The 48,546-nt window shown below is 65.3% G+C and carries 48 protein-coding genes and 2 tRNA genes (1 of these 50 running past the window's edge); 32 read left to right on the forward strand and 18 right to left on the reverse strand.

Features of this window, described 5'->3' with window-relative positions; genetic code table 11:
• Nucleotides 1–28, reverse strand: partial view of a tRNA (adenosine(37)-N6)-threonylcarbamoyltransferase complex transferase subunit TsaD gene (gene tsaD / locus I6F28_RS28665; protein WP_225142360.1) — the beginning only. The gene continues 1,040 nt to the left of window position 1, outside the view; the window shows 28 of its 1,068 coding nt (coding positions 1–28); the start codon lies at nt 26–28; its stop codon lies off the left edge, out of view.
• Nucleotides 29–185: 157 nt separating this feature from the next.
• Between tsaD and I6F28_RS28670 the strand changes: the two genes are divergently transcribed.
• The 5 genes from I6F28_RS28670 (at nt 186) to I6F28_RS28690 (ending at nt 4,763) form a co-directional block, all read left to right on the forward strand.
• Nucleotides 186–932 carry a uroporphyrinogen-III synthase gene (locus I6F28_RS28670; protein ID WP_225142327.1) on the forward strand — a complete coding sequence of 249 codons (747 nt, stop codon included), beginning with the start codon at nt 186–188 and terminating at the stop codon, nt 930–932.
• A 64-nt stretch (nt 933–996) separates the two neighbouring features.
• Entirely contained in the window at nt 997–2,217 is a 1,221-nt protein-coding gene (locus I6F28_RS28675) for a COG4223 family protein (protein ID WP_225142328.1), read from the forward strand.
• Between the two features lie 35 nt (nt 2,218–2,252).
• A complete protein-coding gene (locus I6F28_RS28680) occupies nt 2,253–4,052 on the forward strand; it encodes a heme biosynthesis protein HemY (RefSeq protein WP_225142330.1) in 1,800 nt (599 codons plus the stop codon).
• A 99-nt stretch (nt 4,053–4,151) separates the two neighbouring features.
• A tRNA-Thr gene (locus I6F28_RS28685) sits at nt 4,152–4,227 on the forward strand.
• A gap of 143 nt (nt 4,228–4,370) precedes the next feature.
• A complete protein-coding gene (locus I6F28_RS28690) occupies nt 4,371–4,763 on the forward strand; it encodes a hypothetical protein (protein WP_225142332.1) in 393 nt (130 codons plus the stop codon).
• A gap of 132 nt (nt 4,764–4,895) precedes the next feature.
• Here the strand turns inward: I6F28_RS28690 and I6F28_RS28695 are convergent, their stop codons facing one another.
• A complete protein-coding gene (locus I6F28_RS28695; RefSeq protein ID WP_225142333.1) occupies nt 4,896–5,951 on the reverse strand; it encodes a polysaccharide deacetylase family protein in 1,056 nt (351 codons plus the stop codon).
• 252 nt (nt 5,952–6,203) lie between these two features.
• On the opposite strand from I6F28_RS28695, the gene I6F28_RS28700 reads away from it, so the two are divergent.
• Nucleotides 6,204–6,497 carry a hypothetical protein gene (locus I6F28_RS28700; RefSeq protein ID WP_036002906.1) on the forward strand — a complete coding sequence of 98 codons (294 nt, stop codon included), beginning with the start codon at nt 6,204–6,206 and terminating at the stop codon, nt 6,495–6,497.
• Nucleotides 6,498–6,649: 152 nt separating this feature from the next.
• On the forward strand, nt 6,650–6,865 hold the full coding sequence (locus tag I6F28_RS28705) for a hypothetical protein (protein ID WP_036002903.1): 216 nt from the start codon (nt 6,650–6,652) through the stop codon (nt 6,863–6,865).
• Between the two features lie 134 nt (nt 6,866–6,999).
• Here I6F28_RS28705 and I6F28_RS28710 read toward each other — a convergent pair whose 3' ends face one another.
• Nucleotides 7,000–8,688, reverse strand: coding sequence for an MFS transporter (locus tag I6F28_RS28710; RefSeq protein ID WP_036002980.1), 1,689 nt, complete (start codon nt 8,686–8,688; stop codon nt 7,000–7,002).
• A gap of 136 nt (nt 8,689–8,824) precedes the next feature.
• Here I6F28_RS28710 and I6F28_RS28715 point away from each other — a divergent pair, with 136 nt between their 5' ends.
• The 7 genes from I6F28_RS28715 to I6F28_RS28745 all read left to right on the forward strand — a co-directional run bounded on the left by I6F28_RS28715 (nt 8,825) and on the right by I6F28_RS28745 (nt 16,671).
• Nucleotides 8,825–10,186, forward strand: a complete 1,362-nt coding sequence (locus I6F28_RS28715; protein WP_225142335.1) for a hydrolase — start codon at nt 8,825–8,827, stop codon at nt 10,184–10,186.
• Nucleotides 10,187–10,221: 35 nt separating this feature from the next.
• Complete coding sequence (locus I6F28_RS28720; protein ID WP_036002897.1) at nt 10,222–11,592, forward strand: cytochrome P450; 1,371 nt, start codon at nt 10,222–10,224, stop codon at nt 11,590–11,592.
• A 50-nt stretch (nt 11,593–11,642) separates the two neighbouring features.
• Nucleotides 11,643–13,052, forward strand: coding sequence for an adenylate/guanylate cyclase domain-containing protein (locus I6F28_RS28725; RefSeq protein ID WP_036038810.1), 1,410 nt, complete (start codon nt 11,643–11,645; stop codon nt 13,050–13,052).
• A 268-nt stretch (nt 13,053–13,320) separates the two neighbouring features.
• A complete protein-coding gene (locus tag I6F28_RS28730; protein ID WP_225142336.1) occupies nt 13,321–13,842 on the forward strand; it encodes a tellurite resistance TerB family protein in 522 nt (173 codons plus the stop codon).
• Nucleotides 13,843–14,030: 188 nt separating this feature from the next.
• Nucleotides 14,031–14,810: an SDR family NAD(P)-dependent oxidoreductase gene (locus I6F28_RS28735; protein ID WP_109142002.1), complete on the forward strand. Its 780-nt coding sequence runs from the start codon at nt 14,031–14,033 to the stop codon at nt 14,808–14,810.
• A 129-nt stretch (nt 14,811–14,939) separates the two neighbouring features.
• Nucleotides 14,940–15,734, forward strand: coding sequence for a glutamine amidotransferase (locus tag I6F28_RS28740; RefSeq protein WP_109142003.1), 795 nt, complete (start codon nt 14,940–14,942; stop codon nt 15,732–15,734).
• Nucleotides 15,735–15,858: 124 nt separating this feature from the next.
• A complete protein-coding gene (locus I6F28_RS28745) occupies nt 15,859–16,671 on the forward strand; it encodes an enoyl-CoA hydratase (RefSeq protein ID WP_225142338.1) in 813 nt (270 codons plus the stop codon).
• Nucleotides 16,672–16,793: 122 nt separating this feature from the next.
• Here the strand turns inward: I6F28_RS28745 and I6F28_RS28750 are convergent.
• A tRNA-Ala gene (locus tag I6F28_RS28750) sits at nt 16,794–16,869 on the reverse strand.
• Between the two features lie 204 nt (nt 16,870–17,073).
• On the opposite strand from I6F28_RS28750, the gene I6F28_RS28755 reads away from it, so the two are divergent.
• The 3 genes from I6F28_RS28755 to folD are packed head-to-tail and all read left to right on the forward strand — an operon-like array spanning nt 17,074 to nt 18,640.
• Complete coding sequence (locus I6F28_RS28755) at nt 17,074–17,364, forward strand: YggT family protein (protein ID WP_036002872.1); 291 nt, start codon at nt 17,074–17,076, stop codon at nt 17,362–17,364.
• A 15-nt stretch (nt 17,365–17,379) separates the two neighbouring features.
• A complete protein-coding gene (locus I6F28_RS28760; RefSeq protein ID WP_051056859.1) occupies nt 17,380–17,745 on the forward strand; it encodes a DUF167 domain-containing protein in 366 nt (121 codons plus the stop codon).
• Nucleotides 17,746–17,755: 10 nt separating this feature from the next.
• Entirely contained in the window at nt 17,756–18,640 is an 885-nt protein-coding gene (folD, locus tag I6F28_RS28765; protein ID WP_036002869.1) for a bifunctional methylenetetrahydrofolate dehydrogenase/methenyltetrahydrofolate cyclohydrolase FolD, read from the forward strand.
• Nucleotides 18,641–18,746: 106 nt separating this feature from the next.
• On the opposite strand, the gene ppa is transcribed toward folD, so the two are convergent.
• Both ppa and I6F28_RS28775 read right to left on the reverse strand, forming a co-directional pair.
• Nucleotides 18,747–19,283: an inorganic diphosphatase gene (gene ppa, locus I6F28_RS28770; RefSeq protein WP_036002867.1), complete on the reverse strand. Its 537-nt coding sequence runs from the start codon at nt 19,281–19,283 to the stop codon at nt 18,747–18,749.
• Between the two features lie 179 nt (nt 19,284–19,462).
• A complete protein-coding gene (locus I6F28_RS28775) occupies nt 19,463–19,972 on the reverse strand; it encodes a GNAT family N-acetyltransferase (RefSeq protein WP_024338772.1) in 510 nt (169 codons plus the stop codon).
• Between the two features lie 273 nt (nt 19,973–20,245).
• Between I6F28_RS28775 and I6F28_RS28780 the strand changes: the two genes are divergently transcribed.
• Genes I6F28_RS28780 through I6F28_RS28795 form a run of 4 tightly spaced genes read left to right on the forward strand, consistent with a single transcriptional unit; the run spans nt 20,246 to nt 23,405 of the window.
• Nucleotides 20,246–21,145 (forward strand): alpha/beta hydrolase family protein, encoded by a 900-nt coding sequence (locus tag I6F28_RS28780; protein WP_225142340.1) that lies wholly within the window; start codon nt 20,246–20,248, stop codon nt 21,143–21,145.
• Complete coding sequence (locus I6F28_RS28785) at nt 21,142–21,609, forward strand: DUF2269 family protein (protein WP_057025834.1); 468 nt, start codon at nt 21,142–21,144, stop codon at nt 21,607–21,609. Before I6F28_RS28780 ends, I6F28_RS28785 begins: the two co-directional genes overlap by 4 nt.
• An 8-nt stretch (nt 21,610–21,617) precedes the next feature.
• On the forward strand, nt 21,618–22,937 hold the full coding sequence (locus I6F28_RS28790; RefSeq protein WP_036002855.1) for an SDR family oxidoreductase: 1,320 nt from the start codon (nt 21,618–21,620) through the stop codon (nt 22,935–22,937).
• Between the two features lie 60 nt (nt 22,938–22,997).
• Nucleotides 22,998–23,405 carry a thiol-disulfide oxidoreductase DCC family protein gene (locus I6F28_RS28795; protein WP_036024199.1) on the forward strand — a complete coding sequence of 136 codons (408 nt, stop codon included), beginning with the start codon at nt 22,998–23,000 and terminating at the stop codon, nt 23,403–23,405.
• 22 nt (nt 23,406–23,427) lie between these two features.
• On the opposite strand, the gene I6F28_RS28800 is transcribed toward I6F28_RS28795, so the two are convergent.
• From I6F28_RS28800 to I6F28_RS28825, 6 genes are all read right to left on the reverse strand, one after another.
• On the reverse strand, nt 23,428–24,672 hold the full coding sequence (locus tag I6F28_RS28800; protein WP_225142342.1) for a flavin monoamine oxidase family protein: 1,245 nt from the start codon (nt 24,670–24,672) through the stop codon (nt 23,428–23,430).
• A gap of 101 nt (nt 24,673–24,773) precedes the next feature.
• Nucleotides 24,774–26,600 carry a translational GTPase TypA gene (typA, locus tag I6F28_RS28805; RefSeq protein ID WP_036002847.1) on the reverse strand — a complete coding sequence of 609 codons (1,827 nt, stop codon included), beginning with the start codon at nt 26,598–26,600 and terminating at the stop codon, nt 24,774–24,776.
• 239 nt (nt 26,601–26,839) lie between these two features.
• Nucleotides 26,840–27,127: a hypothetical protein gene (locus I6F28_RS28810; protein ID WP_074447589.1), complete on the reverse strand. Its 288-nt coding sequence runs from the start codon at nt 27,125–27,127 to the stop codon at nt 26,840–26,842.
• Nucleotides 27,124–28,569 (reverse strand): radical SAM protein, encoded by a 1,446-nt coding sequence (locus I6F28_RS28815; RefSeq protein WP_225127911.1) that lies wholly within the window; start codon nt 28,567–28,569, stop codon nt 27,124–27,126. Before I6F28_RS28815 ends, I6F28_RS28810 begins: the two co-directional genes overlap by 4 nt.
• Nucleotides 28,566–29,282 (reverse strand): prolipoprotein diacylglyceryl transferase family protein, encoded by a 717-nt coding sequence (locus tag I6F28_RS28820; protein WP_225127910.1) that lies wholly within the window; start codon nt 29,280–29,282, stop codon nt 28,566–28,568. Before I6F28_RS28820 ends, I6F28_RS28815 begins: the two co-directional genes overlap by 4 nt.
• 221 nt (nt 29,283–29,503) lie before the next feature.
• Nucleotides 29,504–30,268 (reverse strand): Crp/Fnr family transcriptional regulator, encoded by a 765-nt coding sequence (locus tag I6F28_RS28825; protein ID WP_225127909.1) that lies wholly within the window; start codon nt 30,266–30,268, stop codon nt 29,504–29,506.
• A 178-nt stretch (nt 30,269–30,446) separates the two neighbouring features.
• Here I6F28_RS28825 and I6F28_RS28830 point away from each other — a divergent pair, with 178 nt between their 5' ends.
• A complete protein-coding gene (locus tag I6F28_RS28830; RefSeq protein WP_225127908.1) occupies nt 30,447–30,827 on the forward strand; it encodes a response regulator in 381 nt (126 codons plus the stop codon).
• A 4-nt stretch (nt 30,828–30,831) separates the two neighbouring features.
• On the opposite strand, the gene I6F28_RS28835 is transcribed toward I6F28_RS28830, so the two are convergent.
• From I6F28_RS28835 to I6F28_RS28845, 3 genes are all read right to left on the reverse strand, one after another.
• Nucleotides 30,832–31,557, reverse strand: coding sequence for a hypothetical protein (locus I6F28_RS28835; protein WP_225127907.1), 726 nt, complete (start codon nt 31,555–31,557; stop codon nt 30,832–30,834).
• A gap of 109 nt (nt 31,558–31,666) precedes the next feature.
• Complete coding sequence (locus I6F28_RS28840) at nt 31,667–33,208, reverse strand: alkaline phosphatase D family protein (protein WP_225127906.1); 1,542 nt, start codon at nt 33,206–33,208, stop codon at nt 31,667–31,669.
• Nucleotides 33,209–33,395: 187 nt separating this feature from the next.
• Complete coding sequence (locus tag I6F28_RS28845) at nt 33,396–34,841, reverse strand: TAXI family TRAP transporter solute-binding subunit (RefSeq protein WP_225142344.1); 1,446 nt, start codon at nt 34,839–34,841, stop codon at nt 33,396–33,398.
• Nucleotides 34,842–34,993: 152 nt separating this feature from the next.
• On the opposite strand from I6F28_RS28845, the gene I6F28_RS28850 reads away from it, so the two are divergent.
• Both I6F28_RS28850 and I6F28_RS28855 read left to right on the forward strand, forming a co-directional pair.
• Complete coding sequence (locus I6F28_RS28850) at nt 34,994–35,284, forward strand: 4a-hydroxytetrahydrobiopterin dehydratase (RefSeq protein WP_036002826.1); 291 nt, start codon at nt 34,994–34,996, stop codon at nt 35,282–35,284.
• A 114-nt stretch (nt 35,285–35,398) separates the two neighbouring features.
• The gene (locus I6F28_RS28855; protein ID WP_036024189.1) at nt 35,399–35,785 is read left to right on the forward strand and encodes a YkvA family protein; all 387 of its coding nucleotides are present in this window, start codon (nt 35,399–35,401) and stop codon (nt 35,783–35,785) included.
• A 173-nt stretch (nt 35,786–35,958) separates the two neighbouring features.
• Here the strand turns inward: I6F28_RS28855 and I6F28_RS28860 are convergent, their stop codons facing one another.
• A complete protein-coding gene (locus I6F28_RS28860) occupies nt 35,959–36,933 on the reverse strand; it encodes an NADPH:quinone oxidoreductase family protein (protein ID WP_036002812.1) in 975 nt (324 codons plus the stop codon).
• Between the two features lie 254 nt (nt 36,934–37,187).
• On the opposite strand from I6F28_RS28860, the gene I6F28_RS28865 reads away from it, so the two are divergent.
• From I6F28_RS28865 to I6F28_RS28895, 7 genes are all read left to right on the forward strand, one after another.
• On the forward strand, nt 37,188–38,027 hold the full coding sequence (locus I6F28_RS28865) for an SDR family oxidoreductase (RefSeq protein ID WP_225127902.1): 840 nt from the start codon (nt 37,188–37,190) through the stop codon (nt 38,025–38,027).
• Nucleotides 38,028–38,143: 116 nt separating this feature from the next.
• Nucleotides 38,144–38,812: an invasion associated locus B family protein gene (locus I6F28_RS28870; RefSeq protein ID WP_036002810.1), complete on the forward strand. Its 669-nt coding sequence runs from the start codon at nt 38,144–38,146 to the stop codon at nt 38,810–38,812.
• 187 nt (nt 38,813–38,999) lie between these two features.
• Entirely contained in the window at nt 39,000–40,202 is a 1,203-nt protein-coding gene (gene rlmN / locus I6F28_RS28875) for a dual-specificity RNA methyltransferase RlmN (protein WP_225142346.1), read from the forward strand.
• A 134-nt stretch (nt 40,203–40,336) separates the two neighbouring features.
• Nucleotides 40,337–40,831: a hypothetical protein gene (locus tag I6F28_RS28880; RefSeq protein WP_225142348.1), complete on the forward strand. Its 495-nt coding sequence runs from the start codon at nt 40,337–40,339 to the stop codon at nt 40,829–40,831.
• 57 nt (nt 40,832–40,888) lie between these two features.
• Nucleotides 40,889–41,665: a phosphatase PAP2 family protein gene (locus I6F28_RS28885; protein WP_109142015.1), complete on the forward strand. Its 777-nt coding sequence runs from the start codon at nt 40,889–40,891 to the stop codon at nt 41,663–41,665.
• A 91-nt stretch (nt 41,666–41,756) separates the two neighbouring features.
• On the forward strand, nt 41,757–43,094 hold the full coding sequence (argG, locus tag I6F28_RS28890) for an argininosuccinate synthase (protein WP_036024185.1): 1,338 nt from the start codon (nt 41,757–41,759) through the stop codon (nt 43,092–43,094).
• Between the two features lie 114 nt (nt 43,095–43,208).
• A complete protein-coding gene (locus tag I6F28_RS28895) occupies nt 43,209–44,966 on the forward strand; it encodes an alkaline phosphatase (RefSeq protein ID WP_036024183.1) in 1,758 nt (585 codons plus the stop codon).
• A 93-nt stretch (nt 44,967–45,059) separates the two neighbouring features.
• On the opposite strand, the gene I6F28_RS28900 is transcribed toward I6F28_RS28895, so the two are convergent.
• Nucleotides 45,060–45,680, reverse strand: coding sequence for a TetR/AcrR family transcriptional regulator (locus tag I6F28_RS28900; RefSeq protein ID WP_074447591.1), 621 nt, complete (start codon nt 45,678–45,680; stop codon nt 45,060–45,062).
• 231 nt (nt 45,681–45,911) lie between these two features.
• Between I6F28_RS28900 and I6F28_RS28905 the strand changes: the two genes are divergently transcribed.
• The gene (locus tag I6F28_RS28905; RefSeq protein ID WP_225142349.1) at nt 45,912–46,868 is read left to right on the forward strand and encodes a homocysteine S-methyltransferase family protein; all 957 of its coding nucleotides are present in this window, start codon (nt 45,912–45,914) and stop codon (nt 46,866–46,868) included.
• A 50-nt stretch (nt 46,869–46,918) separates the two neighbouring features.
• Here the strand turns inward: I6F28_RS28905 and I6F28_RS28910 are convergent.
• A partial coding sequence (locus tag I6F28_RS28910) for an OmpA family protein (RefSeq protein WP_225142351.1) occupies nt 46,919–48,546 on the reverse strand: 1,628 nt, incomplete at its 5' end.

Genomic DNA, 48,546 nt, shown 5'->3' on the forward strand with positions numbered 1-48,546 from the left:
CGTCGCAGGTGGTTTCGATGCCCAGCACCAGCATTGGCGAATTGTTATCCAATTTGCGCCCTTGCGCTCATCCATAAAGCAGAGTTCTGGTACGTCCGGTAGCATCCCGGGGTCGGCTTGCGCAATCGTCACGCGCAGCGGTTCTGGTCAATGCGTCACCGCCACATGGTCCGGGAACAGCAGCGATGTCCATTCTTGTCACACGGCCGCATCCCGACAATGCGGCGACGGCGGACAATCTGCGTACGCGCGGGCATACGGTACTGCTTGCGCCGGCGCTCAAGCTCGAGCCGGTCGCCTTCCAAGGCGAGAGCGAAGTTTCTTATGATGCCGTTCTCGTCACCTCGGCCAACGCGATTCGCGCCATAGCGCCGCAATTGCCGGACCTCGGTCTGCTGGTGCTGCCATTGTTCGCGGTCGGCGAACATACGGCTGCAGCGGCGCGAGAGGCTGGTTTTGCCGAGGTGATCGTCGCCGGGGGCGACGCCGCGTCCTTGCGCGACAAGGTGATGCAGAGCGCGTGCGACAAGGTGTTGAAGAAAAACAGCACGCTGCTGTATCTGGCGGGCGCGGATCTGTCGCGCGATCTTGGCGGCGAGCTCGGCGCGGGAGGTTTCCGCGTGGTGACGCAGACGACCTACCGCATGGCGCCGGTGAAGCATCTGCCGCGCGAGGTGTGCGAGGGCTTTGCCGCCCACGGGATCGAGGCGGTGCTGCACTACTCCCGGCGCAGCGCACGTGCGTTCCTCGATGCGGCGCGGGACGAAGGTGTCGAAATTTCGGCGCTGGCGATCCCGCATTGCTGCCTGTCCGAGACCGTTGCGGGCGTGCTGCGCGATGCCGGCGCGTCACAGGTTCTGGTGGCCGCAACGCCGGACGAAACTGCCTTATTCGACACCTTGGAGCGTGCGTTGCGGACCCGTTTGGCGTAAAGGTCGGGCCGAATCCGACGCAATCTAATCCATCCCTGGTATGGAAGTGTGAGGAACCGTCACGATGGCCGACGACAAGCCTGAAGACGCTGGATTGGCGCCCGATCCGGGTCGTGCCAAGCGCACCCCGCCCACCATCGACCTCGAGGCGACGGAAGTCTCGACCCAGCCGCAGCAGGTCGCGGGCGAGCCCGAGGCATCCGAGCATGTCGCGCAGGAGCAGGTCAGGGTGGAAGAGCCCGGCTCGGAACAGGTCAAGGCCGAGCCTCAGTCCGAATCGGCAGAGCAGCAGACGTCCGCGGCGGCGCCTGTATCGGCGCCGATTTCGCCCTGGGTCGTCGCGCCGTTCTCCGGCGTTGCCGCGGCTGCGGTCGTGATCGCAGTCGGCTGGATGCTGGGCTGGCCCGCGGTGCAGGCCCCGCCGGCCGCGCCGCAGGTCACCAGTGCGACCGTCGATGCGCTGAGCGGACGCGTTGCCGCGGTCGAAGCCAGGGCCGCGAGGCCGGCGGCCGATCCGGCCCAAGTCGCGCGGATCGACGCGTTGGAGAAAGCGGCGAGCGCACTGCGCGGCGACATCGCCAATTTGCGCGCACAGTTCGATAAGACGGCGAGCGCGCTGAACGACGCGAAATCCGCGTCGCCGAGTGCCGCGCCCGATCTTGCCGCGCTCATCGACCGCATCGCTCAGCTCGAGCGCGCCAGCAAGACCGAGCGGGCCGAGCTTGCGCAGCAGGGCGAGAAGATCGCCGAGGCCAAGACGATGGACGACAAGCCGCTCCGCTATGTGGTGGCGGCGTCCCTGCTCGACGTTGCCGTTCGCCACGGCGATCCCTATCAATCGCAATTGGCGGCGGCGCGGTCGCTGGCGACCAAGCCCGATATGCTCAAGCCGCTCGAGGCGTTTGCATCGTCCGGCATCCCGACATCGGCGGCGCTGAGCCGCGAGCTCCTCAATATCGTGCCGAAGCTGTCGCCGCCGGCTGAAGCTCCGTCGAGCGAGGCCGGCATTGTCGAGCGGCTCCAGGCCGGCGCGTCAAAGCTCGTGCGGATCGAGCGCACCGATGGCGTCGGCAACGATCGCGGCGCCATCGTGACGCGCGTCACGGCGGCGGCGCTCCGTAGCGATTTCGCCGAAGCGCGGCGCGAGCTGAAGACGCTGCCCGAGGCTGATCGTGCTCCGGCGCAGGCCTGGCTCGACAAAGCCGACGCCCGCGACGCCGCGCTCGCCGCGTCCCGCAAATTCGCCGACGATGCCATGGCGGATCTCGCCAAATCTACTCAATAAGATTCGCGCAACAATCGGCGCGTATAGGGATCGCCATGCTTCGCATCGTCCTCTTTCTCGTCTTGATCGCACTGGCGGCGGCCGGCGCGGCCTGGGTCGCCGACCAGTCCGGCGACCTCGTCCTGACCGCGGGCAGCTTCCGCATCTCGACGACGCTGCCGAGGTTCGTGTTCTTGCTCGGCCTTTTCGCCGCTTCCGTCGTGCTGGTCTGGAGTATCCTGACGACGATCTGGCGCATGCCGGGGCGCTTGCGCCGACGCCGTCATGACAAGCGCCATGCCCGCGGCCGTCATGCCATCACCCATGGCCTGCTCGCGATCGGCCACGGCGATTCCGCGCTCGCGCGCCGGCACGCCGAGACGGCGCGGCGGCATGCACCGAACGATCCGCTCGCACTGCTTTTGCACGCGCAGTCGGCGCAGCTCGAAGGCAATCGCGACGAGGCGCAACGCGTCTTCCGCGCCATGGCCGAACGCGAGGACACGCGGCTGCTCGGCCTGCGCGGTCTCTTCATCGAGGCGCAGCGCGCCGATGATGCGGTCGGCGCCGTGATGATTGCGGAGGAAGCGATCAAGCTGTCGCCGTCCGCGACCTGGGCCTCGCACGCGGTGCTCGGCTTCCGCTGCGCGCGCGGCGACTGGAGCGGCGCGCTCGCGATCCTCGATTCGAATCTGTCCGCGGGCCTGATCGACAAGCAGACCTATCGCCGGCAGCGCGGTGTGCTGCTCGCCGCGCGTGCGCTGGAGCTGGAAACGATGGACCGCGACGTCGCGCGCGAGAGCGTGCTGGAGGCGGTCAAGCTCGCGCCGACCCTGGTGCCGGCGGCCGTGCTCGCGGCAAAATTCGAGAGCGAGGCGCATCAGGTGCGCCGCGCCATGAAGCTGGTGGAAGCCGCCTGGCTCTCCAATCCGCATCCCGATCTCGCGGACGCCTATGCGCATGTGAAGCTCGGCGATTCCGCATGGCACCGCTTGCAGCGGGTAGAAACTCTCGCCGCGAAGACCCCCGCCGACAAGCCCGGTTATGTCGAAGGGCAGCTCGCGATCGCGCGTGCTGCGATCGAGGCCTCCGAGTTCGCCCGCGCGCGCGAGGTGCTCGCGCCTTATCTCAAGGATCCGACCCAGCGCGTCGCGCTGCTGATGGCCGAGATCGAGCGCACAGAGCATGGTGACGGCGGCCGCGCCCGCGCCTGGACCTTGCGCGCGGTGCGCGCCCGGCTCGATCCCGCCTGGACCGCGGACGGCTATGTCAGCGACCGCTGGCGTCCGGTCTCCCCGGTCACCGGTCGCCTCGATGCGTTCCAGTGGCAGGCGCCGGTCGCGAGCCTGCCCTCGGACAAGGGCCCCACGCTCGAATCCTCGGCCTTCGAGGAAGCCATGCTGGCCGCTCCGCCGCCGAAGCGGGTGACCGCCGCTCCCAGCGAAGCCGCGGTGGAACCGCCGGAGGTGGCCCCGCTGCCGGCACCGGCCGCGCAGGACAATTCACCCCCTCAGGCCAAGGACGCCGCGAAGGAGGCTACCAAGGAAGTGGCCAAGGAGACTGGGGAGCAAACTGCGAAGGTCGACGAGCCGGTCGTCACGCCCGCCGAGCCGGCGAATCCGGCTCCGGCGCCCGCCGAATCATCGCCGCCGGCGCCGACGCCGGTCTTCCGGACCCGGGCCGACCTCAGCAAGCCCGCATCGGCGCCGACCCAGACCGTCATCCCGATCGTCCGCGCACCGGACGATCCCGGGATCGACGACGACGGCCCAAGCGACGAATTTACGGAACAAATCGGCACGCCCAAAGCCCAGGCGGGCGGCTGGCGCGGATTCTGGTCCCGCTGGGGCGCGTGAGCGGTATTTCGCCTCCCGCTTGTCCTTGCCAATTCGGGCCATGCCCGATATCAGGGGCGCGCGTATCGGGGCCGGCATTGCTTTGGTCCCGGCAGGTTCGCCGCAATAGCTCAGTCGGTAGAGCACGTCATTCGTAATGACGGGGTCGGGGGTTCGAATCCCTCTTGCGGCACCAGCGCCCCGGTTCATCCGACCCCAAGCGCTCCGATGACCAGGCATCAGCCTGCATCAGGGCTCGCTCGGCTGCGTGATCGCGATCACATAATCGCAGACATGGCTCCCCTAACGTCCTGTCACGCCAACACGGGGAGACTTCACATGCGCAAGATCATTCTGATTGCCGCCATGCTGCTGGCTTCGGCCTCCGCCCAGGCAGGCGGCTCCCGCGGTCTGTCGCTGGCGGCGGCAGGCGAACAGACCTCCACTCCGCAAACCACGACATCGGCGAGCACCGTGACGGCGCAGGTGAGCGAAGCCGCGCCGGCCACCGAGGTTCAGAAATATCATGATCGTCCGCCGGCGGTGTCGCTCTCCGCGCCGACAGCGGCGACCACTCCGACGGTCACCACACCGGCGACGGCCTCCGCGCCGGTCACGACGCCCAAGCCCGCCGCCAAGACCACGGCAAAGGCGGACAAGCCGAAGCCCAAGCGCAGCTGGACCGAGCGCCGCATCATCAGCGAGCTGCATCGCCACGGCATCTATTGGTGAGGCGCCGACCTGTACCCTGATCTCGCCGTCATGCCCGGGCTTGACCCGGGTATCCACGTCGTCGCGCCTGATCCTAAAACGTGGATGGCCGGGACAAGCCCGGCCATGACGCAAGAGTTTTGGATTTGGCGCTTATTGCGAGATCGTTTGCACGACGCTCGCGATCGGACGGGAGTTCGTGCCTGCGGTCGGCACCTTCATGTCCTTCATCAGCGCCTCGTCATATTCCGGCAGCGTCTGGAGGCTCGTCTTGGCCTTCATCTGCACGACCTTGTAACCGCCGGCCTTCAGCCGCGCGAGCAGCGTCGGCAGGGCGAGGCCCGTGTTCTTCTGGAAGTCGTGCATCAGGATGATGCCCTTGCCGAGCTTGTCCAGCCTCGTCATCATGGTCTCGACGATCTTCTCCGGCGTCGCGCCCTTCCTGAAGTCGAAGGAGTCGATTTCGGTCGAGAACATCGCGACGTTGCGGGTGCCGAAATAGCTCACCATCGCGGGATTGTGCTGAAGCTGCGGAAAGCGGAAGAACGGCGCCGGGTTGGTGCCGAGCGCGAATTTCACTGCGCTGAAGCCCTTCTCAACCTCGTCCTTGACCTGCTGCTCGGTCAACTTCTTGCTGTTCAGATTGACATGCGACCAGGTGTGCGTGCCCACCGTGTGGCCCTGGGCCAGCACCTGCTTCAGGATCTCCGGATGGTAGGTCGCGTGCTTGCCGACCGAGAAGAACAGGCCCTTGGTGCATTCGTCCGCGAGCGCCTTCAGCACCGTGGGCGTGTTGACCGGCCACGGACCGTCGTCGAAGGTCAGCACGACCTCCTTCTCGGTCAGGAAGTCGAACTGCTTGAAATGCTCGAAGCCGAAGCCGGGGCCGCCCGTCGTGTCGATCTCGACGACGCGGGACACGCCCAGCGCGTTCGGATTGGCGCAGGCCTGCTTCGGCTGCATCGGCATGACCGGCACGGGGGCAGGTGCTGGAGCTGCTGCGGCCGGCTTGGCCGCGACGGCCGCGGTGGTCTCGACGTCGTCCTTGGCGGCGAGCTTCGCCTGTGCCGGCAATGGGTCGGCGGCACGGGCGGCAACTGTCTTGGGAGCGCCCTGGTCGGCGCGCGCGGAATAATAAAACCAACCGCCGGCGGCGATCACGACCGCCGCAACTACACTGGCCAGCATCAGGCCCAACGCATTACGCATCGTTACTCTTTCCAATTACGCAACCAAACCGGCGGAATTTCCCGCGCGACGAGCCATTAATGCGAAGTAAGAGTTAACGTGACACCAACACGACAGCGGTTGCGAAGGAATTTCAGTGGGCTGCGTCTGAGTGACTGAGATCACAGAGGACGGGTCTCCCGTGAGCGTCATCACAGTGGAAACGGTTTTGCCGGAGCATCGTAGCTCCCATCGACAACGGGCCCGCTGTGGCGGCGCCAATGGGAGCTTCAAATGACCAAGTCGTTTACCGGCAAGATCCGCGACGCCAGCCTGGCCCTGGGCTTTGCCGCGATCGTCTCCATCGCTTCGACGGGCGCGAGCTTCGCCTTCTCGGCCGAGGCGCAGCAGATGTGCACGGGCGATGCCTTCCGTCTTTGCTCGGCGGAGATCCCCAATATCCCGAAGATCACCGCGTGCATGATCAAGCATCGCTCGGACCTCAGCGCCGGCTGCCGCGCGGTGATGGACAAGACCCTCGCCAAGGGCGCCTCGCGCAAGGTCGCTGATGCTCAGGACACACAGTAACCAAGACGCTGCAGCTCCCCTCGTCATGCCCCCCGGCATGAAGCCGGGGTGATGCGGCGGCGCCCTGCAGCTAGTCAACAAAGCCGTTGCAGGTGCGGGATCGTCGCACTAGCTTCGCCCGCACGTCTTTCCGGGTAAGAGGCAATTGCGCGATGACCAGACTGCTTTTCGTTATTTCCTTGCTCCTGTGCGCATCGAGCGCCTCCGCGCAACAGCAGCCCGGCCATGATGCCTGCGCGCGCGACGTCACGCGCTTCTGCCGTCCCGTAATGGACAATGGCGACGGTGCCGTGCTGGCCTGCCTGAAGCAGAACCGCACCAAGCTGAGCAAGGCCTGCGACAAGGTGCTGACCCAGCACGGGCAGTGATCGTCATTCCGCGGCGCGCGAAGCGCGAACTATGGTGCGCAACTGCGCACCTGAGAATCCATCGCGCGACCAACTCCTGCGATAAATGGATTCCGGGTTCGCACCTTACGGCGCGCCTCGGAATGACGAGAGGCCTACGTACTGCTTCCCGCCGCGGTCGCGACCACCGGCAGCACCTCGCTGTTGGCGCGGTCCGGCGTGTCGTCCTTCCAGCGCACCGAACCGAAGGGGCGCTCCAGCATTCGGCGGATCCGCACCGGCTCGGGACCGATGTGGAAATCGATCGCCTGCTGATGCAGCGCGCGTTCGGACTGGGTCGCACGGTTGCGCTGACGCAAATAGTCGAGCCAGGTCGGGCAGTGATAGCGCTCGGTCCACAGCTCGGGGTCGGCGATGTCGCGCGCGATCGACCAGCCATAGGCACCGTTGCGCTGGCGCGAGAGCTGCACGTCCTGCATCACGTTGTGGAACGCGCGCGCATTCTCTTGCGCAACCCGATATTCGATCTCGACCACGAGCGGGCCGCTGCGCCCTGTCAGCGACAGCCTCACCTCGGGATCGGCCAGCATGTCCGCATCCTCGTTGCGGGCGCCGACACGCGGCATCGTGAGCCAGATGCCGAGCAGCGGCGAGATCAGCATCAGGCCGGCCGAGGTCAGCAATGCGATCTCGACGCCGGCATAGTCGGTGAGATGGCCCCAGCCCCATGCGCCGATCGCGATGCCCCCGGCGATCGCGGCCTGGAAGGCTGCGAGCGAGCGACCGGCGACCCAGCGCGGGGCCGAGAGCTGCACGCCGATATTGAACAGCGCGATCGCCGCCATCCAGACTGCGCCGCCTAGCACCAGCGCGGCCGCCGTCAGCACCGGCTCCGTGCTCAAAGCGAGGGCGGCCATGGTGAAGGCCATCGTGATGGTGCAGGCGCGGATCGCGGCCTCGCCGCTCATGCGCTTGCGCAATTCGTGGATGTTGAGCGCGCCGATCACCGCGCCCATGCCGAAGGCGCCGAGCATGATGCCATACATCTGCGCGCCGCCATGCAGGAGGTCGCGCGCGACCAGCGGCATCAGCGCCATCACCGCGCCGCCGATCAGGCCCATCACCAGCGTGCGCAACAGCACGATCTTGATCGGCGGCGAATTGGTGATGTAGCGCACGCCCGAGACCATGGCGCGGTTGAGCTTTTCCCGCGGCAGGCGCGACACCTCGGTGTTGCGGCGCCAGAGCAGCAGCACCACCAGCAGCGGCAGATAGAGGATCGCGTTGCAGGCAAACGCGGCCACCGCCCCAAGCGCAGCGACGATGACGCCGCCGACCGCGGGGCCGAAGCTGCGTGCGATGTTGTAGCTGATGCCGTTCAGCGCCACCGCGGATGCCAATGCCTCGGGCGGCACTTGTTCGCTGACCGAGGACTGCCAGGCCGGTCCGAACAGCGCATTGCCGCTGCCGACGATGAAGCAGAAAGCGAGCAGCAATTCGGGCGTGATCAGGTTGAAGCCGGCCAACACGGTGAGCACGCTCGCGCCGATCAGCGCGATCGACAGCGAAATCACGCTGACGATGCGACGGTCATACATGTCGGCGATGGCGCCGGCCGGCATCGAGATCAGCATGATCGGCAGCATGAGCGCGGTCTGCACCAGGGCCACCTTGTCTGCCGAGGCCGCCATCTGCGTCATCGCCCAGGCCGCACCCACGCCCTGGATTAGGAGGCCGAGATTGGAGAGCAGGCTGGCGAGCCAGATCCGCCGGAACACGGTGTACCGCAGGGGCGCAGTGATGCCGTCGGCGGCCATTTTCGGGCGGTTCGGCTGCTCGGTCATATCCCCTTCCATGTCGGATGGCAGAAGTGGTCGTGGTGATTCCGGCCAATTCAGTGATGCCCGCGAAAGTCCTTCGCTGTCCAGTGCTTAGGCCGGTATAAGCAGTGCAAAGAGCTAGGCTTGCCGGGAGGAACTGATGAAGCTGTCGCGACGGACGATTTTGCGAGGGGCTGCGAGCGTGCCTTTCGCACTTGCGAGCTTGCGGACGGGCGCGCTGGCGCAGACCGCGCCCGCCACGGAGCTGCCGCCGATTCTGTTCGTCCACGGCAATGGCGATTACGGCGCGCTCTGGACGACGACGCTTTGGCGGATGGAGTCCAACGGTATCGCGCGCGATCGCATGATGGCGATCAATTTCACCGACCCGCCGGCACGCAACGACGACAAGGTCGAGCAGGCGGGTCGCTCCTCGACCGAGGACCAGCGCCTCGAGCTCGCTGCCGCCATCACCGAGCTGAAGCGCCGCACCGGCGCAGCCCGCGTGGCGCTGGTCGGCAGCTCGCGCGGCGGCTACGCGATCCGTAACGTCATCAAGAACGGCGGCGCCGGTGATGTCAGCCATGCGGTGCTGTGCGGTACGCCCAATCACGGCGTGTTCGCAACAGACGACCAGCCGAACAACGAATTCAATGGCCGCGGCACGTTCCTGCGCGGACTGAACGAGGGCGAGAGTGAGGTGACGCCGGGAGTCGCTTTCCTCACGCTGCGCAGCGACGGTCTGGACAAATTCGCGCAACCCGATGGCCGCTTTATCGGCAAGCCCGGCATGCCGACCAATGTCACCGCCGAAGGGCCGGAGCTGAAGGGCGCCACCAATCTCGTGCTCGGCGCGCTCGACCATCGCGAGGTGGCGTTTCACCCGCGCGCGTTCCGCGAGATTTACAAGTTCATCGCGGGGCGCGAACCTGCGCGCATCGCGATCGTGCCGGAGACCAGCGTGAGATTGAGCGGCCTCGTCACGGGTACGCCCGGCGGCGTGCCGACCAATCGTCTGGTCGCGGGTGCAATCGTCGATGTCTTCCGTGTCGATCCTGATACCGGGGAGCGCAAAGACGGTGCGCTGTACAGCTCGACAACAGGCTCAGATGGCCGTTGGGGGCCGGCGCAGGTCGATCCCGCCTGGTCGCTCGAATTCGTGCTGACCTCGCCGGATGCGCCGACGACGCACATCTACCGCTCGCCCTTCCCGCGCTCGTCCGAGCTTGTGCATCTGCGGCCCGCGCGGCCGCTCGGGCCGGCCGACAAGGCCGCCGGCGCCGTCGTGATCATGTCGCGCCCGCGCGGCTATTTCGGCCTGCCGCGCGACGTGGTGCTGCTCGACGGCAAGGAGCCGGCCGACGTCAAGCCGGGCGTGCCCACGGATGCGGCAGCCACCCTGCGGCTTCCCGCCACCGAGGTTGGCCGTAACATCGTGGCCCAATTCGGCGAAGAACGGATTGTGGCACGCGCCTGGGCTGCGTCCGAGAACCGGATTGCCATCGCCGAGCTGACTTACTAGCTATTTACCTGCGTCCCACCTTGCGGGAGAGAGCCATGAATATCGCCAGCGTGCGTCGGCCCATCACCCCTCCGGCTCCTCCGCGAGCGCCCGACGATATGTCGTTCTTCGGCCGGCTCGCGGTCATCAGGCAGAATATGATCGCGACCTGGGGTCAACGCGCCTACGAGGAAGAGGTCATTTCTGGCCGCTTCTTCTTCCGCAATAGCTTCATCCTGAACCAGCCGGACGCGATCCGGCACGTGCTGCTCAGCAATTACGAGAACTACACGCGCACGCCGGCCGGCATCCGCATGCTGCGCCCCGTTCTCGGCGACGGCCTTCTGATCGCGGAAGGTCATTCCTGGACGTTTCAGCGCCGCACGCTGGCGCCGGCCTTCACGCCGCGCGCGACCGCAAACCTCGTTCCGCACATGACGGCCGTGCTCGACGAAACCATCGCCAAGCTGGACGCGCAAACCGGTGAGCCGGTCGACCTGCGCGCGATCATGCAGCGCATGACGCTCGAGATCGCCGGTCGCACGATGTTCTCGTTCGGCATGGACCAGCACGGCGCAACCCTGCGCAACTTCATCATGGAATATGCCGCGCGGTTGGGGCGTCCGTACTTCCTCGACATGGTGCTGCCGGTGTCCTGGCCGAGCCCGATGGATTTTGCCCGCGCCCGTTTCCGCAAGCGCTGGACCGAGTTCGTGGCCATGCTGATCGCCGAGCGGCGTAAGGCGGGCAAGAAGGACGGTGCGCCGCCGCGCGATTTGTTCGATCTCATGGACGAGGCACGCGATCCCGAGACGGGCCAGGGCTTCTCCGACGAGCAGCTGGTCGACGAGGTCGCGACCATGATCCTCGCCGGTCATGAGACCACGGCGACGGCGCTGTTCTGGGCGCTCTACCTGCTCGCGCTCGATCCCGATACGCAGGAGGAGGTGGCGTCCGAGACCCGCGGCGAGCATCTCGACAGCATGGCCGACATCGATCGCCAGAAATTCACCCGCGCGGTGATCGACGAAACCATGCGGCTCTATCCGCCGGCCTTCCTGGTCGCGCGTGCCGCGCGCGATAGGGACAATGCGGCGGGCGTCGAGATCGGCAAGGGCGACATCATCATGATCGCGCCCTGGCTCTTGCACCGGCACGAGAAGCTGTGGGATCAGCCGAACGCATTCATTCCAAAGCGCTTCATGTCGCAGGAGGCGCCGGACCGTTTTGCTTACCTGCCATTCGGTGCAGGTCCGCGCGTCTGCATCGGCGCACCGTTTGCCCAAGCCGAATCCGTGCTGGCGCTGGCGCGGCTGATCGGAGCGTACCGAATCGAGCTTGCCGACCCCGCGACCCCCGTAATTCCGCTCGGCGTCGTCACCACCCAGCCGGACCATTCACCCCTGTTCCGCATCACGCGTCGGTGACAGGCTCGCGTCTGGCCGCTGGCGTGATCCAGCCTACATAGAGTTTCGCCATGAGCGACATCCAGGCCCAATTCTCCGTTCTGAAGCAGACCGCCGATCCCGTTGTGGTGGAGGCCATCGCGCAGCTGATCGCCAACGGTCATGATCGCGATCTCAACCGGATCAATGCGCTGGATTTTGCCGACCGGACCGGGCTCGACCAGGAGAAGGTCATTTCCGGCTTCCTGCACGCCTCGCGGCTCGGCCTGTTCGACATGAGCTGGAACGTGCTGTGTCCCGGCTGCGGAGGTGTGCTGGGCGCGCACGCCACACTGAAGTCGTTGAAGCACGACGACTACAATTGCGCGCTCTGCGCCGCCGGATACGAGGCCTCCGTCGACGAGATGGTCGAGGTGGCCTTCACCGTCAGCCCGCGGGTCCGCCGCATCGGTGCTCATGATCCCGACACGTTGCCGATCTGGGAGTATGTGCGGCAGATGTTCTGGAGCTCAGGCGTCGACATCAACGACGAATCCTTTTCCCGCCTGATCAACCAGGTAACGCTCGAAGCCCTCGAATTGCCCGCCGGCGAGAAGGCGATCCTCTCACTCAATCTGCCGAGCCAGTTCATCATCGTGTTCGAGCCGGTCACCCATTCCGCCCATTTCCTGGACGTTCAGGGTGAGCCGACCAGCGAGCGTCAGCAGCTGTCGATCATGTTCAACAAGCTGGAGGCGCCGACGGGGACCACCGTGATGCGCCCCGGACCGTTGCGTCTCATGCTCGAGAACCAATCGGACAGTCGCGTATTGCCCTCGGTCTGGATTGCCGACCACGCGTTGCACGAGATGATCGGCAAGCGCAAGCCGATCCTGACCGCCAAGCGCATGCTGTCCAACCAGACGTTCCGCGACGTCTTCAAGGCCGACAACCTCAATGTCGACCAGCGACTGAAGATCACGTCCCTGACGTTCCTGTTCACCGACCTGAAGGGTTCGACGGCGCTGTATGAGCGGGTCGGCGACCTCAATGCCTTCGATCTCGTGCGGGCGCATTTTCGCGCGCTGCTGGAGATCATCGCCGCCGAGAAGGGTGCGGTCGTGAAGACGATCGGCGATGCCGTGATGGCGACCTTCGTCAGGCCCGAGCACGCCATCACCGCGGGACTGCGCATGCGCGCGGCGATGGACGAATTGAACAAGCAGCGCGGCGCCAACGACCTCATTCTCAAGATCGGGATCCACGAAGGCCCCTGCCTCGCGGTCATGCTCAACGAGCGGCAGGATTATTTCGGCCAGACCGTCAACATCGCCGCCCGCGTGCAGAGCCTGTCGACCGCGCAGGAGATCCACATCACCGGCCCGGTGCTGGACGCTCCCGCAGTCGCCGAGGTGCTCGAGCAGCGCGCGATCAAGCCGATCCAGAAGCAGGCCGCGCTGCGCGGCATCGCCGACAAGATGGTGGTGTACGAGATACCGTGAGCTTGTGGGCTGCGCCGCAGTCTCTAGCTCCGTGGGAAACAAAAGCGCTTTACATCCTTCACCGTCATGCCCGGGCATGAATGTCCTTCCTCGCGGTGACGCTTTGATTGCCGGGTCGAGCCCGGCCATCACGGCAGAAAGCGCGCCCAGATTGCCGAAACGTAATACGCGCGCGGAACTGACGCACGTTGCGCCGGTTGGGTTTCTTGCTCATATAATGCTGGTAACGGCCGCGCTCCTTGCGGCGTCATCAATCTCGGTAGGACCTATGCTCGACGGCTTGCGCCAATTCATCGCCGACATTGTCGGTCCCCAAGCCCAGGACCGCGCATTTGGCGACAGCGATTACCGGCTGGCCGCGACCGCGCTGCTGGTCCATGTGGTCTCGCTGGACGGCCAGCCGAGCGCGGCCGAGCAGCGCAAGCTGCACAGCCTGATCGAAAGCCATTTCGGGCTCGACCGCGGCACCGCTGACCGTCTCATCGCCGACGCTACCCAGGTCGAAGGCGAGGCCGTCGACCTCTATCACTTCACCAGCGTCATCATGCGCTCGCTCGACGAAGCGGGTCGCAAGCGGATCGTGCAGATGATGTGGGAGCTGGTCTATGCCGACGGAGAGGTCAGCGAGTTCGAGGACAATGTGGTCTGGCGCGCGTCCGACCTGCTCGGCATCTCCCAGCGTGACCGGATCGAGCTGAAGCACGCCATTGCGGAGCGTGCCGGTGGCCAGGTCAGGGATCGCGCCGTCGGACCGGTCCCCGGCGGATTGCCTGGCCTGCGAGCCACATGACGAAACTTTAATATAAGCCCGGCGGTCCCCCGCTTCTGCGGATTCGACTGCAAATACCGGTCTTTCCTGCTTCCACTGTCGCTCTCACAAGCAGCCATGCTGCCAGCGCCGCTTGCCTGGCGCGCACGGCTTATGCTCTCGTTCTGGTATTGCCGGGACCACAGACTTCAATTCAAGAGACTTCGATCGTGAATGAGCGGGTAACGTTGATCACCGGTGCCTCGGCGGGCATCGGGATGGAGCTGGCGCGTGTGTTTGCCGCCAATGGACATCGCCTCGCATTGACGGCGAGACGGGTGGATCGGCTCGAAGCGCTCGCGAACGAGATCGCCGCCAAGGGTGGCAAGAAGCCGATCGTGATCGCCTGCGATCTCGAGGACCCGCATGCCGGTGAGAGGATCGCCGCGACACTTGCCGCCGAAGGCGTCGAGCTCGATCATCTCGTCAACAATGCCGGCTTCGGCGTATTCGGCGATGCCATCGAGCGCGATCGCGTCGCGCAGCTCGGTATCGTCGATGTCAACGTCCGCGCCCTGACGGATCTGTCGCTGCGCTTCGCCGATCAGCTCATCCGGAACAAGGGCGGTCTTCTCAATGTCGGCTCGGTTGCAGGCTTCCTGCCCGGCCCCGGCATGGCCGTGTACTACGCGTCCAAGGCCTATGTGATCTCCTTCACCGAAGCATTGCGGGCGGAGCTCGCGCCCCGCGGCGTCCGCGTCACCGTGCTTTGCCCGGGCCCGGTGCCCACGGAATTCCAGGCCCGCGCCGGCGTTGGATCGCAACATGATACGGCCTTTCTCAACGTCTCAGCTGCCGAGGTTGCGCGGGAGGCGTATCGCGCTCTGATGGCCAACAAACGGGCAGTGCTGCCCGGCCTCGGCAACAAGATTGTGCCGTTCGCGCTGCGCTTCTTCCCACGCGGCTTCATCCTGGCGGCCACTAGCCGGTTCCAGCGGCAGCGGCGCTGAACGCCGCCGCCCGCGTCCGTAGTGGCCCGGAGCTTGCTTCCAGACGTGCGCGTGTGTGCGCAAACTCACACGATGTTAACCATCGCTTAGCTATGCTGGCGGTCTGAACCGATAGCACTCGCAGAGGCCATGTCGTTCCGGACGGACAGGTTTGGTGGCGCAGAGGTGGTCGCCTTCCCACAGAGGGCGGCGAGCGTCGCCGCCGCTGAAACCCGGCTGCCGGTTCTGATCGTCCTGCATCAGGAATGCTCGACACCCGGCCGCGTCGGCAATGCGTTGCGCGCGCTCGGCCACCGCCTCGACATCCGCCGTCCTCGCTTCGGCGATCCCCTGCCCGAGACGCTCGATCAGCATGCCGGGGCCGTGATCTTCGGCGGGCCGATGAGCGCCAATGATTCCGACGACTACATTCGCCGTGAGATCGACTGGATCGAAATTCCGCTCCGCGAGCAGCGCCCGTTGCTCGGCATCTGCTTAGGGGCGCAGATGCTGGCGATGCAGCTCGGGGCCCGTGTCGCGCCGCATGCGCAGGCGCTGACGCAGATCGGGTACTACCCGATCAGGCCGACCGCCGCGGGCCGCGCGCTCTGCCCGCACTGGCCGGCGCAGGTCTATCACTGGCATCGCGAGGGCTTTGAGCTGCCTGGAGGCGCCGACTTGCTCGCCGAAGGCGATGATTTCCCGGTGCAGGCGTTCCGCACGGGCAATGCTTTCGGCGTGCAGTTCCACCCCGATGTGACCTATGCGATGATGTGCCGCTGGACCACGCGCGGCTATGACGGATTCAGCGCGCCCGGTGCACGGCAGCGGCATCATCATTTCGCGGATCGCGCCGTCTACGATGTCGCCGAACGCGCCTGGCTCGATCATTTCCTCGACGGCTGGTTGGAGCGCCGGCCGATGCTGGCGCAAGCCGCCGAGTGATCGCGGCTTCGCGCAAGTCCTTGGCGCAGGTCCTTGGCGCAAGTCCTTCTCCCATCCCGGGGTATGCTAGGCTCGCTTCTAACGAGCGCGTGCGAACGCGTGCCGGCAAACAAGGGAGAGCGTCATGGCCTACGAACACATTCTCTATGAGGTGAGCGACAAGATCGCGACCATCACGCTCAGCCGCCCCGGTCGCATGAATGCATGGACGCCGGTCATGGAGCGCGACGTGCGCAACGCGATGGAGGCATCGAGCGCCGACGACAATGTCCGCGTCATCGTCCTCACCGGCGCGGGCCGCGCCTTCTGCGCCGGCGCCGACATGGATGCGCTGAAGGGCCTCGATCCCAACGACGTCAGGCGCGCCTCGAACCTGCCGCCGTTCGACATGAATCGCCGGCCGGACTGGCAGACGCGGTACGGCTATTATCCTTCCATCAAGAAGCCTGTGATCGCCATGCTGAACGGCGCGACGGCAGGCATTGGACTGGTGCATGCACTCTATTGCGACCTTCGCTTTGCCGCCGACAACACCGTGTTCACCACCGCCTTCGCGCGGCGCGGCCTGATCGCCGAGCACGGCATCAGCTGGATGCTGCCGCGCATCGTCGGCCACGCCAATGCGCTGGATCTGCTGCTCTCGGCGCGGCGCGTGTCGAGCGAGGAGGCACTGCGGATCGGGCTGGTCAACCGGCTCTGTCCGCCGGAGAAGCTGCGTGAAGAGACGTATACTTACGCGCGCGATCTCGCCGATTTCGTCTCGCCGAGCGCGATGGCCGTGATCAAGCGCCAGCTCTACGAGGTGCCGTTCCAGACGCTGGCCGAGGCGACGATCGAGGCCAACAGGGAGATGATGGTGGCGCTGAACGGGAGTGATTTCAGGGAGGGCGTGGCGAGCTTCATGGAGAAGCGGCCGCCAAGGTTTACGGGGAGGTAGGGGGAGTTCACGGAGAGGGTCCGCCGTCGCCCTTCGGGCTATGGCGGGACAGCCTTCGCTCACTTCGCTACGAGAGAGCACGGCTGGCTTGCCTAGCCGTAGCTCGCGAAGCGAGCGAAGGCTGGTGGAGCCAGGCGGGATCGAACCGCCGACCTCGTCATTGCGAACGACGCGCTCTCCCAGCTGAGCTATGGCCCCTTTGCTGGCCGCTCTGGTGAACGCGGCCGACAACCGGGCGCCATTTAAGTCCCCGCCAAGGTCAAGTCAAGGACGGGCGTAACCCGGTTTTAGCTCTCAGGGTGCCGACTTCCCTTGTTTGGGCCTGACGGAACCGATATCTAGCAAACGGGGCGTCAATCCCGACCGAGCCAGAGTTTCCAAAAGCCAGAGGCCTCATAAGCCATGCGTGCCGTTCTCGACATCGTCATCATCGTGCTCGACCTCTACGTCTGGCTGCTGATCGCCTCCGCGATCCTGTCCTGGCTGATCGCCTTCAACGTGGTGAACACGCGTAACCAGTTCGTGTCGGCGGTGGCGGAGTTCCTCTACCGGATCACCGAGCCTCTGCTGGCGCCGATTCGCAATTTCCTGCCCAGCCTCGGCGGTCTCGACATCTCGCCGATCATCCTGATCCTGATCATCATGTTCATCGAGCGGGTGATCCTGTACTACATCTACCCGAACGTGGTCTAAGCGGGCGGGAGCGCCTTGGTTGCCAACAAGGAGCCTTGTTGTCAGGAGCCTTGCCCTAAGGACCCTTGGCGCTACTCGGCCGCAGGAATCAGCATCGCGCTGCGGGTGACGCCGCGCGGCGGCCGCGACGACATCGACGGGATCGAGCAGCTTTCGGATGGCCGCAGCGTGCTCAAGGTGCGGGTGCGCGCCATTGCCGATGGCGGCGAGGCCAACAAGGCCGTGCTGGCGCTGCTGGCGAAATCGCTCGGCGTGCCCAAGAGCAATGTAAAATTGCTATCCGGAGCCACGTCGCGGCTGAAGCAGATCGCGGTCGACGGCGATCCGGCGCGTCTCGGCGAAACCCTGCGCCAGCTCACATCGGCCAAACCGACAGATTGAGAGAACGGACATGACCGCTGATATCATCGATGGAAAAGTCATTGCGGCGGAGCTCCGTGGCCGCGTCGCCGAGGAGGTCGCCCGCGTCAAGCGCGAGCACAATCTGGTGCCGGGCCTTGCAGTGGTCCTGGTCGGCAACGACCCCGCCAGCGAAGTCTATGTCCGTTCAAAACACACCCAGACCCAGGCCGCGGGCATGGCCTCGTTCGAGCACAAGCTGCCGGCCGACGTCTCCCAGGCAGACCTGCTTGCGCTGGTGGCAAAGCTCAACCGCGATCCCGCCGTGCACGGCATTCTCGTGCAATTGCCGTTGCCGAAGGGGCTGAACACCGAAGCGGTCATCAACGCCATCGACCCCGCCAAGGATGTCGACGGGCTGCATCCGAACAATGCCGGCCGGCTCGCCGGCGGCTTCGAGGCGCTGTCGCCCTGCACCCCGCTCGGCTGCATCATCCTGACCAAAAGCGTGCACGCCTCGCTCGAAGGCATGAACGCCATCGTCATCGGCCGCTCCAACCTGGTCGGCCGCCCGCTCGTGCAATTGCTGCTGAACGAGAACGCCACGGTGACGATCGCGCATTCGCGCTCGCGCGACCTGCCTGGCCTCGTGAAGAAAGCGGATCTTGTCTATGCGGCGGTGGGCCGGCCAGAGATGGTGCGCGGCGACTGGCTGAAGCCGGGTGCGACCGTGATCGATGTGGGCATCAATCGCATCCCGAAGGAGGACGGCAAGACGCGCCTCGTCGGCGATGTCGCCTATCAGGAAGCGCTTGCCGTTGCCGGCGCGATCACGCCGGTGCCGGGCGGTGTCGGCCAGATGACGGTGGCGTGCCTGTTGGTGAACACGCTCCGCGCGGCCTGCGCGATCGCCGGCCTGCCGAAGCCGGCGGTGTAGTTGAGCGTCATTCCGAGGCGGCTCGCAGAGCCAAACCCGGAATCTCGCGCCCCGACCTCTGGATTCCGGGTTCGCGCTGACGCGTGCCCCGGAATGACCGTGCGGATCAGCCCTTCTTCTTCTTCTCGCGCTCGATGCCTTCTTGGATCAGCTGGTGCGCTTCCTCCGGGCCGCCCCAGCGCAGGATCTTCACCCACTTGCCTTTTTCGAGATCCTTGTAGTGCTCGAAGAAGTGCTGGATCTGCTGCAGCGTGATGTCAGGCAAATCGGAATACGACTTCACCTTGTCGTAGCGCTGCGTCAGCTTGGACGACGGCACCGCCAGGATCTTCTCGTCGCCGCCGGCTTCGTCCTCCATGAACAGCACCCCGACCGGACGCACGCTCATGACGGCGCCGGGGATGATGGCGCGGGTGTTGATGATCAGCACGTCGCAGGGGTCACCGTCATCCGACAGCGTATGCGGGATGAAGCCGTAATTGCCGGGGTAACGCATCGGCGTGTAGAGGAAGCGGTCGACCACCAGCGTGCCGGCCTCCTTGTCCATCTCGTACTTGATCGGTTCGCCGCCCACGGGGACCTCGATGATGACATTGACGTCGTGGGGGACGTTCTTTCCGATCGAGACCGCATCGATACGCATTCAAGGCTCCGTTGTTGCCGAGGATAAATCGCGCCCGGCAGCGATTTTGGCGCTGTCATACGCGGGCTTGGCCCGCTGATCCATCGCGTTTTTGTGAAATAATGAATCCGGCGATCACCGGCGCAAGCGGCCTGCGGTATCGACGGATGGGAACGCTGCCCGGCTAGGGTTTCAGCAGCTCAATTGGTCCAAGCGAAGGCAACCTTGTCGAGCGCCTTCGGTCCGAAACGCTCCGACGAGCGCGCCACCATGCGACCACCCAGGGCGCGGTAGAACTCGGTAGCGGGATCGTTGTCCGAGAGCGCCCACACCACCATGCTCTTCAGCCCGCTCTGCATCAGGTCGCGGCGGGCGGCGGCAAACAGGCGGCGGCCGAAGCCGAGGCCCTGAAACTCGGGCCGCAGATAAAGCTCGTAGATCTCGCCGTCGAAATGCAGGCTGCGGGCCCGGTTGCGGCCGTAATTGGCATAGCCGGCGATCTTGTCACCGAACACCAGCACGCTGACACGGCTGCCCTTGCGGATCGCGCTGTCCCACCACTGCGGACCGCGGCGGTTGATCAGCTTCTCCAGCTCGGCGCCGGGAATGATGCCCTGATAGGCCGAACGCCAGGCTTCGTCATGGGTCGACGCCACCGCAGTTGCATCTGCGGCTTTGGCCGGCCGGACCTCGATCAGGGTTGTGCTCATGGACGCGATCAAACCAAGTCGCCGCGCCGGCGGCAAGACCTATCGTTAATTATCGGTTAACCTGTGGACTTTCTGCATCAGTATTTCAACCGAGTTGTGCCGAAAAAAGACAGGACGGCAACTCCGAGGGCACCTGCGTGCGTGCCGTCGGTGCAAAACTCCTGTTGCTTGCGGCAACGAAGGAACGGCAATGGGCACCGCAGAAAGTCCGCTCATTGTGATTCGTTCCTACTAGTGTGCCTGTCGCTGTTCTTGTTCGCCCTCGGCAAATTCATGCGGCTCCTCAATACCATCGCGCTCCTGCCTCTGCTGGCCTTGCTGACCGCGCCGCCTCTGTCCGCAGAGGTCAGGTTCGGTCCATCGGGAGAGGAGGGCGAACCGTTTCGTCGGCAGGAATGGCGCGTGCCAACGCCGGATACCGATCTTGCTGCGCATGCCCTGCTGTTTCGCCCCTCGGGCCCAGGTCCGTTCCGGCTCGCGGTGATCGCACACGCCTCGACGCAGAACACGCTACGTCGGGTGCAAATGCCGCAGCCGGAATACCGCCCGCTCGCCGGCTATCTCGTCGCGCGCGGCTTTGCCGTGCTGGTGCCGGAGCGGCCAGGCCATGGTGCCACCGGCGGCCGCTACCTCGAGGATCAGGGCGGCTGCGGCGAGCCCGACTACACGCGCTCGGGCCGCGCAACGGCCGACGCAATCAAACTGGCGCTGGTCCAGCTGCAAAAGCAGGATTTCATCCGCAAGGATGGCGCGATCGTGATCGGCCATTCCGCCGGCGGGTGGGGTGCGCTGGCGCTCGCCGGTGCCGATCCGAAGGTGATCTCCGCCATCACCGTGTTTGCACCGGGACGCGGCGGCCATGCCAATGATGAGCCGAACCGAATCTGCGCGCCGCACACCCTGCTCGCCGCCGCAGCTGAATTCGGCAAGACCGCGCGCATTCCCGTCACCTGGCTCGTTGCGCCCAATGACAGCTATTTCGCGCCGGCATTCTCGCAGAAACTCGTCGATGCGTTTCGCGGCACGGGCGGCAAGGCTGAGTTTCGCCCGCTGCCGGCCGTCGACAGCGAAGGCCATTGGATGATCGAAACCGAAGCCGGCGTCAAAGCCGCCAGCGGCGAGCTCGCGCGGGCGCTGAACCCGCCCAAGCCTATGGCGACCAAGAAACCATGACGCTGTATTTCCTGTTCAAATTTGTACACGTCCTCGGCGCCATCGTCATTCTCGGCACCGGGACCGGCATCGCCTTCTTCATGCTGATGGCGCATCGCACGCAGGACCCGGAGTTCATCGCCCGCACCGCTTCAGTCGTGGTCATCGCGGATGCGATCTTCACGCTGTCGGCCGTGATCCTCCAGCCGGTCAGCGGCGGCGTGCTGATGATGCTGTCGGCGACCTCGATCACGGAGCGCTGGCTGCTGGCCTCACTCGCGCTCTACGCGATTGCCGGCTTGTTCTGGGTGCCGGTCGTGTTCATGCAGATCGAAATGCGCGACCTCGCGCGCAAGGCTGCTGCGCAGCGCAGTGCGCTCCCACAGCGCTATTTCGTGCTATTCCGCCGCTGGTTCGCGTTCGGCTTCCCCGGCTTCGGCGCGACGATGGCCATCCTGTGGCTGATGATCGCGAAACCGTTTTGAGAGAAGCGATGAGTGAGCGAACCGTTTTGGTGCTCGGCGCCTCCGGCCTGATCGGCCGCTTCGTCACCGACGATCTGCGCACGCGGGGCTTTCGCGTCGTCGGCGTGGCGCGGAGCCTGTCGCCGGCGCAGAGGATGAGCGCGCTGGACATCGAGCTGCCGATCCTCATCCTCGACACGGCCGCGCTGACGCGTCTCCTCAGCGAGCACGCGGTAGACGTCGTCGTGAACTGTCTCGGCGTGCTCCAGGATGGCCCCGGCAGCAACACGAGCGCGGTGCATCGCGATTTCGTCGCGCGACTGCTTCGGGCGATCGGCGGCAGCGGCCGCGCAATCCGGCTGGTGCACATCTCGATCCCCGGCTCCGCGGAGGCGGACCGCACCGCCTTCGCTACGACCAAACGCGAGGCCGAGCGCCTGATCGGGGCTAGCGGCATTCCTCATGCCATCCTGCGGCCCGGCTTCGTGGTCGCACCGTCAGCCTATGGCGGTAGCGCCATGCTCCGCGCGCTTGCAGCCTTTCCGATCGATTTGCCGGCCAAGGACATGGCAACGCCATTTCAGCCCGTGGCGATCGAGGATATTACGGCGACCATCGCCTGGCTCGCCGCGCGCGACATCGACGATGCCTCGTTGAGGGCGGTGAGCTGGGACCTGATGCAGGCCGAACCGATCACCATGGCCGGCGTCATCAAGCCGTTTCGCCATGCGTTCGGCACGGACGGCTGGCCGCGCATCGCGATGCCCCGCTTCCTGCTCGATCTCGGCGTGAAACTCGGCGATGTCGCCTGCTATCTCGGCTGGACGCCGCCGATGCGCTCGACCGCCATTGCCGAGCTGCGTCGCGGCGTGACTGGCGATCCGTCAGCGTGGAGCGCCGCGACGGGTATCGCGCCGAAGCATCTGGCTGAGGCGATCGGACGCCATCCTGCCAGCATCCAGGACAAATGGTTCGCGCGCCTGTTCCTGGTCAAGGCGCTGATTTTCGCAAGCCTGGTCGCGTTCTGGGTCGTCTCCGGTTTCATCGCCTTGTTCGTGTCCTACGGTGCCGCCGCCGGCATTTTGACCGCGCACAACTTTCCGCCCGCGCTGGTTGATCCCATCACCATCGGCACCAGCCTGATGGACATGAGCATCGGTGTCTTGATCGCCTTCCGCCGAACGGCTGCGATCGGCTTGGTCGCGGGTATTTTCGCTTCGCTCGGCTATATGCTGGGCGCGGCGATCCTGACGCCCGACCTCTGGATCGAGCCGCTTGGCGCGCTGGTGAAGACCGGGCCGGCGATCGTCTTGATGGTCGTCGCGCTCCTGATGCTGGATAACCGATAGCGTTTTCGAGCGAAGTGGATTCCGGTTCGCGTGAAGAAAACGCGTCAAAAAGAGAGTCTGATGCCCAAATGGCCTGAGGACGACGTCATTCTGTTCGACGGCGTCTGCATCTTCTGCTCACGCTGGGTCCGCTTCGTCGCCAAGCGCGACACGGCGAGGCAGTTTCGGTTCACGCCGATCCAGTCGGATTATGGCGCCCGGCTCGCGCGCACGTTCGGCATCGACCCCGATGATCCCGACACCAACGCGGTTGTCCACGGCGGCGAGGTGTTCATGAAGTCGGATGCTGTGCTGACGGTGCTGTCGCAACTCCCAGGCTGGCGCTGGGTGCGCGCATTATTCGTGTTGCCGAAGCCGCTGCGGGATGCGGTCTACAGCCTCGTCGCGCGCAACCGCTATCGCATCTTCGGAAAGTATGACGCCTGCTTCGTGCCAGATGCGGATTTGCGAGCGCGAGTGATCGAGTAGCCCGCAATGACGGAGCTTGCAGCTAAGGCTTGCCCAGAGCCGCCAGCACTTCCTTCGCCGCCCGCTCGCCGCTGTCCCGTGCACCATGCGCGGTCGTGAAGAAGGTCGGCGACGTCGCCTCGCCCGCGAAGAACAGACGTGCATCCACCGGCGCAGCCAGCACGGCACGGTCGCCGGCATGGCCGGGCAGCGCATGCGAATACGACCCCCGCGCAAAGGGATCGCGGGCCCAACGCGATTCATACAGCGGCTTCAGCTTGCGGCGGATATCGTTGCCGAGAAAACCCGCGATCTCGCTGATGGCTTGGGCGGCGATGGCACCGTCGCCGGCATCTTCCAGCGCGCGGGCAAAGCTGCCGCCGAAAAAGCCCTCGATGCAGGGCTGGCCGAACGGGCGGATGTGATAGGTGCCCATCTCCGTGCGCATGGTGGCGCCGCGTAGATTGCCTTCTGTCGGAAAGGTCTCGGCGTCATCGAGGGCCAGCGTCACCTTATCGTCGACGCCGAGCGGCAGGCCCGCCGCTGCGTTCACCTTTGCGGGGAGCGGCGGCGAGAAGCGGATGGCTTCTTCCGCGATGAGATTGGTCGGCACGGTGACGATCGCCTTGTCCGCGGTCAGCGCGCCCCGCGACGTCTCGATGTGGACGCGTTTGTCCGAATGATCGATCAGCGCGACATTGCAATTCAGCGCCACCGGGCAGGGCGCACCATAGGCCGCAATCAGCGCGCCATAGCCGCGGCGGACGCGCCAATTGAAGTTGGTGTCCTCATAGGCTTCCCAGTCCAGCGTCGACATATCCTTCAGCTCGCAGCCGTTGATATAGGTCGAGATCGCGTCGATCATCGGATTCCAGCGATTACCGGGCTCCAAATGCGAGCTCGCGGCCTCGTCCTTACCTGTTTGCGCCGCTTCCCACAGACGCTCATAGAACGCGTCCATTGCGCGCATGAAATCGTCGCGCTCGCTTTCCGGAAAGGCATTGCCGTAGGCCCGCTCGCGCCAGGGCGGCAGGTCCTTGTTGAGCTCGAAACCGAGCTGTCGCGCGATCGGCACGAAAGAGTTCTTGTCGGCCGAATGCAGCCAGCCGCAGCCGACGTCGAACGTCACCTCGGGTGAGGCCTGCACCGTCCAGGCCCGGCCGCCGAGCCGGTCACGTGCCTCCAGCACGATGACGGAGAGGCCACGGCCCGCCAGCGCGTGCGCCGCGCCGAGGCCGGCGGCACCAGCGCCGATGATCGCGACGTCGACGGAGGAGGGGAGGGACATGAAAAAGCGAATAGTGAGTGGCGAATGGCGAATAGAGTATCGGAACTAGGGCCTGTGGCCAAACGGCCCTATTCGCTACTCGCCAATCCCCATTCGCCCGCTTACGCCACCGCTTCCTTGGCCTTTTCCGCGCGCTTGCGCTCGTTCGGGTCGAGGTGCTTCTTGCGCAGGCGGATCGACTTCGGGGTGACCTCGACCAGCTCGTCGTCCTCGATATAGGCGAGCGCCTTTTCCAGCGTCATGCGGATCGGCGGGGTCAGGCGCACCGCTTCGTCCTTCGAGGTCGTGCGGATGTTGGTGAGCTGCTTGCCCTTGAGCACGTTGATCTCGAGATCGTTGTCGCGGGTGTGCTCGCCGACGATCATGCCGCGATAGACCTTCCAGCCCGGCTCGATCATCATCGGGCCGCGGTCTTCCAGCTTGAACATGGCGTAAGCCACCGCTTCGCCCTGGTCGTTGGAGATCAAGACGCCGTTGCGGCGGCCCTGGATCTCGCCCTTGTACGGGGCATAGCCGTGAAACAGGCGGTTCATGATCGCGGTGCCGCGGGTGTCCGTGAGCAATTCGCCCTGGTAGCCGATCAGGCCGCGGGTCGGCGCGTAGAACACCAGGCGCTGGCGGTTGCCGCCGGATGGCTTCATCTCGATCAGCTCGGACTTGCGCTCGCTCATCTTCTGCACGACGACGCCGGAATGCTCCTCGTCGACGTCGATCACGACCTCCTCGATCGGCTCCATGGTTGCGCCGGTCGCTTCGTCCTTCTGGTAGACGACGCGCGGACGCGACACCGAGAGCTCGAAGCCCTCGCGGCGCATGGTCTCGATCAGGATCGCGAGCTGGAGTTCGCCGCGGCCCGACACTTCCATCGCGTCCTTGTCGGCGGATTCGACGACGCGCAGCGCGACGTTGCCCTCGGCTTCGCGCAGGAGACGGTCGCGGATCATGCGGCTCGTCACCTTGTCGCCTTCGGTGCCGGCGAGCGGGGAGTTGTTGACGATGAACGACATCGACACGGTCGGCGGATCGATCGGCTGCGCCGGCAGCGGCACCTCGACGGTCGGGTCGCAGAAGGTGTCGGCGACGGTGCCCTTGGTGAGGCCCGCGATCGCGACGATGTCGCCGGCTTCGGCTTCATCGAGCGGGGTGCGCTCGAGGCCGCGGAACGCCAGGATCTTGGTGATGCGCCCGGACTCGACCAGCTTGCCGTCGGCGTTCAGCACCTTGACCTGCTGGTTCGGCTTCAGCGTGCCGGAAGAGATGCGGCCGGTGATGATGCGGCCGAGATAGGGGTTGGCTTCGAGGATGGTGCCGATCATGCGGAACGGACCTTCCTCGACCTTCGGCGGGGCGACGTGGCGCAGGATCAGGTCGAACAGCGGCTCCATGCCCTTGTCCTGCGGACCTTCGGGGCTATCCGCCATCCAGCCCTGCTTGGCCGACCCGTAGAGGATCGGGAAATCGAGCTGCTCCTCGCTGGCATCGAGCGCCGCGAACAGGTCGAACACCTCGTTGATGACTTCGGTCGGGCGCGCGTCAGGGCGGTCGACCTTGTTGATGACGACGATCGGCTTGAGGCCGACCTTAAGCGCCTTGGAGACCACGAATTTGGTCTGCGGCAGCGGGCCTTCGGCGGCGTCGACCAGCACCAGGGCGCCGTCCACCATGTTGAGGATGCGCTCGACCTCGCCGCCGAAATCGGCGTGGCCGGGGGTGTCGACAATGTTGACGCGGGTGTCCTTCCACTGCACCGAGGCCGCCTTGGCCAGGATGGTGATGCCCCGTTCGCGCTCCAGATCGTTGGAATCCATGGCGCGATCGGTCACCTTCTGGTTCTCGCGGAACGTGCCGGACTGCTGCAGGAGTTTGTCGACCAGGGTCGTCTTGCCGTGGTCGACGTGGGCGATGATGGCGACGTTACGAAGATTCATGAGTGAGCTTCTTTGCGGTCGAACAATGGGTTAAGCGCGATCTCGCCGGTCGGACCGGGACCTCTTCTCGAAACAACGCTGGAAGACTGGAAACGGGGCGCTTTCCGCCCAAAAAGGAAGCCCGGCCATATCAGACCGGGCGCCCTGCGCGTTGCGGCGCAATATATGCAAAAACGGCCAAAAAACAATGTGTTCTTTGACCGGTGGTTGACTGAATTTTGTCCGGGAATCCCCGGGGCTTAGGGCTGGGTCGGGGGGTGAGCGGGGACCCTGCGCCCCTTGATGGCCGCCCAGATCATGGCGACCCCGCCGATGCCCACGACCAGTCCCAGAAGGACGAACGGCGCGATGTCGCCAGTGATCTTGCCGTCCTCGAACATCGACACTCCGCCGAACAGGAGTGCGCAGAGACCTGGCAGCAGCATGAAGATCCCGGCGATCGCCATCAGCGCGGTGAGGCAACCGCTGCGAGCTGGGCCGGGCGTTGGTGCGGGTGGCGGTAGAACCGGCGGTGGCGTGTCGCTCATCGTGGTGCCTCCTCGGTTTGCCTCGCCTCGTGATAGGTTTGCCCCTCGAGCCCGGCGCGAATCCGGGAGATGGCGCCATTCCGATAGAACAGATTGTAGGTGTCGAACGGGATGATCGCCCCCTGCTCGGTCACGAAATGGATGCAGCTGCGCTTGACGTTGCCGACGCAGAAATTGAAGCGGTCGAGAAACTGCACGATGGTGACGCGGAAGACGTTTTCGTAGGTGAGCCCGTCCGGCACCTGAAAGCTCGGCAGACAGCACAACAATTCGCAGACGCGCTCGGACGTGTTGAGGGGCCCTGAGGAGAGCGAGAACAGGTCGATGAACTTTTCCCGCAGCATCGGATACTTTTCCGGGCTGATCGTGTTTGGCATCACCGCAACCAGCTGCTCTTGCGGAATCAACGAGGTCAGCGGCAGCACCTTCTCGCCGTTGCGCAGGCCATAGCCGATCGAGATGCTCTCGGGGTTGCAGGGCAGCGGGATCATGTCCTTGTCGCCGAACACGCCGGTTTCGATCACGCGCTTGCGGATCTCCGACAGCATGATGCGGTCGGTATTCTTGTCGAAGCTCTCGTTGCGGCCGGCATCCTGGACCGGCTGCAATGTCACCCCGCGCACGCACGTCCAGGTCAGCGCGTGGCGCACGATGTCGCCGATCTCGGAATCGTTGACGCCGCGCTTGATGGTCGCGACCAGCGTGGTCGAGATGCCGTAATGCTCGAGATTTTCCAGCGCCTGCTGGCGGATTTTCCGTAAGTCCGCGCCGCGCAGGTTGATCAGCGCATCGCGATGCAGCGAATCGAACTGGAGATAGATCTCCAGCCCGCGCCTATTTTTGGCGAGCCGCGCCACGAAATCCTTTTCGCGGGCGATGCGCAGGCCGTTGGTGTTGATCATGACGTGGCGGATCGGCCGGGCGCGCACCGCGTCCAGGATCGCGAAGAAGTCGGGATGCAGCGTTGGCTCGCCACCGGAAATCTGCACGAGATCGGGCTCGCCCTCGCTCGCGACCAGCGCGTCGAGCATCTTCTCCACCGTCGCGAGCGGCGTGAATTTGGTTCGTGCCGGCGAGGACTCCGCAAAGCAGACCGGGCAGGTGAGGTTGCAATGCTCGGTGATCTCGATCAGCGCCAGGCAGGAATGCTGCTCGTGGTCGGGACAGAGACCGCAATCATAGGGGCAGCCGAATTGGGTTCGTTCCTGGAATTGCAGCGGCCGGTCGCCCGGCTTGATGAAATCCTTGCACAGCCGCCAATAGGCGGCATCGGTCGACACCAACGTCGATTGCACGCCGTGCTCCCTGCAACGCTTTTCGTACCAGACCTCGTTGCCGAGAATCTGGATCTTGGTCGGAACCAGCTTCAGGCAGGTCTCGCAAAGAGATTGGGTCTGGCCCCAGAAGATGTAGGGGCGCGACTTACGCAACGGCGCGTTCATGCAAGTGACTCGTTTTGTAAGCGTCTCGCTTGGGGTGCCGTCGCGAGCATGAATGCGGCGTAGAGCAGGACGGACAGCGACAGTAGGTGAAACAGGGTCAGGGGCCCGACCAGCGTGCCATAGGGCTTGAGGAATTCCCATAGGAAGCGCTGCATTCCGTAATAGGCGAGCACCAGGTAGAAACCATTGGTGATCGTGAACGCGTTCCGGTTCAAGACCGCCACCACATAGGCGAGCGCGAACAGGGCCATGGCCGCGCTCTCGTAGAGCTGCACGGGATGGCGGCGAACGCCGTCGCCGAAATCATGGCCGAAGGGCAGCGCCGTCGGCGTGCCATAGGTGAAATCGTCGAGCCCTGCGAAGTAACAGCCGATCCGGCCGATCGCGATGCCGAGCGCCAGCGGCAGCGCGAAGCGCGCGCCGGTTCGCACCGTGACGCCTGCGGACCATTTGTAGAGCTCGATCGCCACGATGCCGCCCGCCAGCCCGCCCTCGACCGAGCGCGCAATGCCGCTTTGCCCGGACAGCCACAGATTGGCGGAGCCGAACAGATAGGCGCCAAGGCCTGCGCCAAACACCAGCGTGGCGATATAGGGCAGCGCGAAGGATTGCGAGGGAAACTGCAAGCCCCGTCGCGACAGCCAAAAGACGGCGGTAGCCGCCGCCAGCCAGGCCAGGATGTCGAAGAGAGTGTGAAGGAAAGCCCCGCTCATGCCGGGCCAGTATAGCACGGCTACGTTCAAACAGCGCGATGCGCATGATTGCGCCCTCTCCCCTTGTGGGAGAGGGCATCACCGCTCGCAGACACAGGCTCACTGGGGTGAGGGGTGTCTCTCCGCATCTCATTTGCAAGTGTGAGCGCGGAGAGAAACCCTCATCCGGCGCTTCGCGCCACCTTCTCCCACAGGGGGAGAAGGAAGAAAGCAAGAACCGCTTACCCGGCCTCCCGCTCCTCGGTCGGATAGACCCCGCGCAGCACCTCCTCGAAATGCATCTTCACCGCATCGTTGCACAGGCAGGCGCGCAGCCTCAGGCCGTCGCGGTTGCGGACGAGGATCGAGCCGCGCCGCGTGTCGAGCACGCCTTCGGCCTTGAACGACTGAAGCACGCGGCTGGCATAGGAGCGGCCAACGCCGAGCAAAGTCGCGAGCTGTTCGTGGGTCAGCGGCACACTGGTCTCGTCGCCGGTCCGCTCCATCGCCGCCAGGATCCATTTGGCGGTGCGCTGCTCGATCGAATGGATCGCGTTGCAGGCGGTCGACTGGAAGATCTGGGCCAGCATGCAATCGGCATAGCGGGCAAAGACGTTGCGCAGCGACGCCGAGCGCAGCTTGGCCGCTTCCAGCTTGGCAACGTGAATGCGCGCAAACGGTCCGCCGAATTTGACGCAGATCCGGGTATAGGCCGGCAGAAACCCCTCGCTGACGATGCCGCCCACCGCGCCTTCGCGGCCGACCAGAATGGTTTCGACGTCGCGGCCATCCTCGTTGGGGACGAGGAAAGTCGCGAGCGACGGGCCGCAGGGGAAGTGGACCACCTGCACGTCATCGCCGGGATTGTAGAGCAAGTGCCCGGCTGCAGAGTCCTCGACGGTCACGTGCGGCGCCACGAGGCCGTAGTCGAGCTGACTCAAACGCCGCAGCAGATTGTTGGCCGGCCGGCTCTCGACCTCGGTGATCTTGCCGATACGCGCATCCATTCTGAACTCCCACCCTTCCTCCCACCTTAGCGAGTTCCATCCGTTTCCTGTGTGCACAAGTGGACAGACCAGATAACGATGATGTGGTGAGTTTCGTTCCGGGAACCCCCGATGCGCTGCGCGCAGGCATCGTGTCGCGGCAGTCCTGATCCAAAAACCCCCAAACCAAGATGCGATCATGGTACCTGCACACTGCAATGGCACAGGCTGGCCGGCCGATGTTCTGATCGTCGAGGACGATCCGATCATCGCGATCGATTTCGAGGATCGCCTGCTCGGATTTGGTGTCGCCGCCGTGCGGACCGTGGGTTCGGTGACGCAGGCGTTGAACGCCATCGCCAAACGGACACCCGATTTCGCGCTGCTCGATGTCGAGCTGATCCGCGAGACGAGCTTTGCGATCGCCGAGCGGCTGATCGCGCTGAAGGTTCCGTTCGTGTTCGTCACCGGCTACGGCGCCGAGGTGCGCATCCCGCCCGAATTGGCGGGCCGGCCCCGGCTGCAGAAGCCGTGCTCGAGCGAGGCGCTGGAGGCGGCGCTGCAGAGACGGGACACCTGATCGCCTATTTGCCGGAGCGAATGCAGAGCTCGGCGAGGTCAGTCTCGACGCCCTTGAAGAAGGTGTGCGGAGACGGCGCCGGCGATGAGGCCTTCCTGATCGCCGCACTCTGCGCAATCGCCTCTTGATCGGACAATTGCAGGAAACGTTTCAGCGCCTTCGAGCGACTCTTCCTGGCGAATGTCTCCAACCGCTCTTCCGTTGCATCGGTCGGATTGAGACGGAGCAGACCTTCGTTGCCTGTCTGCAATGGATAGACCCCTCCAAGTTTCACGCGGGCGATCACGTTGTAGCGGTCGAAATGCTCGAAGATCAAATCCAGGATCTTCGCCTGACGTATCGGCTCTTCCATCGCGAGATAGCGCTTTACGTCTGGATTGCTCTTCAGGCTTTCCAATTCGGCTGCGCCGGCAAATGGATTGTCGGAGGTCTGCCGGTCGATGAACGCCGATGCGCCTTCCAGCATATGCGTGCCCCATCTGATGACGATATCGCGGCCGCGCGGTTCGAGCTGGTCGGCAGCCAACCCCTTGTCCGTCAGACATGCCGGGTCGGCGCTTGCGCGCAGTGACTTGCCGAGCTCGGCGGTCAGCGCCTTACCGTAAGGCGAAGCGAGGGCCTCGCGCACCAGCGTCGCTTTGTCCTGAGCCTTCTCTTGGGTCTGCGCGCATGTGGGGGATGCTGCGCTCAGCAGCAGCGCAATAACGATCGTTGGGCGGCTGAACGGCACGGCATCAACTCGAAAACGGCTCGGACGGCATCACGCCCTCGAAAATGCGCGGGCGCTCGCAATTGTCGTCCGGGCCGGCCGGATGGTTCATCCGGCTTCGAATTGGCCGTCACGCAAGCTTCGGATCGAGCGTGGTCGACCACAGCGCGACGTCGGCGCGATCGCGCAGGGTCACCGTCATCCGGCCGGACGCGCCGTCGATCTTGACGTGACCAAAGAACTGCATGCCGGCGGACGGCGGCAGGTTCTGGCTATCCTTGCCCGGCGCCTTGACGAAGCGCACCTGGGGGCCAAAGGTATTGTCGAGCGCGTTCGGGCCGAACGTGCCCGCGTGCACCGGGCCCGAGACGAACTCCCAGAACGGCTCGAACTCCTGGAATTGCGCCTTGTTCGGATCGTAATAATGCGCGGCGGCGTAGTGCACGTCCGCGGTCAGCCACACCGTGTTGCTAATCGGCGCCACCTTGATGAAGCGCAGGATGTCGGCGATCTCGAACTCACGGCCACGCACCGGGCCGTCGCCCTGTGCAACGGCTTCCGAGCCGCCCTTCGGCGTGTCGGAGACGATCAGGCCGATCGGCATGTCCGATGCGATCACCTTCCATGTCGCGCGTGAATTCAGCAGGCCGCGCTTGAGCCAGGTGATCTGGTCCGGGCCGAGGAAATAGCTGGCGGGGCCATAGGCGGTTTCGAGATTGGCACCGTTCGGTGCGCGATAGCTGCGCTCGTCGAGCACGAATACGTCGAGATGCGGGCCGTAGGAGATCTGGCGATAGACGCGGCCGGGTTCAGTGATGCTCTCCCGCATCGGGTACATCTCGTGGAAGGCCCGGCCCGCGCGGGCTGCGAGCAGTGAGATGTCGCGCACCTTGTAGGCGGCCGGCAAGTCTTTCGACAGCGACCAGTTGTTGGTGACCTCGTGGTCGTCCCACTGCACGAAGACCGGCACCTCGGCATTGAAGGCGCGGAGATTGTCGTCGGTGAGATTGTATTTGTACGCGGCGCGAAACTCGTCCAGCGTCTCGGCGACCTTGGCCTTCTCCGGGATGGTCAGATTCTTCCAGATCTTGCCGTCGGCGAGCTTCACCTCGGGTTGGATCGGACCGTCGGCATAGATCGTGTCGCCCGAGTGCAGGAAGAAATCCGGCCGGTGCTTGCGCATGGTCGAGAAGGTGACCATGCCGCCGTCGTCGGGATTGATGCCCCAGCCCTGCCCTGCGACGTCGCCGCCCCAGACGAAGCTGACGTCGCGGTGGTCGGCCGGCGCGGAGCGGAAGCGGCCGGTCACCGCCTCGCCCTCGATCGCGCTGTGGGAGAGATCGCGGAAGCGGACGCGGTAGAAGATGTCCTGGCCGGCGGGTAGATTTTCGACCAGCATCTTGGCGGTGAAGTCGCTCTCGGGCAGCGCCGCGATCGGCGGCAATGCCCGGGCGTCCTTGAAGGACTCGCTCGTGGCGACCTCGACCAGCATCTGCGCGGGCCGGTCGGTTCGCGCCCACACCACGCCGCCGTCGACGGTGATGTCGCCCGCTTGCACGCCGTGGGTGACTGCCGGCCGGTCGGCCGCGCGCGAAAGATAGGGCATCGCCATTGTGCCGAGCGCACCGGCGCTGCTGGCGAGGAAGCGGCGGCGGGAGAATGTGATGGTCATGAGGCTCCGACCCCGGGGCTTGGGGGGGGAGTCCGTCATTCCGGGGCGCGCGTAGCGCGAACCCGGAATCCATGTCTCCCCGCGAATGCTGCGCAATGGATTCCGGGTTCGATGCTTCACATCGCCCCGGAATGACGTTGGGAGCTATATTGAGACAATGTGACGCAGCAATAACGCGCGCGGGCGCTCACGCGTTGCCGGCGGCCCGGAACTGCGCGCTGGCACGTTGCAGGTTCGGCGGCAGGCTGAACAGCACAGCCTTGCGGTCGGCGACGGCGGCGTGGAATTGGTCGAGTGCGATGTTGAAGGCGGTGAGCGCGGCTTCCTCGATCGCGCCGTGATCGAAGCAGCGCAGCGTGTCGCGCAGGATCTCGTCGGCCTCGGTCTGCATCTGGTCCAGCTCTTCGGTCGTCTCGCACTTGCGTGCCGCGGCGATCATGTCGAGCAGGCGTTCGCGCTGGTGATTGTTGTTGTCGCGCTCGTCCTTCTTCAGATAACCGGCGAACCAGGCGCCGACCGAGCCCATGGCCGAGAGCGCCATCAGGCTCCACCAGATGTAATCGCTGTACTTGTCGAGGAAGGTCTTCTCCTCGCCGTCGACGAAAGCGGCCGCACCCGGATGCACCGGGATCACTGCATCCTTGTCGGTGTCGGGCGTCTCGATCTTCGCCGCCAGCGGGAATTCCGTCACCAGTTGCTGGCGCACGGCGAAGAGCTGGCGCGTGAACGCTGCGATGTCGGCCTCGGACACGCCTTTGCGCGCTACGATGTGGTGCGCGAAGCTGATGGTCTTGACCTCGTCCTCGGGCCGGTCGGGCGAGCCGCCGTAGGTGCCGGCGGGGATCTCGCCCGCTTCATAGACTGGATGGTTTTGCGCGATCGCATCGGCGGAATCGATGGCGAGGAAGGTTGGCGTGCCGCCCTCCCTGACCGATGCCGAGATCGCGTCCGCCGTGATCTTGCTGTTGACCGGGCCTGCCGCGAGGTAGACGTCGGCCTTCTGCGCCTTGATCGCCTCGGCAACTTCATTGACGGGAAATTGCACGATCTCGACCTTTGCCGGGTCGACGCCGTATTGGTGCAGGATCACCTTGAGCAGATTGACGTTGGCCTGGGTGCGGCCGACGACCCCGACGCGATGGCCGGCGAGCTGCGCGATCTTGGTGATCTTCGCGCCCTTCTTCTTTCCTTTGGCGGGCACGGACCACAGCACCACGACGTTCTTGCGCAGGGTCGCGACAGCCTGCGCGTTCTTCGGCACGTCGAGATCGCCGCGCACGATGGCGAGATCGACCTTGCCTTCCGCGAGCGCATTGGCACTGGCGGTCGCGCCGTCGGTCTGGATCGGGCGCAGCCGCACATAGCTCTTGTGCTGCGCGAAGCCTTGCGTCAGCGCCTGCACGACCTTGACGTCGTCGCTGTTGGCGGGGCCGACCGCGATTCTGAGCGTCACGGGACGCATCGCGAAGTAATAGCCGCCGGCGACCACGCCGACGATCGCAAGCAGGAACGCCAGAGACACGAGCGCCGTCTTCCGCGCCGCGGATCGCGGCGAAGGCGGAGGGGGCGTTTCGGCCAGGTCCAATCCCCCGGTCATCGGTCTCCCAAAGAGGCGCTTCAGGCTCGGTTTCATCTTGGCCGGCGATTTACGCCCGCAATTGTAGCAAATTTCTTGTCCGGCGGGGTTACATCTCCGTCATGGTTAGCGGATGCAGGAAATCCCGTATGAACCGGGGCGCCGGGGCGGTGTTAGAGTAAAGTTCCCCCTAGAGGACGGAGACGACCATGGCAGAACGGCTCTCGGCGGAGGCGCGCAGGCAGGCGCTGGGCGGACTATCCGGCTGGACTGACGTCCAAGGCCGCGACGCCATCGGGAAAACCTTTGTCTTCAAGGATTTCAACGAGGCGTTCGGCTTCATGACCCGCGCCGCGCTGGTCGCCGAGAAGATGGATCACCACCCCGAATGGCGCAACGTCTACAAGACGGTGGAGGTGGTGCTGTCGACCCATGACGCCGGCGGCGTCACCGCGCGCGACATGGCGCTCGCCAAGGCGATGAACGCCATCGCAGGCTGACACCAAGCAGACGTCTTGAAGCAGACGTCTTGCAGGGACCGGCTGCATCCCCATCTTGTGATCAGCCGGGATCGGGCGGTCCTCCGCCTCCCGCAGAACGGGGAGCGTTTGAGCATGGCTGCCGAGCACAGCGTTGGCTTCGAGCCGGCCGATCGGCTCGCGGAAGATCGCGAGAGCGTGCGCCGCCGCTTCTGGCGCAAGCTGAAGCGGGTCGCTGCGCATCTGCCGTTCGCGGAGGATCTACTTGCCGCCTATTACTGCGCGTTCGACCGGCAGACGCCGCGTCACGTCCAGGCTTCGCTGCTCGGTGCAATCGCCTATTTCGTCCTGCCGTTCGATTTCGTCGCGGACGTGATGCCCATGCTCGGCTTCGCCGATGACGCCGCCGTGCTCGCCACTGCCATCCGCATGGTTGCCGGTCACATCACGAACGAGCATCGCGAGGCCGCCCGCGCCGTGCTGAGGCGCGGCGTAGATGAGGCGGACGTCGAGGCAGCGTAACAGTTTCGCCACGCCTTCCGCTGTCATTCCCCGCGAAGGCGGGGAATCCAGTACGCCGCGGCCTCCCGGTTCAATCGCTGACGTCACGGAGTACTGGATCGCCCGCCTTCGCGGGCGATGACAGTGAGTGTGTGGTGTGCAGGTCGCGACAAACGCGTTTCCGTCCCGCATCCTCACGGATGCAAGATCACCTTGCCCATGGCCTGACGTCCCGCCAACACCTTCAACGCATCGGCCGTCTGCGCCAGCGGGAAGGTGCGGTCGACATGCGATGAGATCTTGCCTTCCGCGGTCCACTTCACCAGCTTCTCGAGATTGGCGCGGTTCTTGGCCGGGTTGAGCCGGGTCCAGGCGCCCCAGAACACGCCGCGGATGTCGCAGCCCTTCAGGAGCGCGAGGTTCAGCGGCATCTTGGGAATGTCGCCGGCGGCAAAGCCGATGACGAGGAAGCGGCCTTCCCATGCGATCGAGCGCAGCGCCTGTTCGGCGTAAGCACCACCAACGGGATCGAAGATGATGTCGACGCCCTTGCCGCCGGTGAGCTTGCGCAGGCCTTCCTTCAGATCTTCCTTGGCATAGTTCAGCGTCAGCTCGGCGCCGTGCGCCTTGGCGAATTCGAGCTTCTCGTCCGACGAGGCGCAGGCGATGACCTTCAAGCCCATCAGCTTGCCGAGCTCGCAGGCCGCAAGGCCGGTGCCGCCGGCCGCGCCCAGCACAGCGAGCGTCTCGCCCGGCTTGGGGCTGGCGCGATCTTCCAGCGCATGCAGCGCGGTGCCGTAGATGATGATGATGCCGGCCGCGCGGTCGTAGTCGAGATTGTCGGGGATCTTCACGATCGATGCCGCCGGCAGCGCGATCTTCTCGCGTGCGCCGTTGTGGCCGCAGGAGGCGACCACGCGATCGCCGACCTTGAGATCAGTGACACCAGCGCCGATGCTCTCGATCACGCCCGCAACTTCCGCGGCCGGCGAGAACGGGAACGGCGGCTTGATCTGGTACTTGCCCTGGATCATCAGGATGTCGAAGAAATTCAGCGCCGCCGCCTTGATCGCGATCACGGCTTCGCCGGGCCCCGCCACCGGATCGGGCACCTCAGTCAGGACGAGGTCGTCGGGCTGGCAATATTGCGAGCAGAGGATGGCTTTCATGGCGGCACCTTGAGGGCGTTTCGGGTGGAATTATAGTTTGGCCGTTTCTGCCGGATTTAGGCAGTGGCGACAATCCGGATTCTTTGTCTGGGGTCAGCGACGGCCTATCCTCCGTCGTTGCGAGCGCAGCGAAGCAATCCAGAGTCCGTCCTGCGGAATAGTCTGAATTGCTTCGCGAAGCCCGTCATCGGGCCGCGCTTCGCGCGGACCCGGTGGCTCGCAATGACGAAATCCGCGGAGAAAGGATTCAAACGATGTTTGAAACAAGCCTGCTGAAGAACAAGCGCATCCTCATTACCGGGGGTGGTTCGGGTCTCGGCGCTGCGATGGGGCGTCGCTTCCTCGCGCTCGGCGCCGAGCTCGTGATCTGCGGCCGCAAGCTCGAGCGGCTCGAGGCGACGGCGCGCGAGATGCGCGACGAGATCGGCGGCACGGTCATCACCATCGCCTGCGATATCCGCGACGGTGCGGCGGTCGACGGCATGATGGATGCGATCTGGCGCGAGGCGCCGCTCGACATCCTCGTCAACAATGCCGCTGCCACCTTCATCGCACAGAGCGAGCATCTCTCCTTCCGCGCCGCGGACGCGATCCTGGCGCCGACACTGCATGGCGCGATGTATTGCACGCTCGCCGCCGGCAGGCGCTGGATCGAGGCTAATCATCGCGGCGTCGTGCTGTCGATCCTCTCGACCTCCACCATTACCGGCCGCGCCTTCACCGTTCCCTCGGCGATGGCGAAATCCGCACTGCTGGCGATGACCAGGAGTCTTGCGGTGGAATGGGGCCCGAAGGGCATCCGGACCGTGGCGATCGCGCCGGGCCCGTTTCCGACCGCAGGGGCCACCGGGCAGCTCCGTCCCGAAGGCCGCGACGAAGGCTGGACCTCGCGCAATCCGCTCGGCCGCACCGGCGAGCACGGCGAGCTCGCCGATCTCGCCAGCTTCCTGGTCTCGGATCACGCCGCCTACATCAATGGCGAGATGGTGGTGATCGACGGTGGCGCGCATCTGCGCAGTTCCGGCGCCGAGGATTTGCTCGGCTGGACCGAGGCGCAATGGGCCGCGCAACGCGCCGCCCGATCCAGGGCCTAGCCGCCGAAGATACCGCTAACTGCCTTCCCAAATTGAACTTTCCCGGCTATCCCTGCCCGGGGACAAAGCGCGCTCGGGCCATCTTCCAGTCACAATATTGAGGGAACCAACGCGGCATGTGGCGGGTGCTGATTTTAGCTTTGATGACTGGCGTGGCGGCCGGGGGAATCGCCGTGTCTGCGCGGGCGCAGACGGCGCAACCGACGCCCAAGTCCAGTCCAGCTCCAAAAGAGGCGGCACCGAAGCCGGCGGCGCCGCCGGCCAACACCAACGCAAAGGCGGCCCCGAAGCCCGAGAGCAAGCCGGCGGCCCCGGCTGCGGCCGTTGCGGGGGGCGCGGAGCCGACCCTGATCGGGCAGTTCGGCACCTGGGGTGCCTATTCGGCGACGCCGAACGGCAAGAAGGTCTGTTTCGCGCTGGCCAAGCCGTCATCGTCGAAAACCAACCCGCCGAACCGGCCGCGCGACCCCGCCTATGCCTTCGTCTCGACCCGGCCGGCCGAGAAGGTCAACAACGAAGTCTCGGTCATGATCGGCTATGCGCTGAAGCCGGGCTCGGAATCGACCGCCGAGGTCGGCGGCGCCTCCTTCGCCATGTACACGCAGGGGGACGGGCTCTGGATCAAGAACGCGGCCGAGGAGGAGCGGATGGTCGAAGCCATGCGCAAATCCGCCGATCTCGTCGTCAAAGGCGTCTCGGCCAAGGGGACCGAGACGACCGACACCTTCTCGCTGAAGGGCCTCGCCCAGGCGCTCGACAAGATCGCGCAGGATTGCCGGCGTTAAGACTGCGGGCGATAAGGTCGCAATCGGCGGTGCCGGTTGTTATATAAGGGCCGTTCCAGATTTCTTCGTCATTCCGGGGCGCGCACAGCACGAACCCGGAATCTCCGAGGTTCCGGGTCTGGTCCTCAGGGTCGCTTCGCGATCCCTTCGGACCATCCCGGAACGACCAAGCCATTAGGTCCATTCAATGCAACCGACGACCGAGCCGCACAACGGCCTCCTGGTGGAGAAGACCCCGCTCGAAACCTATGTGCCGCCGGCCAAGCCGTCGCTGATCGGCCTGTCGCGCACCGAGCTGGCCGATCGGCTCGGCGAGATCGGCGTCGCACCGGCGCAGCGCAAGATGCGGGTGCAGCAGCTGTGGCACTGGCTCTATTTCCGCGGCGCCCAGAGTTTTGACGAGATGAGCTCGATCTCGAAGGGCATCCGCGCCGAGCTCGCGCAGCATTTCACCGTGGACCGGCCGGAAGTCGTGGTCGAGCAGATCTCCAACGACGGCACCCGCAAATGGCTGTTGCGCCTGCCGAGCGGCGACAATGTTCAGAAGGCGCATGAAGTCGAATGCGTCTACATCCCCGAGACCGACCGCGGCACGCTCTGCGTTTCCTCGCAGGTCGGCTGCACGCTCAATTGCGCCTTCTGCCACACCGGCACCCAGCGCCTGGTGCGCAACCTCACCGCCGGCGAGATCGTCGGCCAGGTGATGGTCGCGCGCGACCGTCTCAACGACTGGGCCGATCGCGAGGACGGCACGCGCCGCGTCACCAACATCGTGATGATGGGCATGGGCGAGCCGCTCTACAATTTCGACGCGGTGCGCGATGCGCTTCTGATCGTCGGCGACAACGAAGGCATCGGCATCTCCCGCCGCCGCATCACGCTGTCGACCTCGGGCGTGGTGCCGAACATCGTGCGGGCCGGCGAGGAGATCGGCGTCATGCTCGCGATCTCGCTGCACGCGGTGCGCGACGAGCTGCGCAACGAGCTGGTGCCGCTCAACCGCAAATATCCGATCAAGGAGCTGCTGCAGGCCTGCCGCGACTATCCCGGCGCATCGAACGCGCGCCGCATCACCTTCGAATATGTGATGCTCAAGGGCGTCAACGATTCGCTCGACGATGCCAAGCTGCTGGTGAAGATGCTCAAGGGCATTCCGGCCAAGATCAACCTGATCCCGTTCAATCCCTGGCCCGGCACCGCCTATGAATGCTCGGACTGGGACCAGATCGAAAAGTTCTCCGAATATATCTTCAACGCCGGCTATTCCTCGCCGGTGCGCACCCCGCGCGGCCGCGACATCCTCGCCGCCTGCGGCCAGCTCAAGTCGGAGACGGAAAAGCTCTCGGCGCGCGAGCGCCAGGCGCTGCGCGCCATGGCGATGACGGATTAGTGTGTCATGCCCGTGCTCTCGCCTCCTCGTCATTGCGAGGAGCGTAGCGACGAAGCAATCCAGACCGTCTCCGCGGACGTATGTCTCGATTGCTTCGCTCCGCTCGCAATGACGACAATCGGGACTTCTTCGTCATGTCCCTGATCGGCCGCCTCGTCGTCATCTTCATCGGCTTCCTCGCCGCCTGCTTTGTCGGCGGCATGATCGTCGTCGTCGCGCTGCTGTTTCCGGAATTCGCCGATCTCGGCGCCGGTCCGGTCGACCAGGGCACGATCGACATCCTGCTCGGCTTCGGCTTCATCTTCGTGTCCGGCTTTGCGGTGGTGCCGGCGGCGGTGATCGTCGCGATCACCGAAGCGCTCTACATCCGCAGTGCGATCGCCTATGCCGTCGGCGGCGGCCTTGTCGGGCTCGCCTGCTATCTCGGCCTCGTCCCGTTCCATTCCGACACGTTGCAGTTCGAGGGCATCGTCCGGCGTCACCTGGAGATCATGACCGGCGCGGGCATCGTTGCCGGCTTCGTCTACTGGCTGATCGCCGGCCGCAACGCCGGCGTCTGGCGCGAACCGCCGTCCCCGCGGAAACCACCGCCGCCATTGCCGGCGAATTCAAGGCCGGGCCCGCGGTGAGTTTCCTACCCTCCCCTGGGGTTTCCATCTCCATCCCACTCCGCTAAACCGCGCGCCATGAACCGTACCGGACTCTTCATTGCCCTGGCGCTGTGGCTCGTGATCGGCGTCGTCTTCGGCCTCTATCCCGAGCTCGACCTCAAGCTCGCATCGCTGTTCTTCGACGCGGAGACCAAGACGTTTCCGCTCAAGCTGAACGGGTGGGCCGGCTTTGCGCGCGATGCGGCGATGTGGATCGCCTGGGCCTTCGCCCTTCCCTCGATCGTCGCGCTCGTGGTCAAGATGATCCGGCCCGACCGGCCGCTGATGGTGCCGGGGCGTACGGTCATCTTCCTGCTGGTGACGATGACCATGTCGGCCGGTATTTTGACCAACCTGACGTTCAAGAATTATTGGGGCCGTCCGCGTCCGGTGGTGGTGACCGAGTTTGCCGGCGATCAGCAATTCGTGCCGTGGTGGGATCCGCGCGGCACTTGCGGGCGCAATTGCTCGTTCTTCTCCGGCGAAGGCGCGACGGCGTTCTGGACGCTGGCGCCGGCCGCGCTGGCGCCGCCGGCGTGGCGGCCGCTCGCCTATGCCGCCGCCGTGGTGTTCGGCGCCTTGACCAGCGCCCTGCGCATGGCCTTCGGCGGGCACTTTTTCACGGACGTGTCGATCGCCGGCCTCGTCACCTTCGTCGTGATCTGGTTCGCCTACGCGCTGATTTACCGCTGGCCGCGGACGCGGTTCTCGGACGAAGCGGTGGATGCCGCCCTGACCCGGTTGAACATGCCCGCTTACCGGCTCCGCCAGCGCCTGTTCGGCCGCAAGACCGACCCCGAGCCCTCGGTTTGAGCCATTAAAGGGGTGCCGAGCCCCGCGAAATTTGATATTCGCGCGGTCGAACGCACCCATCACATCAGCTTGAGACCCGATTGGAAGCCCCATGACCACGATCCTGAAAAGCCTGCCCAAGGGTGAGAAAGTCGGCATCGCTTTTTCGGGCGGCCTCGACACCTCTGCGGCGCTGCTCTGGATGAAGCAGAAGGGGGCGCGCTGCTACGCCTACACCGCCAATCTCGGTCAGCCGGATGAAGCCGACTACAACGAGATCCCGCGCAAGGCGATGGAGTTCGGCGCCGAGAACGCGCGCCTCGTCGATTGCCGCACGCAGCTGGTCCACGAGGGCATCGCCGCGATCCAGTCCGGCGCCTTCCACATCTCGACCGGCGGCATCACCTATTTCAACACCACGCCGCTCGGCCGCGCCGTCACCGGCACGATGCTGGTCGCAGCGATGAAGGAAGACGGTGTCAACATCTGGGGCGACGGCTCGACCTTCAAGGGCAACGACATCGAGCGCTTCTACCGCTACGGCCTGCTCACCAATCCCGGCCTGAAGATCTACAAGCCCTGGCTCGACCAGCAGTTCATCGACGAGCTCGGCGGCCGCGCCGAGATGTCGGCATTCATGACCGCGCAAGGCTTCGCCTACAAGATGAGCGCGGAGAAGGCGTATTCGACCGACAGCAATCTGCTCGGCGCCACCCATGAGGCAAAGGATCTCGAGAGCCTCGACAGCGGCATCAAGATCGTCACCCCGATCATGGGCGTGCCGTTCTGGCGCGACGACTGCGCAGTCAAGGCCGAGAAGGTCGTGGTGCGTTTCGAGGAAGGGCAGCCGACCGCGCTGAACGGCCAGACCTTCTCCGATCCGGTCTCGCTGTTCCTCGAGGCCAACGCGATCGGCGGTCGTCACGGCCTCGGCATGAGCGACCAGATCGAGAACCGCATCATCGAGGCCAAGAGCCGGGGCATCTATGAGGCGCCCGGCATGGCGCTGCTGCACATCGCCTATGAGCGCCTCGTCACCGGCATCCACAACGAGGACACGATCGAACAGTACCGGATCAGCGGCATGCGCCTGGGGCGCCTGCTCTATCAGGGCCGCTGGTTCGATTCGCAGGCGTTGATGCTGCGCGAGACCGCGCAGCGCTGGGTCGCGCGCGCCGTCACCGGCCAAGTCACGCTCGAGCTGCGCCGGGGCAACGATTATTCGATCCTCAACACCGAGAGCCCCAACCTTACCTATGCGCCGGAGCGGCTGAGCATGGAGAAGGTGGAGGACGCCGCCTTCACGCCGGCCGACCGCATCGGCCAGCTCACCATGCGCAACCTCGACATCGCCGACACCCGCACCAAGCTCGGTCTCTATTCGAAGACCGGCCTGTTGTCGGGCAGCGAAGGCTCGCAGATCTTCCGGCTCGAGAGCGACAAGGGCTGAGGCTTTCCGGAGCCCGGATTGCGCTTCGCTCCATCCGGGCACCGAGCTTAATGACGCTGTCATTCTCGGCCGCTACGCTTTCACTGTTGGAAACGGGATTGCGGAGCATCGCACATGGTCAGGGGATCGGCACTCGCCTCTCTCATTGTTCTCTGTTGGGCATCATCATCGTCGGCGCAGACGATCTATCCGATCGATCGCGCCGAGATCCTGGCCGGAGCCAAGTTCGACTTCAAGGTCGAGCTCCCGGGGCTGATCGATCCCGCCAAGTTGAAGGTGACGGTGAACGGCGCGGATTACGCGGCCGCGTTCGGCCGCTCCGGAACCTTCGTCGAGCGCGAGGACGGCAAGGAGCAGTCGGCCCTGGTCCTGCGCGACGTCACGCTGACCAAGCCGGGCAGCGTAAACGTGGATGTGAGCGACGGCACGCGCCAGCGCAGCGTCACATGGACGGTTTACGACACCGGCCCGCGCAAGGCGAAGAACGTCATCCTGTTCATCGGCGACGGCATGTCGCCGGCGCATCGGGTCGCCGCGCGAATCCTGTCCAAGGGCATTTCGGAAGGCAAGAGCCGCGGCAAGCTCGCCATCGACGACATGCCCCATATGGCGCTGGTGGCAACCGCCGGCTCGGACTCGATCATCACGGACTCCGCGAACTCGGCGAGCGCCTATGCGACCGGGCACAAGAGCGCCGTCAATGCCCTCGGCGTCTATGCCGACCGCAGCGCGAGCCCGCTCGACGATCCCAAGGTCGAAACCATCACCAGCCTCGCCAAAAGGCGGCTCGGCATGGCGATCGGTGTCGTCACCAATACCGAGATCGAAGACGCGACGCCGGCGGCGATGGTCGCGCACACCCGCCGGCGTGCCGCCTATGACGACATCGTCGAGCAGTTCTTCGCGGCAAAGCCGGATGTGATGATGGGCGGCGGCAGCGCGAATTTTCTGCCGAAGTCGGCTGCCGGCTCCAAGCGCAAGGACGAGACCGACTACATCGCGAAGTTTCGCGATGCCGGCTATCAGGTGGCGACCACCGCGGGCGAGCTCAGCGCCTCCGCCGCCAAGCAGGAGACGAGCAAGCTGCTCGGCCTGTTCGCCACCGGCAACATGGACGGCGCGCTCGACCGCAAATTCCTCAAGGGCGGCGGCGTCAAGAAATTCCCCGAGCAGCCTGATCTGACCGAGCAGGTGCAGGCGGCGTTGAAAATCCTCTCGAAGAACGAAGCCGGCTTCTTCCTGATGGTCGAATCCGGAATGATCGACAAATACGCGCATTTGCTCGACATGGAGCGCGCGGTCTACGACACGATCATGCTCGACAACGCGGTGCGTCAGACGCGCGAATGGGCGCGCGCACGCGGCGACGACACCCTCATCCTGGTGCTGGCCGATCACAATCACCCCAACAGCCTGGTCGGCACGGTGAACGACGACATGGGCACGACGCCCAACGTGCCCTTGCGCGAGCGCGTCGGGGTCTACGATCAGGCCGGATTCCCCAACTATCCCGCGCCGGATGCGGAAGGTTATCCGTCACGCATCGACGTGAGCCGCCGGCTTGCCATCTTCTCGGCGAGCCTGCCCGATCATTACGAGACGTTCCGTCCGAAGCTCGACAATCCCAACGAGCCGACCGTCAAGGCCGGCGACGACGGCACCTTCAAGGCCAACGACAAATACAAGGAGGTCCCGGGCGCGGTGCTGCGCCCCGGCAATCTGTCGTCGCTGGTCGGCGCCAGCGTGCATTCGGGCGAGGACGTCATTGTCACGGCGGCGGGCCCGGGGAGCGAGCGCGTGCACGGCTCGATGGACAATACCGAAGTGTTCCGCGTCATGGCCGAGGCGCTGGGATTGGCTGCGCGAGAATGATGGGGGCGACTGGCCAACCTGGGCCCAATCACATTCCTGCCGCTGGCGAGCGCGGCAGGACGGGCCGCCCTGGTCCGCTCACGTTCCATCAATTCACGACGAGTGAGGCGGCGTGAAGACCAGCTTCACGCAGCTGCGGAAGAGCAGGATCTGTCGCTCCAGCCGCTTCGGGTCGTTGAGCGTCTTCGACATGATGATTGCGCCGTCGACCACGCACGAGATCATCTCCGCGAGATCGTCGAGGTCGATCGGCTCGCGGGGCGGATAGACCGCGGCGATGCCGTCGAGAATCTCGCGGAAGTGCGCATTCCAGCTCCGGACCGATTGTGCAGTCAGATCGCGAACATCGCGGTCGAACAAGCGCTCCTGGTAGCAGATGCTGGCGATCAGACAGCCGGGATGGCCGTTCGGCAGATCGGCCATGACTTCAGCGAGTAGTTTCAGCGAGATCAGGAACGACTGCAGCGGGTCGTCGGAGAGCTCACGTCCGCGCCTGAAGATCTCATCGAACAGGCGGTCATTCGTATCCACGTACCGGCGCAGCATCTCCCGTGCGAGCGCGTTCTTGTCCCTGAAGTGATAGAAGAAGCCGCTCTTGGTCAGTCCGGCCTCGGCAATGACCTCCTCGATCGAGGTGGCGCCGAAGCCCTTTGCAAGCACCGCCGCTTCCGCGATCTCGAGAATGCGCTCGCGCGTCGCTTCGCCCTTTCCCATCGATGTCTCCAGAACTGTACCGACGGTGCGGAAATTGGCCCTTGGGGGCCAAGGCCCACTCCGCGTGACTCCTGCAAATCATTGATTTGTCTCCGCTTGCGGGTGGAAGTTCAGCCGCACCACGGGGCTTCTAGAGCGACGCGACATTATGCGGCACCAAATGCCGCGACCGAACACGGGCCTAGCGCGACCGAGTGAAGAGAGCGGCCCGTCCAAATGATGGAGCGATCAATGGCCAGATACAGACATGGTCTGCCGCAGCGCGGCGGCGGCATTTTCCTGACCGACGGCGGCATGGAAACAACCCTCATCTTTCAGCACGGGCTGGAGCTGCCCCACTTTGCGGCATTCGTGCTGCTCGACAGCGCGGATGGCCGCGCGCATTTGAGGCAGTACTACGAAGCCTACCTGCGTATCGCGCGGCAGCATGGGCTCGGCTTTGTCCTCGACAGTCCGACCTGGCGCGCCAACCCTGATTGGGGCGCCAAGCTCGGCTATGATGCGGCCAGGCTCGCGGCCATCAACATGCGCGCCATCCGCTTCCTCGACGAATTGCGCGGCGCTTGGGAGTTGCCCGGCATGCCTTGCGTCATCAACGGCGCGATCGGTCCGCGAGGCGACGGCTACAAGGCCGGCAACATGGACGCGGCGGAGGCGGAAGCCTACCACTCAGGCCAGATCGCGGCCTTCGCCGAGGCGGGCGCCGACATGGTGACTGCATTCACGCTGAACAGCATCAACGAAGCGGTGGGCGTGGTCCGTGCAGCCAAGAGGCAGGACATTCCGGTCGCCATCTCTTTCACGGTCGAAACCGATGGCCGCCTCGTCCGGGGAGAGTCGCTGCGCGAGGCGATCGAGGCGGTCGACGACGCAACTGAACGTGCCTGCGAATACTTCCTGATCAATTGCGCGCACCCAACTCACTTCGAGAGTGCACTCGCCGCAGGCGAGGCGTGGGTTCAGCGCATCCACGGCATCAGAGCCAATGCATCGGTCAAGAGCCACGCCGAGCTCGACGAATCGGAGGCGCTGGACAGTGGTGATCCCCAAGATCTCGGCCGCCGCTACCATTTGCTGAGGCGCGCATTCCCCGGCATGCGCATTCTCGGCGGCTGTTGCGGCACTGATCACCGGCATGTTGCCGCCGCTTGCGAGGCATGCCTGCCGTCGGAAGCAATGACGGCGTGACAAGAAAAATGGCCGGGATCGCTCCCGGCCATTGTCTTCTTGCGAAGGTCTTACTGGCGCGGCGGAGGCGCCGCGTTGGCCTGGTCGCCGTTGAGCAACGGCGTGATGCGACGGACGGTGACGCGCCGGTTGATCAGGCTCGCGCCTTGCGTCTGCTCCTTCAGATACTGCTCGCCATAGCCCTGCGACGTCAGGTTCTCCGCGGGCACACTGAATTGCTGCGTCAGCAATTCGGCTGCGGCCTGCGCGCGGCGATCCGACAGCGACAGATTGTCGACCTCGTTGCCGACCGCATCGGTGTGGCCCTCGATCAGGAACACCTCCTGCGGGTTGGCCTGGAGCGCCTGGTTGATGCCGTCGGCGATCACTTGCAGCCGCGCCGCCTGATCCGGCGGAATGGTCCACGATCCGGTCTCGAAGTTGATCGTGTTGACGTCGATGCTCGGCATCTGCATGCGAACATTCGGGCTGTAGCGGATCTCGTCGAGCGAGTAGCGCCGGTCGATCCGCTGCACCGGCGGAGCCCGCATCGTTTCGTAGATCACCTGCGGCGGCGCCTCCTGGGCGTCGACGATGTAGCGATCGTAGGGAATGTTGACCACCGGCGGCGGCACGTCGACGTAGAAGCCGCCGACCGCCCGCGGATCGCGGTAGGTGTTGTCGATGATCACGATCTCGCGTCCGCGCGGGTCCCGGCGGATACGACGCAGCAGCGAGCCGTCCGGCCCGACCACGGTGATCACCTCGCTGCCGTCGGGACGGATCACGACGGTGCGGGTTTCGCCGCCGACGGTGTCGGTGCGGATGTCGCGGGCGCCATAGCGGAAGCGATAGAGATCGTTGCCGCGGACGTAAGCCTGCCCGCCCGGATCGCGGATGATGATGCGGTCCGGCTCGGTGTAGACGGTGCGGCCGCCTTCGACGACCTCGCGCCGCTGGTTATGGATATCGGCGATGGTGGCGCCGATCACGGCGCCGGCCACCACGCCCGCGCCGATCGCGAGCGGCGTCAGGTCACGCTGCTGCGGACGCGGCGGCGGCGGCAGGGGCGCGGCGACTGTCGGCGCGGCGCGGAAAGCCGGCGCGACCGTCGGCGGTCTGTATTGTGCCCGGTCGGGCGGCGGCGCTGCGGCCGGCGTGCCGGGCACCACGGTCGGAGCCGCGGCGCCGGCCGGAGGTGCCGGCGGCCGGGCGGGCGCACCAGCCTGCGGCGGCGCAGCCGGAGTCCCGGCGGCGGGCGCGCCGGCAGGAGGCGTTCCACCCTGCTGCCCCGGGGCTGGCGTCGCTGTCGGGGCCGGGGTTGCGCCGGGCGCGGGCGTTGCCGACCCCGGACGTCCGGGCGGCGGGGGTGGCGGCGTGCTGCCGGGCGCGGGCGTTGCCGTTGGAGCGGGCGTGGCGCCGGGTGCGGGTGATCCCGGCGGGGGCGGCGGCGCGCCAGGACGTACGCCGGGCGGAGGTGCGCCGGGGCGACCAGCCGGCGCTGCGCCGGGCGTGCTGCCGGGAGCCGGCGTTGCGGTTGGCGCAGGTGGCGTCGTCGGTGCCGGGGTCGCCGTTGGAGCCGGCGTGACTGCCGGCGCAGGCGCGCCGGGGCGGGCCGGGGGCGCGGCTGTCGGAGCAGGCGGTGTTGCCGTGGGCGCAGGCGCGGGAGTCGGCCGAGCCGGCGGAGCCGCTGCGGGAG

Origin of the sequence: Bradyrhizobium sp. NBAIM14, assembly GCF_020193895.1 — a bacterium.
GTDB classification, from domain to species: domain Bacteria; phylum Pseudomonadota; class Alphaproteobacteria; order Rhizobiales; family Xanthobacteraceae; genus Bradyrhizobium; species Bradyrhizobium yuanmingense.

Bases quoted from the DNA above. Each gene is read 5' to 3' on its own strand.
- I6F28_RS28670 (WP_225142327.1), top strand. From the start codon at position 186: ATGTCCATTCTTGTCACACGGCCGCATCCCGACAATGCGGCGACGGCG.
- I6F28_RS28675 (WP_225142328.1), top strand. From the start codon at position 997: ATGGCCGACGACAAGCCTGAAGACGCTGGATTGGCGCCCGATCCGGGT.
- I6F28_RS28680 (WP_225142330.1), top strand. From the start codon at position 2,253: ATGCTTCGCATCGTCCTCTTTCTCGTCTTGATCGCACTGGCGGCGGCC.
- I6F28_RS28690 (WP_225142332.1), top strand. From the start codon at position 4,371: ATGCGCAAGATCATTCTGATTGCCGCCATGCTGCTGGCTTCGGCCTCC.
- I6F28_RS28695 (WP_225142333.1), bottom strand. From the start codon at position 5,951: ATGCGTAATGCGTTGGGCCTGATGCTGGCCAGTGTAGTTGCGGCGGTC.
- I6F28_RS28700 (WP_036002906.1), top strand. From the start codon at position 6,204: ATGACCAAGTCGTTTACCGGCAAGATCCGCGACGCCAGCCTGGCCCTG.
- I6F28_RS28705 (WP_036002903.1), top strand. From the start codon at position 6,650: ATGACCAGACTGCTTTTCGTTATTTCCTTGCTCCTGTGCGCATCGAGC.
- I6F28_RS28710 (WP_036002980.1), bottom strand. From the start codon at position 8,688: ATGACCGAGCAGCCGAACCGCCCGAAAATGGCCGCCGACGGCATCACT.
- I6F28_RS28715 (WP_225142335.1), top strand. From the start codon at position 8,825: ATGAAGCTGTCGCGACGGACGATTTTGCGAGGGGCTGCGAGCGTGCCT.
- I6F28_RS28720 (WP_036002897.1), top strand. From the start codon at position 10,222: ATGAATATCGCCAGCGTGCGTCGGCCCATCACCCCTCCGGCTCCTCCG.
- I6F28_RS28725 (WP_036038810.1), top strand. From the start codon at position 11,643: ATGAGCGACATCCAGGCCCAATTCTCCGTTCTGAAGCAGACCGCCGAT.
- I6F28_RS28730 (WP_225142336.1), top strand. From the start codon at position 13,321: ATGCTCGACGGCTTGCGCCAATTCATCGCCGACATTGTCGGTCCCCAA.
- I6F28_RS28740 (WP_109142003.1), top strand. From the start codon at position 14,940: ATGTCGTTCCGGACGGACAGGTTTGGTGGCGCAGAGGTGGTCGCCTTC.
- I6F28_RS28745 (WP_225142338.1), top strand. From the start codon at position 15,859: ATGGCCTACGAACACATTCTCTATGAGGTGAGCGACAAGATCGCGACC.
- I6F28_RS28755 (WP_036002872.1), top strand. From the start codon at position 17,074: ATGCGTGCCGTTCTCGACATCGTCATCATCGTGCTCGACCTCTACGTC.
- folD (WP_036002869.1), top strand. From the start codon at position 17,756: ATGACCGCTGATATCATCGATGGAAAAGTCATTGCGGCGGAGCTCCGT.
- ppa (WP_036002867.1), bottom strand. From the start codon at position 19,283: ATGCGTATCGATGCGGTCTCGATCGGAAAGAACGTCCCCCACGACGTC.
- I6F28_RS28775 (WP_024338772.1), bottom strand. From the start codon at position 19,972: ATGAGCACAACCCTGATCGAGGTCCGGCCGGCCAAAGCCGCAGATGCA.
- I6F28_RS28780 (WP_225142340.1), top strand. From the start codon at position 20,246: ATGCGGCTCCTCAATACCATCGCGCTCCTGCCTCTGCTGGCCTTGCTG.
- I6F28_RS28785 (WP_057025834.1), top strand. From the start codon at position 21,142: ATGACGCTGTATTTCCTGTTCAAATTTGTACACGTCCTCGGCGCCATC.
- I6F28_RS28790 (WP_036002855.1), top strand. From the start codon at position 21,618: ATGAGTGAGCGAACCGTTTTGGTGCTCGGCGCCTCCGGCCTGATCGGC.
- I6F28_RS28795 (WP_036024199.1), top strand. From the start codon at position 22,998: ATGCCCAAATGGCCTGAGGACGACGTCATTCTGTTCGACGGCGTCTGC.
- I6F28_RS28800 (WP_225142342.1), bottom strand. From the start codon at position 24,672: ATGTCCCTCCCCTCCTCCGTCGACGTCGCGATCATCGGCGCTGGTGCC.
- typA (WP_036002847.1), bottom strand. From the start codon at position 26,600: ATGAATCTTCGTAACGTCGCCATCATCGCCCACGTCGACCACGGCAAG.
- I6F28_RS28810 (WP_074447589.1), bottom strand. From the start codon at position 27,127: ATGAGCGACACGCCACCGCCGGTTCTACCGCCACCCGCACCAACGCCC.
- I6F28_RS28815 (WP_225127911.1), bottom strand. From the start codon at position 28,569: ATGAACGCGCCGTTGCGTAAGTCGCGCCCCTACATCTTCTGGGGCCAG.
- I6F28_RS28820 (WP_225127910.1), bottom strand. From the start codon at position 29,282: ATGAGCGGGGCTTTCCTTCACACTCTCTTCGACATCCTGGCCTGGCTG.
- I6F28_RS28825 (WP_225127909.1), bottom strand. From the start codon at position 30,268: ATGGATGCGCGTATCGGCAAGATCACCGAGGTCGAGAGCCGGCCGGCC.
- I6F28_RS28830 (WP_225127908.1), top strand. From the start codon at position 30,447: ATGGTACCTGCACACTGCAATGGCACAGGCTGGCCGGCCGATGTTCTG.
- I6F28_RS28840 (WP_225127906.1), bottom strand. From the start codon at position 33,208: ATGACCATCACATTCTCCCGCCGCCGCTTCCTCGCCAGCAGCGCCGGT.
- I6F28_RS28845 (WP_225142344.1), bottom strand. From the start codon at position 34,841: ATGAAACCGAGCCTGAAGCGCCTCTTTGGGAGACCGATGACCGGGGGA.
- I6F28_RS28850 (WP_036002826.1), top strand. From the start codon at position 34,994: ATGGCAGAACGGCTCTCGGCGGAGGCGCGCAGGCAGGCGCTGGGCGGA.
- I6F28_RS28855 (WP_036024189.1), top strand. From the start codon at position 35,399: ATGGCTGCCGAGCACAGCGTTGGCTTCGAGCCGGCCGATCGGCTCGCG.
- I6F28_RS28860 (WP_036002812.1), bottom strand. From the start codon at position 36,933: ATGAAAGCCATCCTCTGCTCGCAATATTGCCAGCCCGACGACCTCGTC.
- I6F28_RS28865 (WP_225127902.1), top strand. From the start codon at position 37,188: ATGTTTGAAACAAGCCTGCTGAAGAACAAGCGCATCCTCATTACCGGG.
- I6F28_RS28870 (WP_036002810.1), top strand. From the start codon at position 38,144: ATGTGGCGGGTGCTGATTTTAGCTTTGATGACTGGCGTGGCGGCCGGG.
- rlmN (WP_225142346.1), top strand. From the start codon at position 39,000: ATGCAACCGACGACCGAGCCGCACAACGGCCTCCTGGTGGAGAAGACC.
- I6F28_RS28880 (WP_225142348.1), top strand. From the start codon at position 40,337: ATGTCCCTGATCGGCCGCCTCGTCGTCATCTTCATCGGCTTCCTCGCC.
- I6F28_RS28885 (WP_109142015.1), top strand. From the start codon at position 40,889: ATGAACCGTACCGGACTCTTCATTGCCCTGGCGCTGTGGCTCGTGATC.
- argG (WP_036024185.1), top strand. From the start codon at position 41,757: ATGACCACGATCCTGAAAAGCCTGCCCAAGGGTGAGAAAGTCGGCATC.
- I6F28_RS28895 (WP_036024183.1), top strand. From the start codon at position 43,209: ATGGTCAGGGGATCGGCACTCGCCTCTCTCATTGTTCTCTGTTGGGCA.
- I6F28_RS28900 (WP_074447591.1), bottom strand. From the start codon at position 45,680: ATGGGAAAGGGCGAAGCGACGCGCGAGCGCATTCTCGAGATCGCGGAA.
- I6F28_RS28905 (WP_225142349.1), top strand. From the start codon at position 45,912: ATGGCCAGATACAGACATGGTCTGCCGCAGCGCGGCGGCGGCATTTTC.